This window comes from Bacteroidales bacterium, assembly GCA_018334875.1.
GTDB lineage: Bacteria > Bacteroidota > Bacteroidia > Bacteroidales > UBA12077 > JAGXLC01.
This window is the reverse complement of sequence record JAGXLC010000004.1, coordinates 1-43,590: the sequence shown is the minus strand read 5'-3', so window position 1 is coordinate 43,590 and position 43,590 is coordinate 1. Positions and strand designations below refer to the sequence as shown.

Sequence of the window (43,590 nt, the reverse complement as noted above, 5' to 3'; positions counted from 1 at the left end):
CTGCCGGTCGGGATTTTAAGGGTGGCATACCGTTCCGAATCCCTTCAGGGATGACATGGCTTTATTTCCCAACCATATCGGTGCATTCAATTCAGGTGTTTTAAAGGCCGCGGCCTCTTGCCCCGATAAGGGGCAAACAGCGATAGAAACACCGAACCCCAGCGGCTTGGGCGCCTCGTAGAGCGCGCGATAGGTTTATTGGACACAAAGCAGAAACATCCCAGATTTGCGGAGCATGATTCCGGTTTACAAAACCACCCGGAAGGCAGAATGATTTTTTCGCAGGTGATTCTAAGCGTTCAAAACAATCTCCGGAAGGCAGACACGGAAATTTTTATCGCGCACTCTAACGAGGCGCCCCAAAATCGAGGTGGGAGCCAGAGGCTATCGCTATTGGCCCTCTACGAGGGCGGAATAGGTATAAAAGATTTTATGATTATAATCTAGGTTTTAACCCGTATGCAACAATATTATGAGCATCTTTTTAAACCGAAATCCGGCAGCCGCCGGATGACATCTTTGTAGGCCCGTCCGGCAGCTGCCGGACGGGTTATGTAAGCACCCTACACTTCAAAATCCGGCAGCCGCCGGATGACACCAATGGACGATAATAAAAACCAGGAGTGCATAAAATAGAATTCGTGCATTCGTGGCCATCCGTATTTTGTAGAAGATGGTACCGAGGCTACGCAAATTCCGAGGTAGCTGAATCAAAAAAATCCGTACAATTACTGAATGACCTGATCCCCTGTATTAAGCCAGAATCCGGCAGCCGCCGGATAAAATAAAAACACGCCGCCTTTCTTAAAGCGACGTGCTTTCACTACTTGTACTTCGAAAAGAAAAAATCTAATCTTCAAATTTATACAATACCAGCCCGCTCCTTAGTTTGGGTTCAAACCAGGTGGTTTTGGGAGGCATGATGTTGCCGGTGTCGGCAATATCCATAAGCTGTTTCAATGAAACAGGATGTAAGGCGAATGCCACCTTCATCTCTCCACTGTCAACCCTGCGTTTAAGCTCTTTCAGGCCACGGATGCCTCCGACAAAATCAATCCGGTCAGAGGTTCTCATATCCTGAATGTTCAGTATCGGCTGCAGCACCTCCCTGGTCAGGATGGTAACATCCAGCCCTCCTATGGGATCGCTGTCGTCATAGGTTCCTTCACGGGCTTTCAGCTTATACCATTTCCCTTCAAGATACATGGAAAACTCATGCAGTTTCTGCGGCCGGTAAGGCTCGCTGCCTTTTTCCTCAATCTCAAAGCTTTCCTTCAGACGCTCGATGAATTGTTCCGGAGTTAGATCGTTCAGATCTTTGATAACCCGGTTGTAATCGAGAATCTGAAGCTGATTGTCCGGAAAATGAACCGCCATAAAATAATTATAAGCCTCATCACCGGTATGGTTGGGATTGTTCTCACGCTTTTCATTACCTACCAGGGCGGCGGCGGCAGTACGATGATGGCCGTCGGCCACATAGGTATAAGGAACCTTCTCGTCAAACAATTGTTCTATTTTCCGATTGGTCTCATCATCTTCAATTACCCAAAAGTGATGTCCAAAACCATCATCGGCCACAAAATCGTATTCCGGTTCCTGATTGTTAACCACCTGATTGATCACCTCATCAATTTCCCTCACTGCGGGAAAGGTAAAGAAAACCGGCTCCAGGTCAGCGTTATTGACACGGATGATCTTCATCCGGTCTTCTTCCTTATCAGGACGGGTTAATTCGTGCTTCTTGATAATCCCGTTGAGGTAATCGTCCACAGCGGCAGCACCCACAATTCCATACTGTGTATTATTGCCCATGGTTTGAGCATAAATATAGAATTTGGGTTGCTCTTCCTGCTGTAACCATCCTTTTTCCCGGAATTTTTTGAAGTTTTCCCTGGAGCGGTCATATACCTCCTGAGAGTGAATATCCGTACCCTCCGGCAGGTCAATTTCCGCACGTGTGATGTGCAGGAGGGATTTTTCTTTCCCTTTTGCCATGTCACGTGCTTCTTCGGTATTCATCACGTCATAGGGCAAACATGCCACCTCTTCTACAATATCTTTAGGTGGACGTAGTCCCCTGAATGGTTTTACAATTGCCATATCGTGTTTTGCTTTTTAGTTAACCTGAAATGTTTTATCGCCTTTTTCATAAAAGTCTTTAATCTGATTGGCTGCTGCAATACCTGCATTAATATTGGCTTCAGCCGTTTGTGCACCCATTTTTTTCGGTGTAAAGAAAAATCTGCCTTCATATTTTTCTTCGAAGGTATCCTTGCAATCGGGCGCAATATCAGAAATGTAATGGAAATCATCGCGCGCTTCCATGATCTTCAGCAGGCCGTCTTCATCGATGATCTCTTTTCTTGCCGTATTCACAAGCACTGCATTGGCCGGCATCAGCTTCATCAGATCATAGCCAATGGATTTTTTGGTTTTGTCATTGGCCGGGATGTTAAGTGAAACATACTGACATGTCTTGTAAAGCGCTTCTGCAGAACCAAGAGGTTTTACATCATGCTTCTTAATCTCGGAATCGTCAATGAATGGATCATAAGCATAAACATCCATGTTAAATCCTTTGGCTATTTCGGCAATAAACTGGCCTACATTGCCAAAAGCTTGAATTCCGAGGGTTTTATTTCTTAGTTCTGTCCCGGCTTTTCCATTAAAATGATTCCGTGCATGGTACACCATCATGCCCATTGCCAGTTCAGCAACAGCATTGGAATTTTGACCGGGTGTATTCATTACTACGATATTTTTGGCGCTGGCTGCATCCAGGTCAACATTATCATATCCTGCACCGCCGCGCACAATGATCTCAAGATTTTCCCCGGCGTCAATAACCTCTTTGGTTACCTTATCACTTCTGACGATCAAAGCGTGTGCATCTTTAACGGCTTCAATCAATTCTGATTTATCACTGTACTTTTCAAGCAGTTGAAAATCATATCCTGCTTTTGAGCAAATATCCTTTATACCTTCCACTGCATTGGGGTGGAATGGTTTTTCTGTAGCCACTAATAATTTTTTCATGATTTTATGTTTTTAAAAGTGGGCAAGAAATGTTTCCTGCCCACCTGAATTCTACAATATTATGCTTTCTTCTTTTCAAATTCCTTCATTACATCAATTAAAGCATCTACGCTCTCCTTGGGTAATGCATTATAGATAGAAGCACGGAATCCTCCTACCGAACGATGGCCTTTAATGCCAATCATGTCTTTGTCGGTAGCAAACTCCAGGAATTCTTTCTCAAGATCTGCATAATTCTCGTTCATAACGAATGTTACATTCATAATGGAACGATCTTCTTCTTTTTCCACTGTAGGCTTGAACAGTTTATTTCTTTCAATCTCGTCGTAGAGTTTTTGGGCTTTCTCGTTGTTTATTCTATTCATGCCTTCAACTCCTCCCTTGCCTTTAAGCCACTTGAGCGTTTGAAGGGCTGAATAAACCGGGAGTACAGGAGGCGTATTGAATAATGATTCTTTGTCAATGTGGGTCTTATAATCCATAATTGTAGGAATATCATGACCTGCATTACCCAAAACGTCTTCTTTAACAATGACAAACGTTACACCCGCAGGTGCCAGGTTCTTCTGGGCGCCTCCATAAATGACCGCGTATTTCGATACATCTATCGGCCTGCTGAAAATATCCGAAGACATATCCGCTACAAGTGGTACGTTCACATCAAGATCTTCCTTAATTTCTGTTCCGTAAATGGTATTGTTGGAAGTGATATGAAAATAATCTGCATCATCCGGTACATTATAATCCCTGGGGATGTATGCAAAATTTTTATCTTCAGAAGAGGCGACTACATCAACCTCACCAAAGAATTTCCCTTCCTTAATGGCTTTCTTGGCCCAGTTACCCGTATTGAGGTAAGCGGCTTTCTTGTTAAACAGATTATAGGGGACCATTAAAAACTGAGTGCTGGCTCCCCCACCCAAAAACAATACATGGTAACCATCAGGAATATCCAACAATTCTTTGAACAATTGCTGGGCTTCCTTAATAATTCCATCAAATTCCTTACTCCTGTGTGATATTTCCATCACCGACAGTCCAATTCCGTCAAGATCCTTTACTGCCTCGGCTGTTTTCTCAACAGTGTGATCAGGCATAATAGATGGTCCTGCGTAAAAGTTGTGTTTTTTCATAGTTGAAAAAATTTTTAAATTATATAAAATTCAGGCATATACCTAAATGGACTTCAAAGGTATATAAATTTAACATACATTCCAATGATTAACAAAAATAATCTGGGGTCTGTTTCTGCAAATGCTTCTATTTATTGCAGATATCTAATAAAACACGAATGTCATTTTGAAATGCTGACGGATTTTCGGTATTCTTCAATCACCCCGTTGTGGAAAACAGGGATTTGATTTGTTGAGTCGGCAGTATGGCAATGTTCCAGGACATCATCCAGCCCTAATTTCCTCAATCTCTCACGCTGTGCAACTTTGTCTATATATTTCATGATATCGACTTTAGCGAGATTCCAAAGGTCAAGTGAAGCTGTAACAGAATCGCAGATGGTTTGGAATTTGCCCGAATTGAGCAGTTTTTCAGCCAGTGCTCCGCTAAATACCGTATCTTCCAGACTAAACTTTCCTTTCCAGCCGGCACAAAGAATGAGCACATCATTTTGCTGTTCAATCAGCAATTCGGCCACGGCTGAAAGATTCAGGAAGGAGGCAATAACCACCATATTGTTATGACGCGCACTATGTATGGCTTTTGTGCCATTGGTGGTGCTGTACACTACATTTTTACCTCCGATCCGTTCGGACGTAAAGTTAAAAGGGGAATTGCCAAAATCGGCAAAATCAAGTACACGTCCATCTCGTTCGGCCGCAACCAGATATCCCTTTTGCTTATATTTTCTGGCTTCTTCCCTTGTGGGAACAGGAATAATTTGAGATACACCATTCTGAAAAGCTGTACAAATGGCAGAAGTGGCCCGTAATATATCAACTATTACCACATTGGCCCGGGGATTTTCATAATACTTAAACAAATCAGGCGAAAAGACCACTTCCAGTTTGCTTTGAAGACTTTCCATCAGGCGCTTTCTTTTTTTTCCTTAAACTCTAAATTCTAAACTCTAAATCCTAAATTCTAAACTCTAAATTCTAATATTCAAAGCGGTAGCTTCCAGATACCAAAACAAATTTAAATATTATAATATAATTGGGTCTGTTCTAAAAAGGTTTTTTCTTTTATACTGTACCTCCTCAGAATTGGAAATCTGTTCTTTTTGAAATTTCTTTTTTTTGGTCATTTGATATTGTTTAGCATTTAGAATTTAGAATTTATCAGGCAGTTAATTTAAAAGTTTACAAATCAGTTCCGTGCTTACTGATTCTTTTTATTTTTTAAAAATAGGCACACTCGTCACTTCCGCCGCAAGCTTTTTATTTCTCACTTTGATGAAAACCTCTGTTCCGGACTCCGTATAGGCAGGCGGAACATATCCCATACCGATTCCTTTCCTAAGCATAGGCGACATGGTACCGGAAGTAACCTCTCCAATGGTTTCGTTTTCATGATTCAGGATTTCATAATGCTGCCGTGGTATACCTTTTTCTTTCAGGATAAACCCAACCAGCTTTTTGTTCACGCCCTCCTGCTTTTGCTTCCACAAATAATCTTTATCAATAAAATCCTTATAATCTTTAAATTTAACAACCCAGTCAAGTCCTGCTTCTATAGGTGAAGTGTTTTCATCGATATCATTCCCATACAAACAAAGGCCGGCTTCCAGCCTCAGCGTGTCACGGGCACCCAAGCCAACAGGCTTGATGCCGAATTCTTTGCCTGCCTCCAAAATAGCCTCCCACATTTTCTCCACATGCTCATTGTAGGTATAAAGTTCAAAACCATGTTCTCCCGTATATCCTGTCGCTGAAATGATCACATCATCCACACCTGCCAGTTTGCCTACTTTAAAACGAAAAGGTTTCATTTCAGCCAGGGGCTCATCCGTTAACTTTTCAAGGGTTGGCAGAGCTTTGGGTCCCTGGACGGCAAGCAGGGCCATTTTATCGGAAGCATCTTCCAGGGTGGCGTTCATAGTATTCTGCTTCTGCCACCAATCCCAGTCTTTTTTTATATTGGCTGCGTTCACCACCACCATATATTGCTGTTCATCATATTGATAAATAAGAAAATCATCAACCAGTCCCCCCTTGCCATTGGGCAAACAACTGTATTGTGCTTTCCCCGGTTTCAATTTCGCTGCATCATTAGCTGATACTTTTTGTATCAGATCATAAGCCTGAGGTCCGATTATCCAGAACTCTCCCATATGGGAAACATCAAAAATCCCGACTTTCTCGCGAACCGTTATATGCTCATCATTGATACCCGAATATTCAACAGGCATATTAAATCCTGCAAATTCCACAATTCTGGCATCCAGTTTTTTATGTTTTTCTATAAGGGGCGTATTTTTCATGATCATCAGAAATATTGGTTATTTAGTTCCGGAAACAAAACTAAAAAATTTCAATTGAATTTTTTATATACAACAAACAAAGGCTTTTTCTGTTTTTATTTCTCCATTACTTCAAACTCCACCCTTCTGTTCTTTTGTCTCCCTTCGGGAGTATCATTGGGCGCCACAGGCTGTGTGAAAGAGTAGCCTTCATAGGAAAGTCTAGACTGATCTATACCCTGTTCCACCAAATAATCCACCACGCTCTCTGCTCTGTTTTCAGACAATTTTTTATTTGCCAGATAGGAACCCACATTGTCTGTATGGCCGGAAATTTCCAGTTTAATGCCCGGGTTATCCTTCATCAATTTAACCACTCTTTCCAGCTCAGGGTATGAAGAGGATTTTAATTTTGCACTATTGGTTTCAAAATAAATGTTGTCCAACACTACTTTCTTGCCTACTTCCACTTTATCCAATACAAAATCTTTATATATCGTATCGTTCACCATTTCCAATTCGTTAAAATTTAAAGTGCGGGCAAAGAAGAGGTAGTCTTCTGCAGATATATCGATTCCATATCTTTTTTGTTCAGGAAGGCTGATGTAATATCTTCCGTTGGTATCCGAAAGATGGGTGGCCACAATTTGGTTTTTCTGGTTATCAATAACCTCCAGCTTTGCTTGAATGCCCTGATCAGAGACAGTATCCATAATACGACCGGAGAGATAAATGGTGGTATCGATCGCCAGCTTCTCAGGGGTTCGGTATAAAAGCTCCTTGTCTGGCTTTTCTTTCCAGGCTATAAAATCGATGGCTACAGAAGCCTCATATTCCCGCTCTTCTCCCAGAAATATAATCTCATACAGATCTTTACCTCCCAAACCTTCTTCTCTCACCGTAGCATAATATCCTTTGTTGTCCTCGCCTTCAATCGTTCTGAACAACACATCATCATAAGGTGTATTGACAGGATAACCAATATTTTCGGGTTCCTGCCAGTCACCCGAGGCATCTCTCTCAGCCACAAAAATATCATAACCTCCCATGGAGTTATGTCCCTCAGAACTAAAATAGAGCTTGTCATTTGTGCTGTTGACAAAAACCCCCTCTTCATTAAGGGAAGTATTAATGGTTGAACCTAAATTAACGGGATAACTCCATTTCCCGTTCTCATTCTTTTCACTATAGAATATATCTTTCTTTCCCAAATTATTCTCATCCAATTCAGAAACAAAATAGACGGTATTGCCATCATTTGTCATGCACATCGAACTTTCCTTAGCATTGGTATTCACCAAACGGGAAAAATTTTTAGGGCCCCTCCACCTTCTTCCATTGTGCTCATAATAATAAATATCTCCTTTGTCTTTATGCCCCCTGTAAACATAGATCCTTTTTGGATCAGAAGTAACTTCCACTATGGCATTGTTGTGCCGGGAGAGGATATCGCCCGAAACCAGCTCAGCCTCCTGCCATTGCTCATTCTGCCGGTCCGAACGAAAAATATTACTGTAATATTTGCTATCGCCCGGCCACCTGTCATTGTTCTTTTCATGCTTGCGCCTTGAGGTAAAATAAAGCACGGAATCGCCCAGAAAAACAGGTCCATAATCATCATAGGGTGAATTGATCGACTCGCCCATATTGTCGATATTTACCCGTACCGGTTCTTTCACCAGGTCTTTGGCATTGTTGCACTGACGAATGTATACATTGATCTGACTTCGTTCCTGATCCAAATCATCAATTATATCCGAATCAAGGCAACGCTGATAATTCCGGATGGCATCCTGAAAATCATAATTATAATGATAGGCCCTGGCCAATAAATAAAATATATCACTGGCTACTTCTTCATCTTCAGCCAGTGCTTCATTAAAGAACTGTATCGCTTTTTCATTATTCCGCAGCATAAAATGACAAACCCCGATCTTGTAGTTCAAGGCAGCATTATCGGAGTTGTATTCATAAGCCTTTAAAAATTCATCCAGCGCTTCTTCATAATGACCTCTGCCTTCATCGTAGTAATTATCTCCTGTTCTCCTGCTTTGCCAGGCAGAGCGGAAACCTTCTTTTTCTTCAATTTTGAATGCTCTCCTTTTGATTCTTATGTCCTGCTGTGCATAAACATGAACAGAGATAAAATGGGAAAAAATCACAAAAGACAAAAGCAATATACCCGTTTTTTTCATAAAAATGTAATTCATTAAACCATCAATTATTTACAGTCTTCCAGATATTTATCGGCTTTTTCCAGCCCCAGTTCCCTGGCCATCTGCCAATCTGTGCAGGCCTGATCAAAATCACCAAGGTTTTCTCTGGCCATTCCCCTGTTCAGATAAGCTTCACCGAGTGAATCATTTTCCTCAATTGCCTTATTAAACTGTTGAATGGCCTTTTGAAATTCCGTTTTCTTCAAATATACTATGCCCAGATTATTATAGGCCTTTGCATCTCCAGGATGTATTTTTATCGCCTTTTTCAGATCACTAATGGCACCTTCATAATTCTCCCGGATGGCTTTAACCCTTCCTCTGTTTATATAGGCTTTATAATAATTGGGATCCATATCGATTGCCCCGGAAAAACTTTCAATGGCATTTGTATAATCAGAGGCCTGAATCTGAGCATTACCCAAATTATTATAAGCAAGGGCCAATTGGGTATTATATGAAACGGCTTGCTTAAAATCCTGTATAGCTCCTTGAAAATCGCCGATATGCATTTTTGCACTTCCCCGGTCATTATAAGCATAAGCAAAATCATAATCGGAATCTATTGCATTGTTGAAATTGCTGATGGCATTGTTATAAACTCCAAGATCGTAATTGGCCAGCCCCCTTATATAATATACTTCGGGATTTCTGTATTTTTTTTCAAGAGCAATGGTTAACTCCCGTATGGCCGAATCTGGTCTGTTGTGTTTATAATTGATGTATCCCAGGTAAAAATTTGCTGCTCCCATTTCATCATTAATAAAAAGCGCCCGGGTAAAATCCTGGCGGGCCTTTTCGATGCTGTCCACCATAAACAAAAGTTTCCCCCGTTCCAGGTAAGCTTTCCCAAAATGAGGGGCGTTCTGTATTACAGAATCAAGAACAAGAATGGCTTTTCCTGTGTCATTCCGGTTAATAAAATCTACAGCCCTGTTAAATTGTGCTTTCGTTTCATTATTTATAGATTGTGCATACGAAAGATGTACGAATAAAACGCTGGTAATTAATAAAATAATCAGATTCTTCATTCCGGTAACTTTATTTCTTTAGCAGTCTAATGTAGCAATAATTTTAAATATTCAAAAATCCAGTATCAAATTCGGGTTAAAAAAAAATTTTCTTTCTTTAACCCGAATTATTCTTGAATAATTCTGACGCTATTGAAAAACCTGGCTTTTGGCTTCAATAAAGTTCGCAAAAAGCCGGTTTTTCTAATGCGGGGTTGCCTCCATCCATCCCGCAAACCATCCCGCATTCAAAAACGAATCCCGCTTTTTCAGCGGGATTCGTTTTTGAATAATGCAGGCTAAAGATTTTAATTTTTAACACAATTGTATTAAATTTATTAATATATTTGTAATGAAATAATGGCCAAGGCAAAATATATGCAAACAAAAATACACTTAAAAATTATTAACTTCCAAAATTCTGATCTATGTTAAAAAGTGAAAAAAGAAACGGAGTTGAAATCCTTTCCTTTGAAAACGTGAGCAAACTCAACATATTGGTTGCTCAGACCTTAAAGGAAGAAATGGCACAATACCTTAATTCCAGCGGAAAAAACCTGGTGCTCAACATGGAAGGCATTGAATATGTTGACAGTAGCGGATTTGGTGCTTTGCTGTCCATTCTCCGAAATGCCAAAAACAACAACAGCACTTTTAAAATTTGCAACGTCTCACCGGACGTTATGGAACTTGTAAAGCTGCTGCAACTCCATAATGTTTTTGAGATTTACGACAGTGTAGAAGAGTGTGTTCAAAGCTTCCAATAGAAGATCATTAAAAAAGCCGTTCCGAAGACCGGAACGGCTTTTCTATATAAGATCCTTAGTTGGAAAATGTGATGTTCTCTCCATCATAATCAACGGTTACTTTTTTGTCTTTGTTGATATTGCCGGCCAGGATCTCTTTCGACAATTCATTCACTACGGCTTTCTGTATAACCCTTCGCACCGGTCGCGCGCCATAATGTGGATCGTAGCCTCTGCTGGCAAGAGCTTCTACGGCATTATCCGTAAGTTCAATATCAATATGTTGCTTAGCCAGCATCTTTTTGATCCTTTCAAACTGCAGCCTTACAATTTGTTCAATTTGTTCTCTCGTTAACGGAGCAAAAGTAACAATTTCATCTATCCGGTTAATAAATTCCGGTCTGATGGTTTGACGGAGCATTTGAAATACCTGTTGCCTTACCTCTTCCATGATTTCCTCGCGGTTCTCATCCGTAAGATTGTCTATTTTTTCCTGTATCAGATGAGATCCTACGTTTGAAGTCATGATGATGATGGTATTTTTGAAATCAGCTATACGGCCTTTATTGTCCGTCAGGCGACCATCATCAAGAACCTGCAGCAGGATATTGAAAACGTCTGCATGGGCTTTTTCAATTTCATCCAGGAGAATGACTGAATAAGGTTTTCTTCGGACGGCCTCTGTAAGCTGGCCTCCTTCTTCATATCCTACATATCCCGGTGGTGCTCCGACCAGTCGCGAAACGGTATGTCTCTCCTGGTACTCTGACATGTCGATGCGGGTCATCATATCCTCATCGTCAAACAGAAACTCAGCCAGTGCACGTGCCAGCTCCGTTTTGCCTACACCTGTTGTGCCCAGGAAAATAAACGAACCAATGGGCCGGTTGGCATCCTGAAGACCTGCCCGGCTTCTTCGCACGGCATCGGAAACCACATGTATGGCTTCATCCTGACCCACAACCCTTTTGTGCAGCTCATCTTCGAGCTTCAGAAGCTTCTCTCTTTCACTTTGCATCATCTTACTTACAGGGATACCGGTCCATCTGGCTACAACTTCTGCTATATCTTCATCTTCAACATCTTCTTTGATCAGTGCATCTTCTCCCTGGACTTCAGCCAGATCTTTCTGCAATTTCTCCACCTGATCCTGAGCCTCCTTAATCTTTCCGTATCTCAATTCAGCTACTTTTCCGTAATCGCCCTCTCTTTCAGCTATTTTGGCCTCATGGTTATAGTTTTCTATGGCCTCTTTATTCTTCTGGATCTGGTCAATGATGCTTCTTTCCTGCTCCCATTTAGAACGTAACCGATCGCGCTCTTCTTTAAGATTGGCAATCTGTTCATCCAGCTCTTCGGATTTTTTATTACCTCCTTCACGTTTAATGGCTTCTCTTTCCACTTCAAGCTGGCCAATCCTTCTCTCTATATCATCTATGCTCTCGGGCACAGAATTCATTTCCAGCCTAAGCTTGGAGGCAGCCTCATCAATCAGGTCTATTGCCTTGTCGGGCAGATATCTGTCAGTGATATATCTTTTAGACAGCTCAACTGCGGCAATCAAGGCATTGTCCTTGATCCTGACTTTATGATGGTTTTCATACCGCTCTTTAATACCCCGGAGAATAGAGATGGCACTGGTTTCATCCGGCTCATCTATAATCACTTTCTGAAACCTTCGTTCCAGCGCCTTGTCCTGCTCAATGTACTTTTGATATTCGTTCAGGGTAGTAGCCCCTATAGCCCGTAATTCACCCCGTGCCAGTGCAGGTTTCAGTATATTGGCGGCATCCATTGCGCCTTCTGCTCTACCTGCACCTACAAGCGTATGGATCTCGTCAATGAACAGAACGATCTCTCCCTCGGACTGAGTTACTTCCTTTACAACGGCTTTCAACCGCTCTTCAAATTCACCTTTATATTTTGCACCGGCAATTAATGCGCCCATATCAAGGGCATAAATCTGCCGGCTTTTAAGATTTTCCGGCACATCACCACTTACGATGCGATGAGCAAGTCCCTCTGCAATGGCTGTTTTACCCACTCCTGCATCTCCGATGAGTACAGGATTGTTCTTGGTTCTTCTGGTAAGGATCTGTAATACCCTTCTTATTTCATCATCCCTTCCTATTACCGGATCAAGTTTTCCGTTTCTGGCCCGTTCAATCAAATTGATGGCATAACGATTCAATGCGTCAAACTGATCTTCAGCAGTCTGACTCTCTACTTTCGATCCCTTCCGCAACTCCTCTATCGCTTTCTTCAATTCTTTTTCGCTTACTCCGTTATCCTTAAGCAACTGCGATACATTATCTCCGGCGGAAAGGATTCCCAGCAATATATGTTCTACCGAGACGAATTTATCTCCTTGATCTTGCGAATAATTCAAAGCCTGCCTCAGCGCTTTGTTGGCATTATTCGAAAGATAGGGTTCGCCACCCCCCTCTACTTTCGGATAGGATTCCAGTATGCTGTTCAATACTGCATTCAGATTCTCCGTATTGACATTAACCTTTTTCAGTAAATAATTGGCCACATCCCCTGCTTCACTCATTAAAGATTTTAAAAGATGTCCGTTCTCTATTGCCTGATTCTGGTAGCTTTCAGCAACAGAGAAAGCCTTCTGCAAGGTTTCCTGTGACTTTATGGTGAAATTATTTAGATTCATATGGTTTACCTCCTTCTTAAAATTTTTAACACTTTACTTCTTTGTTCTCAAAAGTCCTGCCAATAAATAAAACTTACATAAATATGTCAAATCGGCTTCTCTTGAATGGTTTTATGCGTCAATTTGTCATTATATAATTTGAAAAGTTCACAAACAGGTTGTTTTAGCTAATAATGGATCCTATTTAGCACCTTACTTTTTATTTTATTGTTTGGCAGAAAAGGAAATTCATATACCTATATTGATAAAATCCGTATTCTTCTTTAAAAAAATTATTATTATATTTGAGTGCAGTTTAAATGTATTATATATGGATAATTGTCAATTACGTATCGGGATATTCGACGCAGATTATCTGAACATTGTTGAATTAAACACAACAGGCGATAACGAGCATTATATAAAGGGAGACTCAGAATCATCCTACATTCAAAGTGATGTTTTCAATCTTTTCACCAGTTGTTTTGAAAACAGCAACCAATTGTACGAATTTTACGGAGCTACCAAATACAACCTAAGAAAAATCGTGCCCTTAAGAAATGAACTGCAAAAAAAACTGGATACCCTCAAAAATATCACGACACTGGATGAATTCAAGGAACATATAGAAGGAATCTTTTTAGGGAAAGAATTTCTGGACAAATTAAATGAACATCACCCAAACTGGGAAAATCAATGGAAAGAATACCTAGACCGCTTAATCAAGGTGAACGAAGGCCTGATCAATATAGTAGAAAAATGCATTGATGAGCAAAGAATCTTGTGGGTAATTGGTTATTAATTCATTATGTGTTATTTCCACTGGGCAATGTAAAGGTAAAAGTGCTTCCCTTGCCGTATTCACTATCTATAAATAACTCCCCGTTGTTGCGTTCGATAAAATCGATGCACAAATTCAATCCGAGACCACTGCCTTTTTCCCGCTTGGTACCAAAAGTGGTGTAATATTCCTTGTAATTGAGAATTTTTTCCAGGTTGCTTTGTTGTATACCTATCCCGTTATCCGCTACTTCTACCTCAATCTTTCCGTTATTTTCTTTGCCCGATATTGAAACGGTGCCTTTTTCATCCGTAAATTTAATGGCATTAATGATCAGGTTCCTTAAAACGGTTTTGATCATATTGCGATCCGCATAAGCATGTATGTTTTCATCCACCCTGTTGAAAATCTCAATATTTTTGTTTTTAGACATGGTTCTGAGCAACTCTATATTTTCCACAACCAGCTCATATATATTAATTACTTCCGGATGATTGACAAGACTGCCTCTCTGACTTCTCGACCAGTAAAGAAGGTTCTCAAGAAGATTATATGTTTGATCGGCGGCATTCTTCAAAGAATCCAGTGATTTGCGAGAAATTTCCATCTTGTCGGAATTGTCTTCATAAATCAAATCCAGCATGCTCTTTATCCCTCCTAATGGAGCCCGCAAATCATGAGAAATCACTGAAAACATCTTATCTTTGGTTTCATTGAGTTCCCTGAGCGTTTCCGCCTGAGAAGAAATCTTATCATGAGCTTTCTTCAGATCAAGGTGCGTCTTTATCCTCATGAACAATTCTTCTCTGTTAAAAGGCTTGGTGATATAATCCACTCCCCCGAGCTGAAATCCCTTTACCAGGTCTTCGTTGGATGTCTTGGCAGTTAAAAAGATGACGGGAATATCCTTTGTCTGTTCATCCTCTTTAAGTTGCTTACAAACCTCATATCCATCTAAATCAGGCATCATGATATCTAACAAAATCAAATCAGGGTAAATTTTCTTTGCCAGTTGCAACCCCTCTTTCCCATCTCTGGCCAATGCAATCTGATAATCCTTTTCTCTGAGCATGTTGCCCAGCAGTTTGAGGTTTTGGACACTGTCGTCAATTAATAATATTTTGGATTCTTCCTTTGAGTCTTGATAGTCTTTATTCATAGACCTGATATATTTTTACATGACAAATTAAAATTCTAAGAATGGCTTAAATAACTATGATCTGTTCAGCCATTTTTAATCTCTTCAACCTTAGAAGGAAATTCCTTGAGCTTACGTTCCATATTCTCAATATCTAAATTATTCATATAGGTTGCAAGTTCCTTCTGATAGTCATTTATGACTTCCATAGGGTATGTTTTGCTCAGATCCTCCAACTTATCCAGAAAAGTCTCAATTTTATAGATTACGAGGTTATCCTTTATTTCTTCCCAATCATTCATCAAATCAAACTCAAGTATCTCTAAAATCTTCCTGTAATCCTCTTTTGTCAGCTTTCTGGGTTCGGAAACTTCCTTTTCTTCTTTTACGGAGGTTGATTTTTGGGGTTTATAAGACAAATATTTAGTCAATTTTCCAAACAATTCATTTTTGGTGACCGGTTTTGTGATGAAATCGTCAAAAAGGCTTTTGGCCTGGGATTCATCATTTGCCATTGCCGTGGCAGTAAAGCCCAAAACAGGTATCGTCTGCGATTTTTTTGTAGACTTAATGATGGCTGTAGCTTCATAGCCGCTCATATCCGGCAATTTAAGATCCATCAATATGAGATCCGGGGGCGTAATCTTCACTATCTCCAATGCTTTCTCGGCATTCTGAGCTTCGGTAAATTTAATATTTTCAGAATTAACAAGATTCTTGATGGTGTCAATATTATATTGTATATCATCCACCACAAGAATGGTCGCAGGTTTAAATGCTACCCTGGTATGATCAACCGGTTCCTTGCGGTAAGAAGCTTCCTTCTGTTGACCCCTTTGGATATCAGGGAGGATAATCTCAAACTTGCTCCCCTGACCTATCCGGCTGTCCAGTTTAATCTGACCATTCATTTTCTCCACCAGTTTCCTTGTAATAGAGAGACCCAATCCTGAACCTTCATATCTTCGGGAATCCTGTCCATATTGCTGGTGAAATGCATTGAAGATCAATCGTTGCTGCTTTCGGGGAATCCCAACTCCCGTATCTTTCACCATCAAATTCAGTTGATACTTATCGGGTTCTGTTTCTTTTATATACACACCAATCTTAATATAGCCCTCATCTGTAAATTTGATGGCGTTCCCCACAAGATTGAAAAGTATCTGTCTTATTCTTACTTCATCGAGATATAATATATGAGGCAGATTCCTGTCAATATCAATTTTTAAACTGAGGTTCTTTTCCGAAAGTTTCTTTTCAAAGATGTGCTGGATATCTTCTACCAATATTGGTAACTCAACCGGTTCATAATTAATTTGCATTTTGCCAGCCTCAATCTTAGAAAGATCAAGAATGTCATTAATCAATGATAAGAGTGTCCTGCCGCTGGACAGAATGGCCTCAAGATGGCTCCTGTTTTCCTCATCCTCCAGCTTATTCATCAATACTTCACTAAAGCCCAGAATGGCATTCATCGGAGTACGAATTTCATGAGACATATTGGCCAGAAATTCACTTTTGGCTTTCGATGCCGACTCTGCTTTTACCTTAGCTTCTTCCAACTGTCTTTCAGCGCGTTTTCGTTCTGAAATGTCCCTCAATGTTCCAACCATCTTTTTCGGGTTACCATTCATATCCTTTATCATCCGAACCGAATAGGAACATGTAACTTTTTCACCGTCCTTATTCAATAAATTTACTTCAAAATCACTGACCCTTTCTTTTTTGGAAAGGGTATCAATAAGTTCCTGCCATTCTTCAGAATGGGCATAGATTGGAAAAATGGACCTGCCTATCAATTCGTGCCTGGAGTAACCGGAAATTCTCTCAACAGAAGGACTTATTTCGAGTATTTCACCATCCTCCACATTTACTTCAAGATAGACATCGAACATGCTTTCAAAAATATTCCGGTATTTTTCTTCTTTTTCACGAATCTGTTGTTCTACCTGTTTTCTTTCGGTAATATCCCGGGAAGAGGTTTGGATTTCAACTACCTCACCTTCTTTATTCCTTATGGGCTGGATAATTGTTTCAAACCATATATAATGACCGTCCTTGCGTTTTACTCTATATTCAATTTTATTATCAAGATTGGCATCCGTAACCTGCCTGAAAAAATGATCTTTAACAGGTTGCATATCTTCCGGATGAATAAAATCATACGGTTTTTTTCCCAGAAGCTCTTCCTGACCATAACCAAGCATTTCTTTGCTTGAGGGAGACACATATTCAAAGCTCCCTTCATTGTCGTGAACCCCTACGAATTCCCTTGAATTTTCCGTAATGATCCTGAATTTTTCTTCTGATCTCCGAAGTATCTCGGTTGATTCAAGGGTTTCGGTCTTCAACTTCACTATATTGGACAAATCCCCTGCAATCTTGATTTCCTGCGAGTTCCAATGTTTCCTTGCCTTAAAATCTTCCAGCAAAAAGCATCCGGATGGATTTTTAATATCCCCGTATGATATGACAAGCAAGCTTCTAACAGATCCAAAATATTGGGGACTGTCTGATTGAAGCATCTTTAGTTCATTTTCAGGAATTTCATAATAATCCCGCTCAATAATTTTAGGAATTAACCAATCAGGCAATTTAACAATATTGCCGGGTTTGTCGGACTCGTCCCGGGTCCATTGCTCTGTACATTGATAAGATCCCTGTTGGTACTTAAAAAAACTGACCCGGTCAAGATTTAATGTCTCCCCCAATCGATTCAGCAGATACTCAAGCAAAACATTTTCGCTCTCTGACAAGAAGGCAAATTTCCAGAATTCACTCCGCAACTGATCATATTTATTCCGTTCCAGAATTTTTTCATTGAGCTCCTTCTCTTCTGTTATGTTTTCTTTAATGGCAATATAATGGATGATTTTCCCGGCCTGGTCGAAAACCGGTGAAACAGAAGCCCTTTCCCAGTATATTTCACCATTCTTTTTCTTATTAAGCACTTCTCCTTCCCAATCCTCCCCGGAACTCAATTTTCTCCAGATATCATCTATGTTCTGGTGGCCTGAATGAATATAATTGAACAGATTGACATGGGTTTCATTTAAGTCTTCTGTGGTATAACCCGTTTCACCTTGAAATTGCTGATTGGCAAAAGAAATCCTGCCATCCGGGTCAGCAATAATTACCATGCTTGAACTTTGCTCAACGGCAGTGTAGAGTTTTTTAATTTCTTCTTCATACTGCTTTAATGAAGTGGAATCCATCAATACTTTTTGAGATTGGAAGGTTTTTGAGAACCACTGGTAATATGGATCGGATGAGTTTTTGCTATGGTCATCTGCCGCCAGATGAATGCTTTCCTCTTTGTGAGCCAGGCTGGCACACAAACGGGCCAGCACTTCGGAAGATCGGGTATCTTTATAAATAAAATCACAAGCACCCGCACGAATCAAATCTTCAATATATTGCTCTTTCTCTTTGGTTATAACTGATATGATTGGGACATTGGGAAAATATCCGGAAAGCTTGTTGTAATGTGAAAAATCAATTTCTCCGGCCTCGGTTTCCTCCAATAAAAGCAGGTCGGGGCCTGTCTCATATAAATCTCTGACATTACCTTTATTAATATCTGCCCTTGAAACAAAGGCTACTTCAACCCCCTTATCCTCCAGGCATTTCCCCAGATATGCAATCGCAGATTTCTGTTTGTGGATTAGAATAATATTATGTAAGCTAACAGCCATTGACATCAAATTAGGGCTTACTACCTTACCGGTCAAATTCTTGCTTTTTTGGCAAAACTTACCCGGTAAGGTACTGTGGCAAAATTTATGAGGCTATTTTCAAAGATAAAAATAATTGAAAAAGATCATGACCTTTATATAATTATGCCTCATAAATTTTGCTTGCTAATTTGGACAAGCCAAAACCAAACAGGACGCTTTCAAGGAATTTAATGTGTTTCCGTTTTGGCTTGTCCAAATTAGGGCTTAAATATAATAATATATTGTGAACATTATCCGTTCAACCCCTGTTTGATTTATTCGAAAATTTTTATCAATTGTTTCATAAAATTTTGTTAACAACTGATTTTTTAAATAAAATAAAAATTATAGCTTTGCAATTCAATTTATTCCAATAAATATTGTCTAATTTATTAATTATTAAGGAAAAAACTACATGACAGACCAAGAAGGAAAAAATCTAAGAGAAGAAGAGTACAATCAGGAATCACAGAAGAGTGCTGAGAACGAGGCACTGGAAAACAAAGAAATTGAGGTGCAGGAAGAACAGGACAATCCCCATTACCACACCATCGAAACAGCAGGAAGTGGAGATAAACCCGCAGAAACCACGGAAGAAGAATTTGACTGGGAAAACTTCGAAAAGGAACAATCGGAATACGGTCCTCAGGAAAAGAAAAAATATGAGGAACTATACGATAAAACCCTTTCCACCATAAAGGAAAAAGAAGTGGTAGAAGGTACGGTTGTTTCCGTGACCAAAAAAGAAGTTGTGGTCAACATTGGCTATAAATCAGAAGGTGTTGTCAGCCGGAATGAACTAAGACACAGACCCGATATAAAACCCGGAGATACGATAGAGGTTTATATTGAAAGCCAGGAAGACAAAGACGGACAACTCATACTTTCCCACAAAAAAGCCAGAACGTTAAAAGCTTGGGAGAATGTCAATAAGGCATACGAAAACGATGAAATCATACAGGGATATATCAAGTGCCGTACCAAAGGCGGAATGATTGTTGATGTTTTCGGGATCGAAACCTTCCTTCCCGGTTCACAGATTGATGTGAAACCTATTAGAGACTATGACGCTTTTGTAGGAAAAACAATGGATTTTAAGGTTGTAAAAATCAATCATGAATTCCGCAATGTTGTAGTATCCCACAAGGCTATTGTTGAAGAAGAGCTTGAACAGCAGAAGAAAGAAATCATTTCCAAACTTGAAAAAGGACAGGTACTGGAAGGTACCGTCAAAAATATAACTTCATACGGTGTATTCATCGACTTAGGCGGAATTGATGGCTTGATTCACATCACCGACCTTTCCTGGGGACGTGTGAATCATCCCGAAGAGATCGTCGAACTGGATCAGAAGCTAAATGTAGTAATTCTTGACTTTGACGATGAAAAGAAACGCATTGCACTTGGATTGAAGCAGCTTACCCCACACCCATGGGATTCACTGGACCCCAACCTCAAAGTAGGCGATGTGGTAAAAGGGAAAGTTGTAGTATTGGCTGATTACGGAGCCTTTGTCGAAATACAGCCGGGTGTTGAAGGCCTGATCCACGTTTCCGAAATGTCCTGGTCACAACATCTGCGTAGTGCCCAGGAATTTCTCCAGGTTGGCGATGAAGTGGAAGCACAAATTCTTACACTCGACCGGGAAGAACGAAAAATGTCACTGGGTATCAAGCAATTGAAACCCGATCCCTGGGAAAACATTGAAGAAAAATATCCTGTTGACAGTAAGCATAAAGCAACTGTTAGAAACTTCACCAACTTCGGAGTATTTGTTGAACTTGAAGAAGGAGTTGACGGGTTAATTCATATATCAGACCTTTCCTGGACCAAGAAGATAAATCATCCTGCGGAATTTGTATCCATAGGGGATGAAATCGAAGTAAAAGTACTGGAAATTGATAAAGACAACCGCAGATTAAGCCTCGGACATAAACAGCTTGAGGAGAATCCATGGGATGCTTTTGAACAAGTCTTTACCGAAGGGTCCATTCATGAAGGAACGGTTATCGATGTATTCGACAAGGGAGCTATGGTAGCTCTGCCTTATGGAGTTGAAGGATTTGTAGCCCCGAAACATCTGGTTAAAGAAGACGGAAATACTGCTAAAGTAGATGAAAAGCTTTCTTTCAAAGTAATTGAGTTCAACAAAGAAGGCAAGAAAATCGTGCTTTCTCACCGCAGGGTTTATGAAGACGAAAAGCGGGATAAGGAAAAGGCACAAACCAAGACCACCAGGAAGAACATGAAAAAGGTCAATAAAAATGTAGAAAAGACCACCCTGGGAGATATATCAGATTTGGCTTCACTGAAGGATGAGATGCAGACTCATAGCAAAGCAGAAGCCAGGAAAAAAGCTGAAGAATGGGAGGAAAAGGCCAAAGCTCAAAAAGAAGAAAGTGACACCACAGAGGAAACTGGAGAAAAAGAGGAAAAGGAAACACAAGAGCAGGATTCCGGTGTAAGCGACTCTGAACAAAAGGAGACACAAGCTAAAACTGAAGAAGAAGGGCAGCAGGAAGAAACCGGCTCAGAAGAGCAATCAGCCGGGCAGGAAGAGCAGACTGATGTTCAGAATCAAACTGCAACCGAAGAGGAAAACAGTGATGTAGAAGCAAAACAAGGAGAAAACGAAAGCACGGAAGAAAAAGAGGAGAGCAAAGAAGATGAAGGGGACAAGGAAAGCGGCAATGAAGAAGAAAAGCAATAAACCTGATAAAAATTGCTTATCCCATGGAATTTAATATAGAAAAATATGATAATTATACATCCATTCAAGTTTTAGCGGAAAAGCTTGATACGAATGTGGCTCCCAGCCTGAAATCAGAATTGGTGCTCATATCAGGAAAGGGAGAAAAAAACATTATCATTGACCTAAGCAAAGTGAAATATTGTGATTCCAATGGGTTAAGTGCTATTTTGGTTGCCAACAGGTTATGCAAAAATGCCGGCGGAACTTTTGTGCTGACGGGTTTAAATGATGCCGTTGACCGATTGATAACCATTTCACAGCTCGATACGGTTCTGAACATTGCTCATAGTGTAGGAGAAGCAGAAGAAATCATAAAATCAGAAGAAAAAAGCAGAAAATCAGGTGAAAGCGAAGACAAATAAGCATTGACTTGAAATTTGAACTGACAATATTGGGAAGTAGCTCTGCTTTACCAACTTCTGGAAGAAACTTAACCGCTCATGTACTTAATGTATATGAGCGGTTATTTTTAATTGATTGTGGAGAGGGGACGCAAATACAGCTCAGACGCAATAAGATCAAATTCGGAAAAATCAACCATATCTTCATAAGCCATCTTCACGGCGATCACTTCTATGGCCTGTTCGGTCTGATTTCCTCCTTTAACCTGCTCGACCGTAAAAAAGATCTCCATATATATGCCCATAAGCCTTTAAAAAAAGGCATCGATTTCATCAGAAAAAACTTTGAAGGCTCATTGAATTATACCATTCATTTTCATCCGGTCAACCCGGATGAAAAAGAGTTAATCTTTGAAGACAAACGCGTAAAAGTATATTCTTTTCCCTTAAAACATAAAATCCCCGCCTCCGGATTTCTTTTTGCCGAAAAACCACGGCTGCCGAATATCAAAAAAAGTTATGTGGAAAAATATAACATTTCTGTTAAAAATATCCGCCAAATCAAAAACGGCGGAGATTACACCAAACCTGACGGCAGGATAATACCCCATACAGAAATCACCGAACCACCCTATCGTCAGAGAAGTTACGCTTTCTGTTCAGATACCGCCTATAACGAAGAGATATTACCCGTTATAAACAATGTGGACCTTTTGTATCATGAAGCCACCTTTCAGGAAGAACATAAGGAGGAGGCAGATAAAACCCTGCATTCAACCGCCGGACAAGCTGCCGAAATAGCCAGAAAATCTCAGGCAAAGAAACTTATTGTCGGACATTTTTCAGCACGGTATAAAAATATTGATCACCTGATTAACGAAGCAAAAGAAATTTTCCGGGAAACCATTCCCGCAGAGGACGGAATGGTATATGAAATTAAACCTTACCGGATAAAAAGATCCCATAGTAGCGGGTAGTCTCCAAACACCTATGCAAATGCAAATCAAAATTCAGATTTAAAAATAGGGATTTCATAAAGAAATCCCTATTTTTGCTACCAATTTGAAATACTTCCTAAAAAGGAGGCAGATGCAGGAACGTATCATTATATTGGATTTTGGGTCTCAGTATACACAACTTATTGCAAGACGGGTAAGAGAACTGAATGTATATTGTGACATTTATCCATTCAATAAAATCCCCGAGCCGGATGAATCTGTCAAAGGGATAATATTATCAGGAAGTCCCTTTTCCGTGCGGGACAAAAATGCACCTCAGGTCAATCTCGACAAAATCAAGGGAAAAGCACCCATACTGGGCATCTGTTATGGCGCTCAGTATATAGCCCACCACTACGGGGGAAAAGTGCTGGGTTCTGAAACAAGAGAATACGGAAGGGCCAATCTAAGCTATATTGATCCCCAATTTGAGCTACTGAAAGAAGTAAAGCAAAATACCCAGGTATGGATGTCTCACGGGGATACCATCGCTAAATTACCCGAGCATTATAAAATTACCGCCAGTACGAAAGATGTCGGGGTAGGAGCCTATAAGAATGAAAAGGAACCTACTTATGGTATACAATTCCATCCTGAAGTGTATCACACTCTGGAAGGAAAAAAGATCCTGAAAAATTTTGTAGTGGATATTTGTGGTTGCAAGCAGGACTGGACCCCGGAAGTTTTTGCCGAAACAACCATCAGGCAGCTTAAAGAACAATTGGGAAACGACAAAGTACTACTGGGTCTCTCGGGGGGCGTAGATTCCTCTGTTACGGCTACCCTTCTTCATAAAGCCATAGGAACAAATCTCATTTGTATCTTTGTAGATAACGGATTGCTTCGGAAAAATGAGTTTAAAAAGGTGCTTGATTCCTATAAGGATATGGGATTGAACGTAAAAGGAGTTGATGCAAAAGAAAAATTTTATAACGACCTGCAAGGAGTAATCGATCCGGAAGAAAAACGGAAAATCATTGGCAGGAATTTTATAGAGGTATTCGATAATGAGGCAAAAAAGATAAAAAATATCCAATGGCTTGCCCAAGGAACCATCTATCCTGATGTGATAGAATCCGTATCGGTAAACGGACCCTCTGTAACCATCAAATCGCATCACAATGTCGGAGGGCTTCCGGATAAAATGAATCTCAGAGTAGTTGAACCCCTCAGGCTATTGTTCAAGGACGAAGTAAGAAGAGTAGGTGAAACACTGAATGTCAAAGATGAACTGGTGCACAGGCATCCCTTCCCCGGTCCCGGCCTGGGAATACGGATCATTAGTGATATCACACCCGAAAAAGTTCAGTTGCTGCAGGAAGCCGATGATATATTTATCAACGGATTACTGGAACACAATTTGTATGATAAAGTGTGGCAGGCTGCCACAATATTACTCCCAATACAATCAGTTGGGGTAATGGGCGATGAAAGAACATATGAAAATGTGGTTGCATTAAGAGCAGTTACTTCAACAGATGGAATGACAGCCGACTGGGCTCATCTACCCTATGAATTTCTGGCAGAAATATCCAGCAAAATAATCAACCGGGTAAAAGGCATCAATCGGGTAGTGTACGACATCAGTTCCAAACCCCCTTCAACAATAGAATGGGAATAAATATTGGTTTTTATTATATTTGCCAGATTTATATAACAATTCATGGAGCAAAATCCTGAAATAATAAACCATCAGGGTTATTTGGACTATCAAATAACAGGAAAGTTTATAGAAAAACTGGAGCAAATTAGCAGGCAACTGAAACTGAAAAAATCTACCCACAGGAAAATTGTTACCTTAATGGTCGAAATCATCGAAAATAACTATAAATACGTTAATGAACTGGACGACCACATAGTCAGTAAATCCCATAAAAAACCTTATTTCCTGCTAAAAAAAGAGGAAGACTTCTTTAGGCTCGAATCCGGAAATCCCATTCTTAAAAAAGATGCGGAAACACTAAAAAAGAAACTTGATTACATCAATCAATTGTCTTACGATGAATTGCAGGAGCTTTACAAAAACACTATGGCCAATGGAATTTATGAAAATAAGAAGGGAGCAGGTTTAGGCATCCTAAAAATGACCAAAATCTCAAAGAATAATATTTACTATAGAATTGTCGATATTACGGAGCATTTAGCCTATTACACGATCAGGGTGTATGTTCCTTTAAATTTATAATACCTAAAGGTTATGGCAGAAAAATTATACATAGCATCCACTTCTTTTACCCCGGAAGTTGACTTTGATCCGAAAAGACACAAATTCAAGATGGCTGGTGTTTCCAGACCTGAAGACGCGTATGAATTCTACGAACCTGTTCTTTCATGGGTCCATAATTATATAAAAGGGACACTGGAAGATTATGAGCAAAACAAATTGCTGAATGAAACGTTTATTATAGTGTTTGATTTTGAATATATGAACTCTTCCTCCTCCAAGTACATCTTCCAAATTATCTCAAACTTCAAAAAGTTTTATGAAAAGCGGCTGAATTTAAACATTTTTTGGTACTATGACGATCCGGACGATCAGATACTGGAAGACGGTGAGGATTTTAGTGAAATCATCGATATTCCTTTCAACTTTTTAATCAGAAAGAATTAATCCTTAAGTCAGTAACTATGTTAACATTAAGAAGAAACATCATACTCCTCCCCCTGCTCATTGTGTTTTTGATACCCAAATCAGGGAGCGGGCAGATTTTTAACGATGATATGTATAAATTCGGTAAAGCCCTGCATTTTATCTCTTCTTATTATATTGATTCGGTGGACCGTTCACATTTGGTTGAAAAGGCCGTCAAAGAAATGATTTCCGATCTGGACCCCCATACCACCTACTTAACCAAAGAAGAGGTGCAAGCCATGAATGAACCGCTTCAGGGGAACTTTGAAGGGATTGGTATTCAATTTAACATTTATAAAGATACCATATATGTTATATCCCCCATTTCAGGTGGACCCTCGGAGAAAGTTGGGATTCAGGCTGGTGATCGAATTATCAAAATAAACGGTGAGACGGTGGCCGGAATCGAAATTTCTACTTCCGGTGTGCGTGACAGGCTGCTGGGTGAAAAAGGGACCAAGGTGGATGTAACCGTTAAAAGACCCGGCATGGAAAAATTGCTGCACTTTACCATAACCCGCGATGAAATCCCCATTCATAGTATGGATGCAGCATACATGGCGGATGATAACACCGGTTACATTAAACTTAACCGTTTTGCCCAGACTACCAATGACGAGTTTACATCTGCAGTAAAAAAATTAAAAAAAGAAGGTGCCAATTCATTCATCCTTGATCTCAGAGATAATGGCGGAGGATATTTAGAACAGGCCATTGAGCTGGCGGATGAGTTTCTGGATGACAATAAACTCATAGTTTACACCGAGGGCTTAAAGGTGAAAAGAGAAGAAAATTATGCTACGAAAGAAGGAATTTCTAAAGATGAAAAGCTCGTAATTCTGATTGATGAAGGTTCGGCCTCGGCAAGCGAAATTGTTGCCGGAGCAGTTCAGGACTGGGACCGGGGACTTATCATTGGCAGGAGATCATTCGGCAAAGGCTTGGTACAGAGACCCGTTTCACTGCCAGACGGTTCAATGATCCGGCTCACAGTAGCCCGTTATCATACACCAACAGGGCGAGTCATTCAAAAACCCTATAATAACGGACGGGAGGATTATAAAACAGATATCATAAAAAGATTTAATAAAGGGGAGATGAGCTCAGCAGATAGCATCGATTTCCCCGATTCCCTGAAATATCGTACCAAAACCAACGAAAGAGTTGTATATGGAGGTGGGGGGATCATGCCGGATATCTTCATTCCGCTTGATACCACTGCTTATTCCAATTATTTGGACCAACTTATACGAAGCGGTATAATCAATTCCTATATCCTGAACTATATCGATCAAAACAGGGAAACCCTGGAAAATGACTATCCGTCATTTGACCATTATAAGGAACAATTTGAAGTCACCGAAAAGATGATGGATGATCTGGCGGAGATGGCAACGGAAGAAGGAATTGCACTGAATGAAAAGGAACTCGAAAAATCCGGGGAGGAAATCAAACTTCAGTTAAAAGGACTTATAGCAAGAGATATGTGGGATATGAATGAATATTTCCAAATTGTAAACGAAAATGATGAGGGCTACCTGGAGGCCAAAGAAGTACTGAACAACTGGGATCAATCTTCAGCGAATTATCTGAAAGAGTAAACCTAAATACTGATGCCTTTGATATCCTTATACAGGTCAACAGCATACAGGTCGGTCATCCCCGATACAAAATCAATGACCGACCTGACTTTTTCGTATACCGTAGACTCATCCCCTGTTATAAACTGATTCGGAATTAAAGAAAGCAGCTTTTGCGAATAATTATACTCCTGATTCATTACGGCATAAGTAAATTCTTCCATAAGGGTTCCCAAGACATTAAATCCGGTGAGCTCAACCTTAACCACCGACCTGTGGTTATATATTTCATTAAATGCTAGATTCTTACAAATATCAAACGCTTCCCGGGATCTACCTTCTAAACGGTCAACCAAAGAAGCATGAAAATCTCCCTGAAGAATGCGGTCGTGAAAAGACAGGAATATATCGGCCGTTTCATTGACCAATTTATTGATGACAGAAGCCCTCAGATAAGCCACCTGCTCATTCAGATCGGTTACCTCCCGGAATACCTGATCCTTTCTTTTCAGAAAAGTTTTATCCTCTTGTTCATCAAAAAAGCCCAATAATAAATCAAATGTTTTCTCTTTATCCAGAATATTGAGTTTGTGGGCGTCTTCAATATCCATAATTTCGTAGCAGATGTCATCAGCCGCCTCAACAATATAAACCAAAGGGTGCCGGGCATATTTACCCGGGAGATCTGAAATTTTTTCTAAATCAAGTTCATCAGCTATTTTTTGAAAGGTTTGCTTTTCAGACTGAAAATATCCGTATTTGCTGGAATTCGTTTCCGACCCGTAAGGATACTTGATCAGGGAAGCAAGCGTAGTATAGGTCAGTGCAAAACCTCCTTCTCTTCTCCCTCTGAATTGGTGGGTCAATAAACGAAGGGCGTTGGCGTTCCCCTCAAAATTAACCATATCGTTCCATTGTTCGGGACGCATCTCACGCTTTAAAACCTGCCCTCTTCCTTCCTGAAAATATTTTGAAATGGCATCCTCACCGGCATGACCAAAGGGAGGATTTCCCATATCGTGACAAAGACAGGCTGCTCCTACTATAGAATGCAGTTCATTCAAAATATCTTTATCTGAAATATCCGACCTTTTCTGAAGTTCCATGGCCACCCGGTTCGCAATAGACCTGCCAACACTGGCAACCTCCAGGCTGTGAGTCAGTCTGTTGTGAACGAAGATGCTTCCCGGAAGTGGAAAAACCTGGGTTTTATTCTGCAACCGCCGAAAAGGTGAAGAAAAAATAATCCGGTCAAAATCTCTCTGAAATTGTGACCGGGCGTCAGCGGTTGTGCTGACCCTGCGGTCCTCCAACCCAAAGCGTTTGGCTGATAATAGAGTATTCCAGTTCATCATAAATTAAAAACTCCATTTAAACCGGAAAAATATAAAATTTATTCTTTCTTTCTTCGTACCGGTAAACTTCCCTTCAAAAAGCTGGGCAAATGCTGAAAGCTGAACATTATTGGTTAATGAGTATCTAAGGGAAGGATTGACAAAAAACCCGTCGATATCGGGAAAATACATAAGCGACAAATTACCATCCAATAAGGGATGGATGGGATAAGAAGCCTGTCCGAACCATGAAAACCTGCTGAACGAAAGGGTTTTAACAGTTAACGGTCTGTAGTAGTAGTTGGCAAAACTATTCATATCGATGTGTTCGGCATTTCCATTATAATATCCTTCAAATTGCAGGAAGAGTGAATTGCTGAACATATAGCTGGCTGACAGGGATGCCAGGAGTATGCCGCTGGTATCTGCAATATCTGTATCAGGATGGATGTAAGTCATCTCTCCGTTTAACCCAGCATCTTTGATATGCCCTGACCATCCCATACCGGCTACATATTCATCGTCATTTAAAATGCCACCCAGAAACTGCCAGTCGTAACCCCATTTATTCATCCGGTAATATCCGGCAGCCGTTACTTCTTCGTCCCGATTAACCTTAACTGCCAGCTCAGCGGTTGAAGTAAATGATGGATAATACATCAGACGAATGGCATCGCTGCCGGGTTTTTCTTCATAATCGAAATCAAAAAAAGAATAGGCATTGAATATATCATTCGGATTCCACACGTATGTCTGCCCCCAGTTGATACGCTGACGGCCGACTTTCGCATCAAAATTTCCCTGTGTGAAGTTGATCCATAATCGGTCAACCGATGTATTTAAAATATAGGAATCTTCCCGGATTATATTTCCGGTTAATTTGTGAAGATATCCGTAATCTCTGCTGATCAGCTTGTCATAGGATGGGAATGATTCAACCAGGTCGCCATATATAAAACGATTCCGCAAACCCATTCCGGCTCTAAAGTTCTGGGAAGGATCCCATTGAAAATTGAAACGGTTGTGAAACATGCTCTCATTGATCCAGGTGAGCCCCTCCCGGTCCATAATGGTGTTCATATATTTAAGATAAGCGTTAACCGATAAATCATTACTTCCACTGGTATCCTGAGCCAGGGGAAATTTCAAAACCAAAAGAAAACCAACCAGCAAAATATTCCGCTTCGAAAATACAATGTTTATAAACCCCATAAATCATTCTTTTTTCTGAATTTCATCGCTGTTTACTTTTCCATCTTCAATATTGATTACCCTATGGGCTTTTTTCACCACCCGGGAATCATGAGTTGAAAAAATAAAAGTCATCTGTTCCTCCCGGTTCAATTTTTCCATAATGTCCAACAGGTTTTCTGTGGATCTGGAATCAAGGTTGGCAGTCGGTTCATCGGCCAGTACAAATTTGGGTTTAGAAGCCAGTGCACGGGCTACGGCAACACGCTGCTGCTGCCCGCCGGACATTTTGGATGGGCGCGAATCCATGCGCTCGCCCAAACCAACAGCCTCAAGCAATTCCTTTGCCCTGTCTTCCCTCTCCTTCCTGGGCCAACCCTGCAAATGCATAATGAACTCCACATTCTCTTTTGCCGTTAATACAGGTATCAGATTATAGGCCTGAAAGACAAAACCGATGTTATACATCCGGAAATCAATTAAGTTGGAGGGTTTCAGATCCCCAATATTCGTGCTGTTTATAATAATCTCTCCTTCCGTAGGTTGATCAAGACCACCGATCATATTCAGCAAAGTAGTTTTTCCACTTCCGGAGGGGCCTACAATAGCAGAAAATTCTCCTTTTTCAAATTCCAGATCTATCCCGTTTACTGCATGCACCTTAACTTCTGTTTCCTCATAGATTTTGTGGACATTATTGAGCGTTAATATTTTCATTGCTTCCCGTTTTACTGGTTTCTATATCAATTTTTTGTTTATAATTCAATTCTCAACGCCTCCGCAGGATTCATCTTAAGAGCTTTAATTGCAGGATACACAGAGGCTACAATAGCTGTGAGAATGATCAATCCCGTTATGGAAAAATAAAAGGCTGTGCCAATCTCCGGATAAAGCATCGGGTTATAACCCATGGCTTCAAATCCCTGTGCAAAAGCTTTCAGGTTGATCCCTGTTTTACCAAAATAGTCAACCAGAAGGGCAGCAAGTACCATTCCAATCACTCCACCGGTAAGAGACAAAAAGATGGTCTCCAGCATGATCATAGTGAAAACCCGTATCCGGTTCATCCCAATGGCCATAAGCATTCCCAGTTCTTTTACCCGCTCCATTACCACCATCAGCATGGTATTGACAATGCCAAAACCGAGAGCCAGCAGAATGATTACCATCACAAAATAAAGCATAACATCCAGCCATTCGGTAATCATACCCAGTTCAGGCTGGATATCCTTCCACGACATAACGCTCAGTTCGGGGTATTGTGCTTTAAGCTTATTCATTAAGGGTATAAGCTCATTGTCATCATTTAACCGAATGGCCAGTTCATGAGCGGCGCCCTGACTCAATCCTGTAAGCTCAGCGAGCGCATCTTTTTTTACAAAAGCCACTGAGTTTTCAAAGGCAGAATTGGTAATACGGTAAATCCCGGCTACACGGAAAACACCACCTGTTAAATTGCCTTCGGTGTTCTGAAGATTAACTACCACTTTTGATTTGACATCCACTTTCAATTGCTCAGCCAGCTCCTCACCGATTACAATTTGATGAGACCGGGTCTGCTTTCCAAAGTAGCTGCCACAGCTATCTTCCAGGAACCGGCTGATCCTTTCGGGATCTTTGAAACCATACTGCTTAACCAAATCGGTGCTGTCATAAATGGCATCATAAATGGCAGTAACCTCTCGCTCTTTCTCAGGATCAATCCCCATAAGACGAACACCGGTACCTGTAACAGTGGATTTAATCATCACCGGGATCTCCATTCTCCTGCTCACCGCCTGCACCTCTGCCATATGCTCTATCCGGTCAGCCATCTCCCCCGATGAATTAAGGGTATATTGCAGTTCCTGATTTTCCATAAATTGGGGGTGGTGAATCTGTATATGGCTGGTTTCATATTTGATGGCTTCTCTCACCCGCTGATCCGACATTCCCTTAAATACTGCAGAGGAAAAAATACCACCGATCATTCCTATGGTTACCGCAATCATGACGATCAAGCTCCTCATCCGGTTTCTCCAGACATTTTTCCATGCTATTGAAAAGATCATAATGTAGTTTTTAATTGATTAATGGTTTATCCGCGCATTGCCCTCACTGCTTTTATCCTTGTAATACTATATATCGGATATAGAACAGAAACGAATACAATAACAGCCACAATAAGGGTTTGATTGAGATAAAAATCGGCTTGCCATGCCATGGGCATAATGGGTTCAATACCGAAGGTCTCTATGGATTCTGCTACCTCGCCTCCCAGCCTGATAGGATTGTAATGAAAATAAAGAATAACAGGCATGCTTCCGATAATACCGGCTGCCAACCCCAGCAGACCAATGAAGATCATCTCAAATGTGACGATAAGGGCTAATTTCGATTTATGCATTCCTACAGCTATCATAACTCCAAACTCCCTTTTGCGTTCGGTAATCATCATCATCACCGTTCCAAATACACCAAAAGCAATAATCAGATACAATATGGCCAGTAAGATCCATCCGCTGGCATTATCAGACTGAATCTGCTGCACCAGCTCAGGCATGATCTCTCTCCACGATTTGACTTCATATTGATTATCAGATAAAGATTCTCTCAGTTGCGTGACTGTCTCATCAATATCTCTGTGGTCATGAAGATTGATGGCCAGTGTAGTCAAACGACTGGAGGCCATATACATCTGCTGCCCTGTTTGAAGAGGCAAATAAACCAATTTGTTGTCCAGATCGGGTTTGGGTATCTTAACAATGCCCTTGACCGGATATTTCCCCGCTGCTGTAGCACCATGGTATCCCTGTCCCAGGAGCACCAATGTATCGTTAATTCCCAACTGAAGATACTCGGACAACGTTTCCCCTATGATTGTAGCCTGTTCGCCTGGTTGAAAGTATTCTCCTTCCACCAGTTTTTCTGAAAGTTTAGACATGCTGTTTTGTTTGGGCGGATCAACACCCATAACCAAAACGCCCTTTGTTTGTGGACCCGATGACCCAAGCGCAAAAGACTCAAGTCGGGGAACTATCTGTTTAATGTGCTCATTGTCCCGGAGTGTCTTCATCAGATCCTCATTCTCAACAAGCGTATTGTTTATAGACTTATTCTCCCAATATCCCGAAGCATGTATCTGGATATGACCTGAATACAACTTCACCGCATTATCGATCATATTGCTGTAACTCCCTAATTGGAGGGATCTCATTATCAATGCAAAAAATATTGCAAAGAAGATGGAGGCTGCTGTGATTAAAGTTCTCCTTTTGTTACGCCAGATATTTCTCCATGCCAATTTAATATATTCCCTCATTCTTATTGTCGTATTTTTCAGGGTCTAACACGTTTCATATTTTGCTGGGAAAAGAAGCTGTCGGGGATTTCGCGGTTAAATTTGATATCATTCAATTCCAGCACGGTCTTTTTTTCTTTCTCCTCCTCAGGAATCACCTCAATATGGATAGGAATCATTCGATCATCCATCTCTTTGACTTCCGACAAAATTTCCGTCCGAACCAATTCTCCGTCTTCATCATAATATTCCGACTTCAGCGGATTAAAATGTTCTTTGGAAATCCACTTAATTACCTTTTCCCAAACAATAGCGGCATCTTCCCTGGGTTTCATATCGATTTTATAACATAAAGTACCGTTCACTTTTTCCTCGCCCAATAAACTGTGATGATAATCCACCACAATGGATGATTCCTTGAGGATGTCATCGTTCGTATAATCGGATCCCATCCAGCCCTGAGACATCATAGAAGGAGGAAGCTTTATCAATCTTCCGATTGATGGCATCCAATGCCACATCTCATTGCCTCTTTTCAGAAATGTCTGCCCTGCTTCGCTTGCCGGTTCAGCAATCAAGGTAAGCGCATAATCCCTTCCTTTAATCCAGCTCTTCATTTTAATGGTCCTTTCCCAGTCAGGCCGGATGATCTTCATGGTCATCCGGCTGATGCTTGTCTTTTCTCCCTGCCATTGATCCTCTGCTTCTTTCACAATTTCTTTTGCGCTCATATTCTGAGCGGTTGCGTAAACAGGCAACAACAACAATCCTACAAGGAAACACCCCAAAAATCTCAATCTTTTCATATTGTATTTAATTTGAATGTTTTACATACCGTTCAATCAAGGTTTGTCTGACCTGTTCCAGTGGATAATTATCGGGGTCCATTATGTAATGGAAGCTGACCCCATCCAATAATGCTGCAAAAATCATAGTTTCCGCCTGAGGGTCTTCAAACCCTGTTGCTTCAAAGTAATGAACAACCATTTCCATGATAGGTTGGGATAATTCATCAATTTTTTCCTTAATCAATGGATAAATTTCCGGCTGAAGGGAAATACTAAAATATAGCTTCCAGAACTTCTGATTGTTTTTGAGATGATTAAACATCTCATTCAAAAAATATTCAATCTCTGATTTTTCCAGGACACCATCATGATTGGTATCAAAAATATTAAGCATCTCCTCTATCCCTGAATTAAGGATTGCCCGGACAATATCCTCTTTGCTGTTAAAATAATTGTAAACCAAACCTTTAGAAATACCTGCTTTCTTAGCCACTTTGCTTATAGATCCATTATGGTAACCTTCTCTTCCGAAAAGCTCAAGTGCCGCATCAAGTATTTTACTTCGCTTCTCTTCCCTTATGGCTTCAAATTGTTTTTCAGTTCGTGGTGACATAAAGCTACTATTTTCGTGGCTAACCGATCGGTCAAAAAATTATCATTAAAGATAACTCATAAACGGAATTATTTTTGACTGAACGATCGGTCAAAAATAAATATTTCAAATCTAATTCAAAAATTTTCCAGGCTTTTTATACAATCTACTATATCGGACTATCAGTCAATATAAAGCATCATAGGAACACGAAGGAGTCAAGCAAATCACCAAACGAATTGAATATTTATAAAAGACGCCTGACATGTAAAAGTGGTGTGCACTGCCAGAACGCTTATTCTTTATCTTCTTTTACCCGGTAATATTCCATAACAGGAGGCAGGAGGGTAAAGATCAATATCACCACTCCGTTTATGGCATGTAAAGTCTGAACTTTATGCCAATAACCGATAAAACTTATTTGTAAATCCATCCATAAAACCAGAATCAAACCTACGTAGAGGGAGAAGGTCCAGCCCCAATGCCGGTCCTTGTAAATATTGATTATATTGGGCCATTTCCAGCTATTGGTCATCAATCCTATGAGAGCCAATAAAGGTAATATACCAAGAAAAACCAAAAGAAACAATCCCGGTACAAAATAATCCGGAAAGGGCGAGCCCATCAAAAAGAGTAAGGGCATGCGGAGGGATTTTCCGGTTGGATCAAACAGCATAAGCAAACCTCCTGCTAAACCCTGTAATGTTTGAATAGCAATAAGCAGCCAAAGTATGTATACAAAAAGAGGGATTTCTTTCTTCATAAATTACCCAATCCTGATTCAGTTACAATTTATTGATAATACTAGCTATATAACCTGCGCCAAATCCGTTATCAATATTGACAACACTTACCCCGCTTGCGCAACTGGTCAACATACCCAAAAGGGCGGAAAGTCCCTGAAAATTTGCTCCATATCCAATGCTCGTGGGGACACCGATAACAGGCTTATCTGCTAAACCTCCTACCACACTGGGAAGGGCACCTTCCATCCCGGCAATCACCACAATTACCTTTCCCTTGTTAATCTCTTCAATATTCTTCTGTAAGCGGTGAATTCCGGCAACACCTACATCATAAAAACGTTTTACCGGATTACCGAAAAATTCAGCACTTATAGCTGCTTCCTCAGCTACAGGCATATCGGAAGTTCCGGCTGAAACAAGGGAAACTGAAGTTTTAACAAAATGAATCGGTTTCTTCTTTAATGTAATAATTCGTGCCATTTCATGATATTCCGCTTCAGGTATGGTTCGGGAAACCTCTTCATAAGTCTCCTTCCCTGCCCTGGTGGCTAAAATATTTACATCTTTTTCCCGCATGGCTTCAAAAATCTCTTTTACCTGAACCGGCGTTTTACCCGAACAATATATTATCTCAGGATAACCAGTACGATACTCCCGATGATCATCAATTTTAGTATGGCCAATATCATCATAGGAAAAATACTTAAGTCGATTCATGGCATCAGCTACAGAAAGATCTCCCTGTTGAATTTGTTGTAAAATGTTTTCCAGTGATTGTGCATCCATAGTGATTAATTTTCTGGTTCATTAAAGCTGCCCATTTTATATCCTTCCAGATCGAGCGTAACATAATTGTAGCCCAAACTTTTAATTTTCCGGGGTAACTCCTTTTCGGAGGATATCTGTACAAATTTTTGAATCTCATCAGGAGGAATTTCAATTCTGGCAATATGCTCATGAGTTCTTACCCGTGCGGCGGGGAAACCTGCATTTCTTATCAATTGTTCGGCTTCCTCAATTCGGTCGAGCACTTCCTGCCTGATGGGTGTATTGAAAGGTAAACGGGAAAGCAAACAGGCATAAGCAGGTTTATCCCATGTCGGCAGACCCATATCTTTTGAAAAACGCCGGATATCATTTTTTCCTAAATTGGCCTCAGCCAAAGGACTCCTAACATTAAGCTCTCTCAAAGCCCTGATTCCCGGTCGGATATCCTGAAAATCGTCTACATTAGTCCCATCCGCAACATAACTATACCCTCTCCGTTCGGCCTCTTCCAATATGGCACTAAAAATTTGCTTTTTACAAAGGTAGCAACGTTGGGGTGGGTTGTTTTTTATATTTTCAAACAAAGGATATTCCAGAATAATTTGCTCTACTCCCAGATTCTTCGCTATTTCTCTGGATTCCTCCTCTTCCCAGCCGGCAACATAAGGAGTAGAAACTGTTATGGCCAGAATATTATTTCCGAGGGCTTCTTTTCCTGCGGCCAGCAAAAACGTACTGTCCACCCCTCCGGAAAAAGCCACCACAAGACTCCCTGTTTGTTTTAGTTTATGCTGAAGTTCCTGGTATTTTTTATCATGTATTACCATACCATAATTACAAATTTTTCCGAATATCGTTCATTATAGCATGGAAAACTTCCTGAACGGAAAGTCCCTGATCCTTTGCGATCGTTCGGCAATCTTCGTATTCGGGTTTATATTTAATGGGTTTTCCATTAAGATAGCCAATTTTAATATTGATCTCTCCATACCGGGTGGACATTTTCTCAAAACTTCTTTCCAGTTCAGCCTTCTGCATGGAAGTCCTTCTCAATCCCAACGTGCTGGTATGTGTGAAAAGCACCTGGTTAATATGCTTTTCATAATCAATATGACAGAGGACACTAAGCTTAGAACCAAGCCTTGATTTCTTCATCATCACTGAGGTAAGATACACCTCATCAGCACCGGCTGAAAAAAGCTGATCCATAACATAATCATAATGTTCCGGATTCATGTCATCTATATTGCAACTGATCTCTACAGCCGTTTTGACATGGTAACCTTTCATCTTGTTTCCGGTTTCTTCACCCAGATAAACCCGAAGAATATTTGGAATCTCCAATTTCCGGTGACCGATGCCATACCCGATTTTTTCAACCTCCATAGTGTTTTCATCGGTAAACTCATCTACATTGGCGGCAAGTATGGCAGCTCCGGTTGGTGTGGTAGTCTCCTTATTCACCGCTCCGGTTTTGACCGGGATATTCTTGAGAATTTCGGAGGTAGCAGGAGCGGGTATCGGCATCGTCCCGTGTGCGCATTTCACAAAGCCGCCACCCAGTTCTACCGTTGAACTTCTAACCTTGTCCACCTTCATATAATCTAAACAAATCGCTGCGCCGACAATATCGACAATAGAATCTACAGCCCCCACTTCATGAAAATGAATTTTATCAACCGTGGTGCCATGAACCTTGGCTTCCGCCTCAGCGATCAACCGGAACATTTTCTTGCTCATATCCTTAACATTCTGATTCAGCCCGCTTCCATCCACAATGGCATAAATATTTTCCAGGTTACGGTGTTCGTGCGTATGGCTATGACTGTGATTATGGTCTTTATCTTCGGTATCTCCATGGCTGTGATCATGCGAATGACCTTCCTCATGTGAATGATGATGGTGGTGGTGATGATCATGTATTTCTCCATGTGAATGTCCGGTATCCTTTTCATGGGAATGATTTGCCTGTTTACCTGAATTTTCCAGAACATCCACGCGGGTGCCCGCAATGGAATGACGGGAATCCCTGCTGATTGTAAGGTTGTATTCAGTCAATCCCAGCCTGGACAGTTCGTTTTTCAGATATTGTTCATCCACTCCCAGATCAATCATTGCCGCCAGATTCATATCTCCGCTTATGCCTGAAAAACAATCATAATACAATACTTTCATGGCTTTATCTATTTTTACTGAAGATCAAAAATAATGCTTTTTATAAAAATACGAATAAATAAGAGGATGCAGGTAAAAAAAAGGTTAAAATATAGAGTAAATAACCACGTTTTAGTTATAAATCTACCTTGTAACACATAAAAAAACAAGAGTAAAAGCTCTGAAAATAGAGATTATAAGCATTCAAATCAAAATTGTTTAAAATTATATAGTTGCGATATATTTGAATTTTCACTTTTTATTATATAAATTGTAACCCGAAATTCTCCGGACGAGCCGATGCATTTCATTGATGGAGAATTATTTATTAATTCAAAGAGGAAGGTCTATACATTTCTTTCGGGTTTAGATTTGTATGGTTTTCCGGTATTATAAAAGACAAAATTTTATAAAATTTGAGGCAGGAAAATATTGATTTATTTAATAACCAATAAAATCCTTGATAAAATTTAACACTGAGGAGGAGGATTATGCAAAATATTAAATTGGAAGACATTTTAAAAATCATTGAACAATTTGAATCCAGTTCCATCGACAGTTTAAGATACAAAACCGGCGATGAGGAAATAGAACTTTCCAGAAACAAAAACGGATCGGCTACACACTCTAATCCGCAGGGCATGAATGCTGAACAGGTTAAATCTCTGTCAAAGGAAGCAGAAGGAGCGACACAGCCCAGCGATACTGCTTCTGCCGAGCAACCCGTTGAGGAAAAAGAGGAACAAGCCGGTGAACAAGAAGACGAAAATCTGTTTACCGTTACTTCACCCATTATTGGTACTTATTACAGCTCACCGGCTCCCGGAAAACCGGCCTATGTCAAAAAAGGAGATAAGGTGAAAGAAGGGGATACGCTCTGCATTATTGAAGCAATGAAAGTGATGAATAAAATTGAAAGCGAAGTGGCGGGTGAAGTAGTGGAAGAAATTGCGAAAGACGGGCAAACAGTAGAATACGGATCAGAGTTATATAAAATTAAACTGGATTGAGCCGGTTTATTTATGATTGGATTAGAATAAAAAAATATGTTCAACAAAATATTAATAGCCAACAGGGGAGAAATCGCAGTCAGGGTAATCAGAGCCAGTAAGGAATTGGGTGTTGATACCGTTGCCGTATATTCCGAAGCAGATGCCGATTCACTGCATGTAATGATGGCTGATGAGGCCGTTTGTATCGGACCCCCCAAAGCCGGACAGAGCTATTTAAACATAAGCAATATACTTTCAGCTGCCGTTCAGAAAGGAGCGGATGCCATTCATCCAGGCTTCGGCTTTCTTTCAGAGAACAGTGAATTTGCTCACATGTGTGAAGAAATTGGTATCAAATTCATCGGTCCTTCCTCTGATGCCATTTCCAAACTGGGAAACAAATCCCTGGCCAAACAGCTTATGGCCAAACATGGAGTTCCGGTTATTCCAGGACCCGATGAAGGTTTCACAGAGGCAGAATATGCCCTCGAAAAGGTTAAGCACATCGGCTTTCCATTATTGATTAAAGCCGTTGCCGGAGGAGGAGGCAGAGGCATCCGTCTGATTGAAGATGAGCATTCTTTCGTATCCTCTTTTCAGGAAGCCTCCTATGAAGCTGATCTGGCTTTCAATGACCCCAATCTTTACGTGGAAAAATATTTCGAAAACCCCAAACATATCGAAATACAAGTTATTGCCGATGAACATGGAAATTGTATTCATCTGGGTGAAAGAGACTGCTCCAGTCAGCGACGCAAACAGAAAGTGATAGAAGAAACTCCTTCCCCGGTAATGGATGAAGACAAAAGGAAGAACATCGGTTCCAAAGTAACCCAGGCCCTTAAACAGATCGGGTATACCAATGCCGGTACCGTTGAATTTCTTTATGAAAACGGAAAGTTCTATTTCATGGAAATGAACACCCGGATACAGGTAGAACATCCCATCACCGAAATTACCACTTCCACTGATCTGATCAAAGAGCAAATACAGGTAGCTTCAGGAGAAAAACTCAGATGGAAACAAAACCAAATCCGGTGGAACAACCATGCAATCGAATGCCGTATCAACGCTGAAGATCCAAACAAAAATTTCATGCCCTCTCCCGGAACAATCCACAACATTGTCTTTCCTTCCGGACCGGGTATACGAATAGATTCCGGTATATATCCGGGAGCCAAAATCTCTCCACATTACGATTCCATGGTTGCCAAAGTCATTGCCTTTGACAATACAAGAAAAGAGGCAATTGCACGGATGATCCGTGCTCTTGAAGAATTCTACGTCAGCGGTATCCAGACCAACAAGGATTTTCTGATTAAAATTCTTTCTTCCGAGTCCTTTCTCAACGGAAATTATTCCATTAATTTCATTGAAAAGGAACTTATGTAGTAAAAACAACAGTATTTAATTGAACTATGAGCGCAAAAATTCAGGAAATAATTCAAAACTTTTTGAAAACACGCAAAGACAAATATCAGACATATATCCCCGATAATCTTTTTACACAATGTCCGAACTGTAAGAAGATGGTCTATAAGAAAAAAATCGACAGGAATCAGGGAGTATGTCCTGAGTGTGGTCATCATATGAGGATTTCCAATAAGCAATGGATGAACATCCTGTTTGAGGAAGATACGGTGCAACGTTTGTTTGAGGAATACAAAACTTTGGATGTTCTGAATTTTCCCGGTTATAAGGATAAGTTGGATAAACTGTATGAAAAAAATATCAACGAGGGTATCACAACGGGAAAAGCAAGGCTTCACGGTATCCCTGTATTGTTCGGTATCATGAATACCGACTTTATTCTTGGTTCTATGGGATCTGTATTGGGAGAAAGGGTAGCCCGGCTTTTTGAAAAAGGAAAAGCACAACGGCTGCCCGTGATTATTGTATCCCGTTCGGGAGGTGCCAGAATGCAGGAAGGTGCGGTTTCACTGATGCAGATGAACAAAACTGCAGCAGCCATCAAACGGTTCAGCAATGCCGGCAATCTCTATATCAGTCTGCTTACCAATCCGACCACCGGTGGAGTAACTGCTTCCTTCGCCATGCTTGGTGATATTATCATAGCCGAGCCATACGCATTAATCGGATTTGCAGGTCCAAGAGTGATTGAACAGACCATCAAACAGAAACTCCCCGAAGGTTTTCAAACCTCCGAATTCCTGCAGGACAAAGGATTTGTCGATATAATATGTGAAAGGCAAAAGCTGAAAGATACCCTTCAGAAAATACTGAAAGTACATCAGTATTGATTGTCTTCCTGTTCGATCTGTTAAACAGTAAATTTAAAAAACAATGGATTACACCAATAAAATCAAAAAAACAATTAAAAGCCTTGAACAGCTATCCAAAAATCAAGGCATTGATCTAAACGATGAAATAAACAGCCTGGAAAAAAAATTGGCCGATATTTATCCGGAACAGGACAGCCATTATCAGGAAGAGAAAAAGCAGCATACACCCTGGGAACGCGTTAAGCTGGCAAGGCAACTGGAAAGACCCAAACCCCAGGATTTTATTGAAAATATGATCAAAGATTTCATCCCCTTACATGGCGACCGGCTTATAGGAGATGACAATGCCATCATAGGCGGTATCGGTTATCTTAAAGATATTCCTGTAACGGCTATTGGTACAAGGAGAGGCAAAGATCTGAAAGGAAACATGCATGCCAACTTCGGTATGCCCCATCCCGAAGGCTACAGAAAAGCTCTCCGACTGGCACGGCAGGCAGAAAAATTCAGACGCCCGGTCATTTTCTTTGTGGATACCCCAGGGGCCTATTGTGGTTTGAAAGCTGAAGAAAGGGGAATGGCAGAAGCTATAGCCAGAAATCTCTTTGAACTTTCCGACCTGAATGTTCCCACCTTTACGGTAATCACCGGCGAAGGCGGATCAGGAGGTGCATTGGCATTGTCTGTATCCAATAAAATCTACATGATGGAAAATGCCATTCTTTCAGTGATTTCTCCGGAAGGATGTGCCTCCATCATTTTCAAAGATTCCTCCAGAGCGGAAGAAGCAGCCAGTTCTCTCCGGCTTACTGCATTTGATTTGTTCGAAATGGGTATTATAGACAAGATTGTGGAGGAAGCCAAGGATTTTGAAACCAACGTAAAACCTACACTCAATAAGCTGGAGGAAATGCTTTATGACGATGTCTTCCGCTTCGCATTCATGGATGAAGAGAAAATGAAGGATCAGCGTTATAGCAAGTACCGCTCCATAGGCTTTTTTGAAGCAGAAAAAGCCCAGATACCCGAAAAGCTTTTAAATGCAGCCAACGGAAAGAATAATGGAGATGCAAATGCCGGCAACCATTTCCTGAATGATGTCGCCCGGTTCTTTGGTCTGAAATAACAGTCTGTTAATTGAGTTGCCCTGGAAATGTACGGCATGAAAAAAAGGGTTTCAGTTGCTGAAACCCTTAATCCAATAGTGTTGGCTATTCAGAAATGTTAAAGAAGTTTTAAATTTATATTTTTCCACAATACTTTTATTCCTCCGCCACTGTGAATCTGTAAAGCAATTTTGCCATTGGCTTTTCCTATTTTTTCATCGGACAGCGACATCATCCTTTTGCCGTTCAACCAGGTGGTGACCTTGTCGCCTTTAACCCGGATCTTCATATGATTCCATTCTCCCATATTCAAAATGTCCTCTTTAGACTCGGGTATCTTCTTCAACCATCCCCTTCCATAAGATTCATAAATTCCGCCTGTATCATGTCCAGGAGGGGCCACTTCTACCTGCCAGCCCGAAATTTTAATTCCGTCAAGTGAAGAACGGAAAAAAACACCGCTATTTCCATCGGATACCTGTTTGAAATCCAACTCAAGGATAAAATCCTTATATTTTTCTTCTGTGGAGAGGTATCCGTATTCCTCTTCCGGGCCGCTTTCACATACCAGCAAGCCGTCTTCAACATACCACTTTTCCTGACCGTGTATTTCCCATCCATCAAGATTTTCCCCGTTAAACAGAGATATCTCTTCCTGGCCTGCCATGGAGGCGGCGATGAACATCATTAGGGTTGTAAACAATATCTGTTTCATGTTTATATCTTTTTCTTAAAAATATTTATAATAATGCTTAATTCTATTGTTTTACATTTGTTACAAAAATAATAAACATCAGTCAAAAATCCGCTTTATTTGATGCTTCTTTTCACCTTTTCCCAGACTCCTTTTCCGATCAACTGATCGGCTCTGGCCAGTATCTGACGTGTGAGTTTCAGGATATTCTCATCACCTGCCCAATGCTTTTTTACCAGCTCAGGATCGACATTATTGATGATGCTGTTTAGAACATAAGCAGAAAGAGCCACATCATCCATGTAACCTATAGGGCCTGTAAGCATTTCCGGGATAAAATCCATCGGGGTTATAAAATAAGCTATTGCTGCTCCCAGCTTGGCTTTTTCCACGGCAGGAACCTCCGGATCAACCGAAAGCCTGCACAGTAGGTGAAAAAAATCGGGTGCCAGCAATATATATTTGGTGTATCTTCCACCCCCTTTTCTATGCTGAAGCCAGTGATCAACCTTTTTTCTCAGGGTCTTATAAAAGTCGTTGTGGTTTTTATTGGCCAGTTCGGATTTCATTAGTGTAACAGTTTATTAAAAAATTGAAATTCAAATTGATTTATTTACAAAAATCACAAACTTTGCTTGTATAACCATGGAACCCGCATGCTACTCATGTCCTTGTTGTGAAGGTTCCTAGA

Annotated in this window: 36 protein-coding genes; 13 read left to right on the top strand and 23 right to left on the bottom strand. The window is 40.5% G+C overall.

Annotated elements, in window-relative coordinates:
* Positions 1–849 precede the first annotated feature (849 nt).
* The 7 genes from KGY70_00850 to KGY70_00820 form a co-directional block, all read right to left on the bottom strand.
* A complete protein-coding gene (locus KGY70_00850; protein MBS3773712.1) occupies positions 850–2,103 on the bottom strand; it encodes a DUF1015 domain-containing protein in 1,254 nt (417 codons plus the stop codon).
* A 15-nt stretch (positions 2,104–2,118) separates the two neighbouring features.
* Positions 2,119–3,039: a 3-phosphoglycerate dehydrogenase gene (locus KGY70_00845; protein MBS3773711.1), complete on the bottom strand. Its 921-nt coding sequence runs from the start codon at positions 3,037–3,039 to the stop codon at positions 2,119–2,121.
* Between the two features lie 59 nt (positions 3,040–3,098).
* Positions 3,099–4,172 carry a 3-phosphoserine/phosphohydroxythreonine transaminase gene (gene serC, locus KGY70_00840; protein ID MBS3773710.1) on the bottom strand — a complete coding sequence of 358 codons (1,074 nt, stop codon included), beginning with the start codon at positions 4,170–4,172 and terminating at the stop codon, positions 3,099–3,101.
* Positions 4,173–4,333: 161 nt separating this feature from the next.
* On the bottom strand, positions 4,334–5,080 hold the full coding sequence (locus tag KGY70_00835; protein ID MBS3773709.1) for a 2-phosphosulfolactate phosphatase: 747 nt from the start codon (positions 5,078–5,080) through the stop codon (positions 4,334–4,336).
* Between the two features lie 306 nt (positions 5,081–5,386).
* The gene (gene gcvT, locus KGY70_00830) at positions 5,387–6,475 is read right to left on the bottom strand and encodes a glycine cleavage system aminomethyltransferase GcvT (GenBank protein MBS3773708.1); all 1,089 of its coding nucleotides are present in this window, start codon (positions 6,473–6,475) and stop codon (positions 5,387–5,389) included.
* 95 nt (positions 6,476–6,570) lie between these two features.
* Positions 6,571–8,649: an OmpA family protein gene (locus KGY70_00825; GenBank protein ID MBS3773707.1), complete on the bottom strand. Its 2,079-nt coding sequence runs from the start codon at positions 8,647–8,649 to the stop codon at positions 6,571–6,573.
* Between the two features lie 26 nt (positions 8,650–8,675).
* On the bottom strand, positions 8,676–9,701 hold the full coding sequence (locus tag KGY70_00820; protein MBS3773706.1) for a tetratricopeptide repeat protein: 1,026 nt from the start codon (positions 9,699–9,701) through the stop codon (positions 8,676–8,678).
* 407 nt (positions 9,702–10,108) lie between these two features.
* Between KGY70_00820 and KGY70_00815 the strand changes: the two genes are divergently transcribed.
* Positions 10,109–10,447 (top strand): STAS domain-containing protein, encoded by a 339-nt coding sequence (locus KGY70_00815; GenBank protein MBS3773705.1) that lies wholly within the window; start codon positions 10,109–10,111, stop codon positions 10,445–10,447.
* A 55-nt stretch (positions 10,448–10,502) separates the two neighbouring features.
* Here the strand turns inward: KGY70_00815 and clpB are convergent, their stop codons facing one another.
* Positions 10,503–13,094 carry an ATP-dependent chaperone ClpB gene (gene clpB, locus KGY70_00810; GenBank protein ID MBS3773704.1) on the bottom strand — a complete coding sequence of 864 codons (2,592 nt, stop codon included), beginning with the start codon at positions 13,092–13,094 and terminating at the stop codon, positions 10,503–10,505.
* A 310-nt stretch (positions 13,095–13,404) separates the two neighbouring features.
* Between clpB and KGY70_00805 the strand changes: the two genes are divergently transcribed.
* Entirely contained in the window at positions 13,405–13,875 is a 471-nt protein-coding gene (locus tag KGY70_00805; GenBank protein ID MBS3773703.1) for a hypothetical protein, read from the top strand.
* A gap of 4 nt (positions 13,876–13,879) precedes the next feature.
* On the opposite strand, the gene KGY70_00800 is transcribed toward KGY70_00805, so the two are convergent.
* Positions 13,880–15,013: a hybrid sensor histidine kinase/response regulator gene (locus KGY70_00800; protein MBS3773702.1), complete on the bottom strand. Its 1,134-nt coding sequence runs from the start codon at positions 15,011–15,013 to the stop codon at positions 13,880–13,882.
* Between the two features lie 65 nt (positions 15,014–15,078).
* Positions 15,079–18,687: a PAS domain S-box protein gene (locus KGY70_00795; protein ID MBS3773701.1), complete on the bottom strand. Its 3,609-nt coding sequence runs from the start codon at positions 18,685–18,687 to the stop codon at positions 15,079–15,081.
* Between the two features lie 436 nt (positions 18,688–19,123).
* Between KGY70_00795 and rpsA the strand changes: the two genes are divergently transcribed.
* The 7 genes from rpsA (at position 19,124) to KGY70_00760 (ending at position 27,032) form a co-directional block, all read left to right on the top strand.
* On the top strand, positions 19,124–21,418 hold the full coding sequence (rpsA, locus tag KGY70_00790; GenBank protein ID MBS3773700.1) for a 30S ribosomal protein S1: 2,295 nt from the start codon (positions 19,124–19,126) through the stop codon (positions 21,416–21,418).
* A 23-nt stretch (positions 21,419–21,441) separates the two neighbouring features.
* Positions 21,442–21,822 carry an STAS domain-containing protein gene (locus KGY70_00785; protein MBS3773699.1) on the top strand — a complete coding sequence of 127 codons (381 nt, stop codon included), beginning with the start codon at positions 21,442–21,444 and terminating at the stop codon, positions 21,820–21,822.
* Between the two features lie 8 nt (positions 21,823–21,830).
* The gene (locus KGY70_00780; GenBank protein MBS3773698.1) at positions 21,831–22,778 is read left to right on the top strand and encodes a ribonuclease Z; all 948 of its coding nucleotides are present in this window, start codon (positions 21,831–21,833) and stop codon (positions 22,776–22,778) included.
* A 112-nt stretch (positions 22,779–22,890) separates the two neighbouring features.
* Positions 22,891–24,420 carry a glutamine-hydrolyzing GMP synthase gene (gene guaA / locus KGY70_00775; protein ID MBS3773697.1) on the top strand — a complete coding sequence of 510 codons (1,530 nt, stop codon included), beginning with the start codon at positions 22,891–22,893 and terminating at the stop codon, positions 24,418–24,420.
* Between the two features lie 81 nt (positions 24,421–24,501).
* Positions 24,502–24,984, top strand: a complete 483-nt coding sequence (locus KGY70_00770) for a SiaB family protein kinase (GenBank protein MBS3773696.1) — start codon at positions 24,502–24,504, stop codon at positions 24,982–24,984.
* 12 nt (positions 24,985–24,996) lie between these two features.
* Positions 24,997–25,410 carry a DUF1987 domain-containing protein gene (locus KGY70_00765; protein ID MBS3773695.1) on the top strand — a complete coding sequence of 138 codons (414 nt, stop codon included), beginning with the start codon at positions 24,997–24,999 and terminating at the stop codon, positions 25,408–25,410.
* 17 nt (positions 25,411–25,427) lie between these two features.
* Entirely contained in the window at positions 25,428–27,032 is a 1,605-nt protein-coding gene (locus KGY70_00760) for a S41 family peptidase (GenBank protein MBS3773694.1), read from the top strand.
* 2 nt (positions 27,033–27,034) lie between these two features.
* On the opposite strand, the gene KGY70_00755 is transcribed toward KGY70_00760, so the two are convergent.
* The 11 genes from KGY70_00755 to larC form a co-directional block, all read right to left on the bottom strand.
* Positions 27,035–28,363, bottom strand: a complete 1,329-nt coding sequence (locus KGY70_00755) for a deoxyguanosinetriphosphate triphosphohydrolase (GenBank protein MBS3773693.1) — start codon at positions 28,361–28,363, stop codon at positions 27,035–27,037.
* Positions 28,364–28,369: 6 nt separating this feature from the next.
* Complete coding sequence (locus tag KGY70_00750; protein ID MBS3773692.1) at positions 28,370–29,557, bottom strand: hypothetical protein; 1,188 nt, start codon at positions 29,555–29,557, stop codon at positions 28,370–28,372.
* Between the two features lie 3 nt (positions 29,558–29,560).
* Entirely contained in the window at positions 29,561–30,253 is a 693-nt protein-coding gene (locus KGY70_00745) for an ABC transporter ATP-binding protein (protein MBS3773691.1), read from the bottom strand.
* Between the two features lie 38 nt (positions 30,254–30,291).
* Positions 30,292–31,587, bottom strand: coding sequence for an ABC transporter permease (locus KGY70_00740; protein MBS3773690.1), 1,296 nt, complete (start codon positions 31,585–31,587; stop codon positions 30,292–30,294).
* 26 nt (positions 31,588–31,613) lie between these two features.
* Positions 31,614–32,837 (bottom strand): ABC transporter permease, encoded by a 1,224-nt coding sequence (locus KGY70_00735; GenBank protein MBS3773689.1) that lies wholly within the window; start codon positions 32,835–32,837, stop codon positions 31,614–31,616.
* A 17-nt stretch (positions 32,838–32,854) separates the two neighbouring features.
* Positions 32,855–33,622, bottom strand: a complete 768-nt coding sequence (locus KGY70_00730; protein MBS3773688.1) for an outer membrane lipoprotein-sorting protein — start codon at positions 33,620–33,622, stop codon at positions 32,855–32,857.
* Positions 33,623–33,629: 7 nt separating this feature from the next.
* Positions 33,630–34,217, bottom strand: a complete 588-nt coding sequence (locus tag KGY70_00725; protein MBS3773687.1) for a TetR/AcrR family transcriptional regulator — start codon at positions 34,215–34,217, stop codon at positions 33,630–33,632.
* A gap of 274 nt (positions 34,218–34,491) precedes the next feature.
* A complete protein-coding gene (locus tag KGY70_00720) occupies positions 34,492–34,959 on the bottom strand; it encodes a hypothetical protein (protein MBS3773686.1) in 468 nt (155 codons plus the stop codon).
* 22 nt (positions 34,960–34,981) lie between these two features.
* Positions 34,982–35,728: a nickel pincer cofactor biosynthesis protein LarB gene (gene larB / locus KGY70_00715; protein MBS3773685.1), complete on the bottom strand. Its 747-nt coding sequence runs from the start codon at positions 35,726–35,728 to the stop codon at positions 34,982–34,984.
* Between the two features lie 5 nt (positions 35,729–35,733).
* Positions 35,734–36,537: an ATP-dependent sacrificial sulfur transferase LarE gene (larE, locus tag KGY70_00710; GenBank protein ID MBS3773684.1), complete on the bottom strand. Its 804-nt coding sequence runs from the start codon at positions 36,535–36,537 to the stop codon at positions 35,734–35,736.
* Positions 36,538–36,544: 7 nt separating this feature from the next.
* Positions 36,545–37,885, bottom strand: coding sequence for a nickel pincer cofactor biosynthesis protein LarC (larC, locus tag KGY70_00705; protein MBS3773683.1), 1,341 nt, complete (start codon positions 37,883–37,885; stop codon positions 36,545–36,547).
* Positions 37,886–38,355: 470 nt separating this feature from the next.
* Between larC and accB the strand changes: the two genes are divergently transcribed.
* The 4 genes from accB to KGY70_00685 all read left to right on the top strand — a co-directional run bounded on the left by accB (position 38,356) and on the right by KGY70_00685 (position 42,225).
* Complete coding sequence (gene accB / locus KGY70_00700) at positions 38,356–38,874, top strand: acetyl-CoA carboxylase biotin carboxyl carrier protein (protein MBS3773682.1); 519 nt, start codon at positions 38,356–38,358, stop codon at positions 38,872–38,874.
* Positions 38,875–38,910: 36 nt separating this feature from the next.
* The gene (accC, locus tag KGY70_00695; GenBank protein ID MBS3773681.1) at positions 38,911–40,248 is read left to right on the top strand and encodes an acetyl-CoA carboxylase biotin carboxylase subunit; all 1,338 of its coding nucleotides are present in this window, start codon (positions 38,911–38,913) and stop codon (positions 40,246–40,248) included.
* Between the two features lie 62 nt (positions 40,249–40,310).
* The gene (locus KGY70_00690; protein MBS3773680.1) at positions 40,311–41,117 is read left to right on the top strand and encodes an acetyl-CoA carboxylase carboxyltransferase subunit beta; all 807 of its coding nucleotides are present in this window, start codon (positions 40,311–40,313) and stop codon (positions 41,115–41,117) included.
* A 43-nt stretch (positions 41,118–41,160) separates the two neighbouring features.
* Positions 41,161–42,225 (top strand): acetyl-CoA carboxylase carboxyltransferase subunit alpha, encoded by a 1,065-nt coding sequence (locus tag KGY70_00685; GenBank protein MBS3773679.1) that lies wholly within the window; start codon positions 41,161–41,163, stop codon positions 42,223–42,225.
* Between the two features lie 98 nt (positions 42,226–42,323).
* On the opposite strand, the gene KGY70_00680 is transcribed toward KGY70_00685, so the two are convergent.
* Positions 42,324–42,920 carry a DUF1080 domain-containing protein gene (locus tag KGY70_00680; protein MBS3773678.1) on the bottom strand — a complete coding sequence of 199 codons (597 nt, stop codon included), beginning with the start codon at positions 42,918–42,920 and terminating at the stop codon, positions 42,324–42,326.
* Between the two features lie 95 nt (positions 42,921–43,015).
* Positions 43,016–43,468 (bottom strand): DUF1232 domain-containing protein, encoded by a 453-nt coding sequence (locus KGY70_00675; GenBank protein MBS3773677.1) that lies wholly within the window; start codon positions 43,466–43,468, stop codon positions 43,016–43,018.
* Positions 43,469–43,590 lie beyond the last annotated feature (122 nt).

Coding starts and splice junctions, on each gene's coding strand:
- KGY70_00850 (MBS3773712.1), bottom strand. CDS start 2,103: ATGGCAATTGTAAAACCATTCAGGGGACTACGTCCACCTAAAGATATT.
- KGY70_00845 (MBS3773711.1), bottom strand. CDS start 3,039: ATGAAAAAATTATTAGTGGCTACAGAAAAACCATTCCACCCCAATGCA.
- serC (MBS3773710.1), bottom strand. CDS start 4,172: ATGAAAAAACACAACTTTTACGCAGGACCATCTATTATGCCTGATCAC.
- KGY70_00835 (MBS3773709.1), bottom strand. CDS start 5,080: ATGGAAAGTCTTCAAAGCAAACTGGAAGTGGTCTTTTCGCCTGATTTG.
- gcvT (MBS3773708.1), bottom strand. CDS start 6,475: ATGAAAAATACGCCCCTTATAGAAAAACATAAAAAACTGGATGCCAGA.
- KGY70_00825 (MBS3773707.1), bottom strand. CDS start 8,649: ATGAAAAAAACGGGTATATTGCTTTTGTCTTTTGTGATTTTTTCCCAT.
- KGY70_00820 (MBS3773706.1), bottom strand. CDS start 9,701: ATGAAGAATCTGATTATTTTATTAATTACCAGCGTTTTATTCGTACAT.
- KGY70_00815 (MBS3773705.1), top strand. CDS start 10,109: ATGTTAAAAAGTGAAAAAAGAAACGGAGTTGAAATCCTTTCCTTTGAA.
- clpB (MBS3773704.1), bottom strand. CDS start 13,094: ATGAATCTAAATAATTTCACCATAAAGTCACAGGAAACCTTGCAGAAG.
- KGY70_00805 (MBS3773703.1), top strand. CDS start 13,405: ATGGATAATTGTCAATTACGTATCGGGATATTCGACGCAGATTATCTG.
- KGY70_00800 (MBS3773702.1), bottom strand. CDS start 15,013: ATGAATAAAGACTATCAAGACTCAAAGGAAGAATCCAAAATATTATTA.
- KGY70_00795 (MBS3773701.1), bottom strand. CDS start 18,687: ATGGCTGTTAGCTTACATAATATTATTCTAATCCACAAACAGAAATCT.
- rpsA (MBS3773700.1), top strand. CDS start 19,124: ATGACAGACCAAGAAGGAAAAAATCTAAGAGAAGAAGAGTACAATCAG.
- KGY70_00785 (MBS3773699.1), top strand. CDS start 21,442: ATGGAATTTAATATAGAAAAATATGATAATTATACATCCATTCAAGTT.
- guaA (MBS3773697.1), top strand. CDS start 22,891: ATGCAGGAACGTATCATTATATTGGATTTTGGGTCTCAGTATACACAA.
- KGY70_00765 (MBS3773695.1), top strand. CDS start 24,997: ATGGCAGAAAAATTATACATAGCATCCACTTCTTTTACCCCGGAAGTT.
- KGY70_00760 (MBS3773694.1), top strand. CDS start 25,428: ATGTTAACATTAAGAAGAAACATCATACTCCTCCCCCTGCTCATTGTG.
- KGY70_00755 (MBS3773693.1), bottom strand. CDS start 28,363: ATGAACTGGAATACTCTATTATCAGCCAAACGCTTTGGGTTGGAGGAC.
- KGY70_00750 (MBS3773692.1), bottom strand. CDS start 29,557: ATGGGGTTTATAAACATTGTATTTTCGAAGCGGAATATTTTGCTGGTT.
- KGY70_00745 (MBS3773691.1), bottom strand. CDS start 30,253: ATGAAAATATTAACGCTCAATAATGTCCACAAAATCTATGAGGAAACA.
- KGY70_00740 (MBS3773690.1), bottom strand. CDS start 31,587: ATGATCTTTTCAATAGCATGGAAAAATGTCTGGAGAAACCGGATGAGG.
- KGY70_00735 (MBS3773689.1), bottom strand. CDS start 32,837: ATGAGGGAATATATTAAATTGGCATGGAGAAATATCTGGCGTAACAAA.
- KGY70_00730 (MBS3773688.1), bottom strand. CDS start 33,622: ATGAAAAGATTGAGATTTTTGGGGTGTTTCCTTGTAGGATTGTTGTTG.
- KGY70_00725 (MBS3773687.1), bottom strand. CDS start 34,217: ATGTCACCACGAACTGAAAAACAATTTGAAGCCATAAGGGAAGAGAAG.
- KGY70_00720 (MBS3773686.1), bottom strand. CDS start 34,959: ATGAAGAAAGAAATCCCTCTTTTTGTATACATACTTTGGCTGCTTATT.
- larB (MBS3773685.1), bottom strand. CDS start 35,728: ATGGATGCACAATCACTGGAAAACATTTTACAACAAATTCAACAGGGA.
- larE (MBS3773684.1), bottom strand. CDS start 36,537: ATGGTAATACATGATAAAAAATACCAGGAACTTCAGCATAAACTAAAA.
- larC (MBS3773683.1), bottom strand. CDS start 37,885: ATGAAAGTATTGTATTATGATTGTTTTTCAGGCATAAGCGGAGATATG.
- accB (MBS3773682.1), top strand. CDS start 38,356: ATGCAAAATATTAAATTGGAAGACATTTTAAAAATCATTGAACAATTT.
- accC (MBS3773681.1), top strand. CDS start 38,911: ATGTTCAACAAAATATTAATAGCCAACAGGGGAGAAATCGCAGTCAGG.
- KGY70_00685 (MBS3773679.1), top strand. CDS start 41,161: ATGGATTACACCAATAAAATCAAAAAAACAATTAAAAGCCTTGAACAG.
- KGY70_00680 (MBS3773678.1), bottom strand. CDS start 42,920: ATGAAACAGATATTGTTTACAACCCTAATGATGTTCATCGCCGCCTCC.
- KGY70_00675 (MBS3773677.1), bottom strand. CDS start 43,468: ATGAAATCCGAACTGGCCAATAAAAACCACAACGACTTTTATAAGACC.